The organism is Klebsiella sp. CN_Kp066 (assembly GCF_040065135.1).
Taxonomy (GTDB): Bacteria; Pseudomonadota; Gammaproteobacteria; order Enterobacterales; family Enterobacteriaceae; genus Klebsiella; species Klebsiella oxytoca.
On sequence record NZ_JBEAIU010000051.1, the window covers coordinates 56,334 to 114,004 of the forward strand.

56 protein-coding genes and 1 pseudogene (2 of these 57 cut by a window edge) are annotated in these 57,671 nt (G+C 51.0%); 28 read left to right on the forward strand and 29 right to left on the reverse strand.

The window, feature by feature from the left end:
- Positions 1–1,660, reverse strand: partial view of a phosphoenolpyruvate--protein phosphotransferase gene (ptsP, locus tag ABLV75_RS19920; RefSeq protein ID WP_004105536.1) — the 5' portion only. 851 nt of this gene lie to the left of the window's left edge; 1,660 of the gene's 2,511 nt are visible here — the first part of the coding sequence; the start codon lies at positions 1,658–1,660; its stop codon lies off the left edge, out of view.
- Between the two features lie 362 nt (positions 1,661–2,022).
- Between ptsP (ABLV75_RS19920) and ABLV75_RS19925 the strand changes: the two genes are divergently transcribed.
- Genes ABLV75_RS19925 through ABLV75_RS19935 form a run of 3 tightly spaced genes read left to right on the forward strand, consistent with a single transcriptional unit; the run spans position 2,023 to position 5,480 of the window.
- Positions 2,023–2,688: an HAD-IA family hydrolase gene (locus ABLV75_RS19925; protein WP_024191304.1), complete on the forward strand. Its 666-nt coding sequence runs from the start codon at positions 2,023–2,025 to the stop codon at positions 2,686–2,688.
- Entirely contained in the window at positions 2,689–4,683 is a 1,995-nt protein-coding gene (gene tkt / locus ABLV75_RS19930) for a transketolase (protein ID WP_004105531.1), read from the forward strand. It abuts the gene before it with no gap.
- 56 nt (positions 4,684–4,739) lie between these two features.
- Positions 4,740–5,480, forward strand: coding sequence for a phosphatase (locus ABLV75_RS19935; RefSeq protein ID WP_004105529.1), 741 nt, complete (start codon positions 4,740–4,742; stop codon positions 5,478–5,480).
- Between the two features lie 97 nt (positions 5,481–5,577).
- On the opposite strand, the gene ABLV75_RS19940 is transcribed toward ABLV75_RS19935, so the two are convergent.
- The 6 genes from ABLV75_RS19940 to ABLV75_RS19965 all read right to left on the reverse strand — a co-directional run bounded on the left by ABLV75_RS19940 (position 5,578) and on the right by ABLV75_RS19965 (position 12,667).
- The gene (locus ABLV75_RS19940) at positions 5,578–5,967 is read right to left on the reverse strand and encodes a fructose PTS transporter subunit IIB (protein ID WP_001515329.1); all 390 of its coding nucleotides are present in this window, start codon (positions 5,965–5,967) and stop codon (positions 5,578–5,580) included.
- On the reverse strand, positions 5,964–6,818 hold the full coding sequence (locus tag ABLV75_RS19945) for an AraC family transcriptional regulator (RefSeq protein WP_004105526.1): 855 nt from the start codon (positions 6,816–6,818) through the stop codon (positions 5,964–5,966). Before ABLV75_RS19945 ends, ABLV75_RS19940 begins: the two co-directional genes overlap by 4 nt.
- 1 nt (position 6,819) lies before the next feature.
- Entirely contained in the window at positions 6,820–7,839 is a 1,020-nt protein-coding gene (locus ABLV75_RS19950) for a fructose-specific PTS transporter subunit EIIC (protein WP_004105524.1), read from the reverse strand.
- 23 nt (positions 7,840–7,862) lie between these two features.
- A complete protein-coding gene (gene ptsP / locus ABLV75_RS19955) occupies positions 7,863–10,364 on the reverse strand; it encodes a phosphoenolpyruvate--protein phosphotransferase (protein WP_004105522.1) in 2,502 nt (833 codons plus the stop codon).
- A 435-nt stretch (positions 10,365–10,799) separates the two neighbouring features.
- A complete protein-coding gene (locus tag ABLV75_RS19960) occupies positions 10,800–11,789 on the reverse strand; it encodes an aldo/keto reductase (RefSeq protein WP_004105520.1) in 990 nt (329 codons plus the stop codon).
- Positions 11,790–11,815: 26 nt separating this feature from the next.
- Entirely contained in the window at positions 11,816–12,667 is an 852-nt protein-coding gene (locus ABLV75_RS19965) for an aldo/keto reductase (RefSeq protein WP_004105518.1), read from the reverse strand.
- 218 nt (positions 12,668–12,885) lie between these two features.
- Here ABLV75_RS19965 and ABLV75_RS19970 point away from each other — a divergent pair, with 218 nt between their 5' ends.
- A complete protein-coding gene (locus ABLV75_RS19970) occupies positions 12,886–13,539 on the forward strand; it encodes a LysE family translocator (RefSeq protein ID WP_004105516.1) in 654 nt (217 codons plus the stop codon).
- Positions 13,540–14,149: 610 nt separating this feature from the next.
- Positions 14,150–15,115, forward strand: coding sequence for a sugar-binding domain-containing protein (locus ABLV75_RS19975; RefSeq protein WP_004105514.1), 966 nt, complete (start codon positions 14,150–14,152; stop codon positions 15,113–15,115).
- A gap of 30 nt (positions 15,116–15,145) precedes the next feature.
- Here the strand turns inward: ABLV75_RS19975 and hxlB (ABLV75_RS19980) are convergent, their stop codons facing one another.
- The 5 genes from hxlB (ABLV75_RS19980) to ABLV75_RS20000 are packed head-to-tail and all read right to left on the reverse strand — an operon-like array spanning position 15,146 to position 18,406.
- A complete protein-coding gene (gene hxlB, locus ABLV75_RS19980) occupies positions 15,146–15,667 on the reverse strand; it encodes a 6-phospho-3-hexuloisomerase (protein ID WP_064406965.1) in 522 nt (173 codons plus the stop codon).
- 56 nt (positions 15,668–15,723) lie between these two features.
- Positions 15,724–16,182: a PTS sugar transporter subunit IIA gene (locus tag ABLV75_RS19985; RefSeq protein ID WP_004105511.1), complete on the reverse strand. Its 459-nt coding sequence runs from the start codon at positions 16,180–16,182 to the stop codon at positions 15,724–15,726.
- 7 nt (positions 16,183–16,189) lie between these two features.
- Positions 16,190–16,474 carry a PTS sugar transporter subunit IIB gene (locus ABLV75_RS19990; RefSeq protein ID WP_000723161.1) on the reverse strand — a complete coding sequence of 95 codons (285 nt, stop codon included), beginning with the start codon at positions 16,472–16,474 and terminating at the stop codon, positions 16,190–16,192.
- 21 nt (positions 16,475–16,495) lie between these two features.
- Positions 16,496–17,866, reverse strand: a complete 1,371-nt coding sequence (locus tag ABLV75_RS19995) for a PTS transporter subunit IIC (protein ID WP_004105509.1) — start codon at positions 17,864–17,866, stop codon at positions 16,496–16,498.
- Between the two features lie 3 nt (positions 17,867–17,869).
- Positions 17,870–18,406 carry an RpiB/LacA/LacB family sugar-phosphate isomerase gene (locus ABLV75_RS20000; RefSeq protein WP_265782816.1) on the reverse strand — a complete coding sequence of 179 codons (537 nt, stop codon included), beginning with the start codon at positions 18,404–18,406 and terminating at the stop codon, positions 17,870–17,872.
- 381 nt (positions 18,407–18,787) lie between these two features.
- On the opposite strand from ABLV75_RS20000, the gene ABLV75_RS20005 reads away from it, so the two are divergent.
- From ABLV75_RS20005 to ABLV75_RS20040, 8 genes are all read left to right on the forward strand, one after another.
- A complete protein-coding gene (locus tag ABLV75_RS20005; RefSeq protein WP_004105505.1) occupies positions 18,788–19,543 on the forward strand; it encodes a DeoR/GlpR family DNA-binding transcription regulator in 756 nt (251 codons plus the stop codon).
- 357 nt (positions 19,544–19,900) lie between these two features.
- Positions 19,901–20,350: a PTS galactitol transporter subunit IIA gene (gene gatA, locus ABLV75_RS20010; protein WP_004105503.1), complete on the forward strand. Its 450-nt coding sequence runs from the start codon at positions 19,901–19,903 to the stop codon at positions 20,348–20,350.
- 21 nt (positions 20,351–20,371) lie between these two features.
- Positions 20,372–20,665, forward strand: a complete 294-nt coding sequence (locus tag ABLV75_RS20015; RefSeq protein WP_004105500.1) for a PTS sugar transporter subunit IIB — start codon at positions 20,372–20,374, stop codon at positions 20,663–20,665.
- 27 nt (positions 20,666–20,692) lie between these two features.
- Positions 20,693–21,946 (forward strand): PTS transporter subunit IIC, encoded by a 1,254-nt coding sequence (locus tag ABLV75_RS20020; RefSeq protein WP_004105498.1) that lies wholly within the window; start codon positions 20,693–20,695, stop codon positions 21,944–21,946.
- Positions 21,947–21,964: 18 nt separating this feature from the next.
- Entirely contained in the window at positions 21,965–22,609 is a 645-nt protein-coding gene (gene rpe / locus ABLV75_RS20025; protein ID WP_004105496.1) for a ribulose-phosphate 3-epimerase, read from the forward strand.
- Between the two features lie 122 nt (positions 22,610–22,731).
- The gene (locus tag ABLV75_RS20030; protein ID WP_004105488.1) at positions 22,732–23,484 is read left to right on the forward strand and encodes an SDR family NAD(P)-dependent oxidoreductase; all 753 of its coding nucleotides are present in this window, start codon (positions 22,732–22,734) and stop codon (positions 23,482–23,484) included.
- Positions 23,485–23,499: 15 nt separating this feature from the next.
- On the forward strand, positions 23,500–24,060 hold the full coding sequence (hxlB, locus tag ABLV75_RS20035) for a 6-phospho-3-hexuloisomerase (RefSeq protein WP_004105486.1): 561 nt from the start codon (positions 23,500–23,502) through the stop codon (positions 24,058–24,060).
- Positions 24,061–24,126: 66 nt separating this feature from the next.
- Positions 24,127–24,741 carry a DUF2913 family protein gene (locus ABLV75_RS20040; RefSeq protein ID WP_024274688.1) on the forward strand — a complete coding sequence of 205 codons (615 nt, stop codon included), beginning with the start codon at positions 24,127–24,129 and terminating at the stop codon, positions 24,739–24,741.
- An 83-nt stretch (positions 24,742–24,824) separates the two neighbouring features.
- On the opposite strand, the pseudogene ABLV75_RS20045 reads toward ABLV75_RS20040, so the two are convergent.
- The 8 genes and pseudogenes from ABLV75_RS20045 to ABLV75_RS20080 all read right to left on the reverse strand — a co-directional run.
- A pseudogene (locus ABLV75_RS20045) lies at positions 24,825–25,382 on the reverse strand (transposase); the annotation flags it as partial.
- A gap of 284 nt (positions 25,383–25,666) precedes the next feature.
- On the reverse strand, positions 25,667–26,026 hold the full coding sequence (locus ABLV75_RS20050; RefSeq protein ID WP_004105483.1) for a DUF4156 domain-containing protein: 360 nt from the start codon (positions 26,024–26,026) through the stop codon (positions 25,667–25,669).
- A 243-nt stretch (positions 26,027–26,269) separates the two neighbouring features.
- Entirely contained in the window at positions 26,270–26,806 is a 537-nt protein-coding gene (locus ABLV75_RS20055; protein ID WP_004105482.1) for an Ail/Lom family outer membrane beta-barrel protein, read from the reverse strand.
- 209 nt (positions 26,807–27,015) lie between these two features.
- Entirely contained in the window at positions 27,016–27,504 is a 489-nt protein-coding gene (locus ABLV75_RS20060) for a hypothetical protein (RefSeq protein WP_004105480.1), read from the reverse strand.
- Positions 27,477–28,214: a hypothetical protein gene (locus ABLV75_RS20065; RefSeq protein WP_004105479.1), complete on the reverse strand. Its 738-nt coding sequence runs from the start codon at positions 28,212–28,214 to the stop codon at positions 27,477–27,479. The genes ABLV75_RS20060 and ABLV75_RS20065 overlap by 28 nt, the downstream gene beginning before the upstream one ends.
- 56 nt (positions 28,215–28,270) lie before the next feature.
- Positions 28,271–29,833, reverse strand: coding sequence for an EAL domain-containing protein (locus ABLV75_RS20070; protein ID WP_004105478.1), 1,563 nt, complete (start codon positions 29,831–29,833; stop codon positions 28,271–28,273).
- A gap of 58 nt (positions 29,834–29,891) precedes the next feature.
- Positions 29,892–30,332 (reverse strand): hypothetical protein, encoded by a 441-nt coding sequence (locus ABLV75_RS20075; protein ID WP_004105477.1) that lies wholly within the window; start codon positions 30,330–30,332, stop codon positions 29,892–29,894.
- Positions 30,333–30,364: 32 nt separating this feature from the next.
- Positions 30,365–31,111 (reverse strand): hypothetical protein, encoded by a 747-nt coding sequence (locus ABLV75_RS20080; RefSeq protein ID WP_004105476.1) that lies wholly within the window; start codon positions 31,109–31,111, stop codon positions 30,365–30,367.
- A gap of 484 nt (positions 31,112–31,595) precedes the next feature.
- Here ABLV75_RS20080 and ABLV75_RS20085 point away from each other — a divergent pair, with 484 nt between their 5' ends.
- From ABLV75_RS20085 to arsC, 8 genes are all read left to right on the forward strand, one after another.
- Positions 31,596–32,132, forward strand: a complete 537-nt coding sequence (locus ABLV75_RS20085) for a fimbrial protein (protein WP_004105475.1) — start codon at positions 31,596–31,598, stop codon at positions 32,130–32,132.
- A 60-nt stretch (positions 32,133–32,192) separates the two neighbouring features.
- Positions 32,193–32,951: a fimbria/pilus periplasmic chaperone gene (locus tag ABLV75_RS20090; protein ID WP_004105474.1), complete on the forward strand. Its 759-nt coding sequence runs from the start codon at positions 32,193–32,195 to the stop codon at positions 32,949–32,951.
- Entirely contained in the window at positions 32,935–35,490 is a 2,556-nt protein-coding gene (locus ABLV75_RS20095; protein ID WP_004105473.1) for a fimbrial outer membrane usher protein, read from the forward strand. Before ABLV75_RS20090 ends, ABLV75_RS20095 begins: the two co-directional genes overlap by 17 nt.
- 4 nt (positions 35,491–35,494) lie before the next feature.
- Complete coding sequence (stbD, locus tag ABLV75_RS20100; RefSeq protein WP_004105471.1) at positions 35,495–36,829, forward strand: fimbrial usher protein StbD; 1,335 nt, start codon at positions 35,495–35,497, stop codon at positions 36,827–36,829.
- Positions 36,795–37,529 carry a fimbrial assembly chaperone gene (locus tag ABLV75_RS20105; protein ID WP_004105470.1) on the forward strand — a complete coding sequence of 245 codons (735 nt, stop codon included), beginning with the start codon at positions 36,795–36,797 and terminating at the stop codon, positions 37,527–37,529. Before stbD ends, ABLV75_RS20105 begins: the two co-directional genes overlap by 35 nt.
- Positions 37,530–37,781: 252 nt before the next feature.
- Positions 37,782–38,132, forward strand: coding sequence for a transcriptional regulator (locus ABLV75_RS20110; protein ID WP_024274679.1), 351 nt, complete (start codon positions 37,782–37,784; stop codon positions 38,130–38,132).
- Between the two features lie 51 nt (positions 38,133–38,183).
- Positions 38,184–39,476, forward strand: coding sequence for an arsenite efflux transporter membrane subunit ArsB (gene arsB / locus ABLV75_RS20115; protein WP_053064409.1), 1,293 nt, complete (start codon positions 38,184–38,186; stop codon positions 39,474–39,476).
- Between the two features lie 13 nt (positions 39,477–39,489).
- On the forward strand, positions 39,490–39,915 hold the full coding sequence (gene arsC / locus ABLV75_RS20120; protein ID WP_004105466.1) for a glutaredoxin-dependent arsenate reductase: 426 nt from the start codon (positions 39,490–39,492) through the stop codon (positions 39,913–39,915).
- Between the two features lie 364 nt (positions 39,916–40,279).
- Here the strand turns inward: arsC and ABLV75_RS20125 are convergent, their stop codons facing one another.
- Both ABLV75_RS20125 and ABLV75_RS20130 read right to left on the reverse strand, forming a co-directional pair.
- Positions 40,280–40,636 carry a hypothetical protein gene (locus ABLV75_RS20125; protein WP_348855117.1) on the reverse strand — a complete coding sequence of 119 codons (357 nt, stop codon included), beginning with the start codon at positions 40,634–40,636 and terminating at the stop codon, positions 40,280–40,282.
- Entirely contained in the window at positions 40,623–41,465 is an 843-nt protein-coding gene (locus ABLV75_RS20130; protein ID WP_224227627.1) for a hypothetical protein, read from the reverse strand. Before ABLV75_RS20130 ends, ABLV75_RS20125 begins: the two co-directional genes overlap by 14 nt.
- Before the next feature lie 489 nt (positions 41,466–41,954).
- Here ABLV75_RS20130 and ABLV75_RS20135 point away from each other — a divergent pair, with 489 nt between their 5' ends.
- From ABLV75_RS20135 to ABLV75_RS20160, 6 genes are all read left to right on the forward strand, one after another.
- Positions 41,955–42,503 carry a fimbrial protein gene (locus tag ABLV75_RS20135; protein WP_032704745.1) on the forward strand — a complete coding sequence of 183 codons (549 nt, stop codon included), beginning with the start codon at positions 41,955–41,957 and terminating at the stop codon, positions 42,501–42,503.
- An 89-nt stretch (positions 42,504–42,592) separates the two neighbouring features.
- Positions 42,593–43,288, forward strand: coding sequence for a molecular chaperone (locus ABLV75_RS20140; RefSeq protein WP_004105460.1), 696 nt, complete (start codon positions 42,593–42,595; stop codon positions 43,286–43,288).
- A 26-nt stretch (positions 43,289–43,314) separates the two neighbouring features.
- A complete protein-coding gene (locus tag ABLV75_RS20145; protein ID WP_004105459.1) occupies positions 43,315–45,867 on the forward strand; it encodes a fimbria/pilus outer membrane usher protein in 2,553 nt (850 codons plus the stop codon).
- A gap of 11 nt (positions 45,868–45,878) precedes the next feature.
- The gene (locus ABLV75_RS20150) at positions 45,879–47,228 is read left to right on the forward strand and encodes a fimbrial protein (protein ID WP_224226424.1); all 1,350 of its coding nucleotides are present in this window, start codon (positions 45,879–45,881) and stop codon (positions 47,226–47,228) included.
- On the forward strand, positions 47,225–47,959 hold the full coding sequence (locus tag ABLV75_RS20155) for a molecular chaperone (RefSeq protein WP_004105455.1): 735 nt from the start codon (positions 47,225–47,227) through the stop codon (positions 47,957–47,959). The genes ABLV75_RS20150 and ABLV75_RS20155 overlap by 4 nt, the downstream gene beginning before the upstream one ends.
- A 232-nt stretch (positions 47,960–48,191) precedes the next feature.
- The gene (locus tag ABLV75_RS20160) at positions 48,192–48,812 is read left to right on the forward strand and encodes a hypothetical protein (protein WP_004105453.1); all 621 of its coding nucleotides are present in this window, start codon (positions 48,192–48,194) and stop codon (positions 48,810–48,812) included.
- Positions 48,813–48,878: 66 nt separating this feature from the next.
- On the opposite strand, the gene ABLV75_RS20165 is transcribed toward ABLV75_RS20160, so the two are convergent.
- Positions 48,879–50,138: an MFS transporter gene (locus ABLV75_RS20165; protein WP_004105451.1), complete on the reverse strand. Its 1,260-nt coding sequence runs from the start codon at positions 50,136–50,138 to the stop codon at positions 48,879–48,881.
- Between the two features lie 214 nt (positions 50,139–50,352).
- Here ABLV75_RS20165 and ABLV75_RS20170 point away from each other — a divergent pair, with 214 nt between their 5' ends.
- The gene (locus tag ABLV75_RS20170) at positions 50,353–50,865 is read left to right on the forward strand and encodes an AAA family ATPase (protein WP_004105449.1); all 513 of its coding nucleotides are present in this window, start codon (positions 50,353–50,355) and stop codon (positions 50,863–50,865) included.
- 58 nt (positions 50,866–50,923) lie between these two features.
- On the opposite strand, the gene ABLV75_RS20175 is transcribed toward ABLV75_RS20170, so the two are convergent.
- The 6 genes from ABLV75_RS20175 to ABLV75_RS20200 form a co-directional block, all read right to left on the reverse strand.
- Positions 50,924–51,364, reverse strand: a complete 441-nt coding sequence (locus ABLV75_RS20175) for a nucleoside 2-deoxyribosyltransferase (protein ID WP_004105447.1) — start codon at positions 51,362–51,364, stop codon at positions 50,924–50,926.
- Positions 51,365–51,564: 200 nt separating this feature from the next.
- Positions 51,565–53,214 carry an OFA family MFS transporter gene (locus ABLV75_RS20180; RefSeq protein WP_004105444.1) on the reverse strand — a complete coding sequence of 550 codons (1,650 nt, stop codon included), beginning with the start codon at positions 53,212–53,214 and terminating at the stop codon, positions 51,565–51,567.
- A gap of 374 nt (positions 53,215–53,588) precedes the next feature.
- Positions 53,589–54,746: a sugar diacid recognition domain-containing protein gene (locus ABLV75_RS20185; RefSeq protein ID WP_004105443.1), complete on the reverse strand. Its 1,158-nt coding sequence runs from the start codon at positions 54,744–54,746 to the stop codon at positions 53,589–53,591.
- The gene (locus tag ABLV75_RS20190; RefSeq protein WP_004105441.1) at positions 54,743–55,918 is read right to left on the reverse strand and encodes a glycerate kinase; all 1,176 of its coding nucleotides are present in this window, start codon (positions 55,916–55,918) and stop codon (positions 54,743–54,745) included. Before ABLV75_RS20190 ends, ABLV75_RS20185 begins: the two co-directional genes overlap by 4 nt.
- Positions 55,919–55,931: 13 nt before the next feature.
- Positions 55,932–57,302: an MFS transporter gene (locus ABLV75_RS20195; protein ID WP_004105439.1), complete on the reverse strand. Its 1,371-nt coding sequence runs from the start codon at positions 57,300–57,302 to the stop codon at positions 55,932–55,934.
- A gap of 76 nt (positions 57,303–57,378) precedes the next feature.
- Positions 57,379–57,671 carry the end of an SMP-30/gluconolactonase/LRE family protein gene (locus ABLV75_RS20200; RefSeq protein ID WP_004105431.1) on the reverse strand. The gene runs 586 nt beyond the window's last position, so 293 of the gene's 879 nt are visible here — the last part of the coding sequence; its start codon lies beyond the right edge, outside the window — the gene reads right to left on this strand; its stop codon occupies positions 57,379–57,381.

Consider the following 57,671-nt stretch of genomic DNA (forward strand, 5'->3'; position numbering starts at 1 on the left):
TAATCGCGAAGATAACGGAGGGGATCTCCAGCATCACGCCGAGCGAGATGCTGTCGTTGAATGCCAGCCCTTCATCACGCATCGTACTTTTGACCTCTTCGAGGACTTCACGGCACCAGATAACTTCATCAACGTTGGCGATCATCGGGATCATGATTTTGGCATCGCCAAAAGCCGAGGCGCTGAGGATAGCCTTGAGCTGCATGGCGAAAAGGTCGCGATAACGCGGATAAGTTCGCACCGCCCGGAAGCCGAGAAACGGGTTTTCTTCTTCGCCGATGCTCATATAGTCGACAGGCTTATCACCGCCAATGTCGAAGGTGCGGAAGATAACCGGCTTCCCTTGTGCAACCTGTATCACCTGGCTGTAGAGCTCAGCCAGTTCGTGGTAGTCCGGTGCGGATTCGCGGTCCATGAATGACATTTCGGTACGAAATAGTCCGATGCCTTCAGCGCCGTTACTGAAGGCTGCCTCGGCTTCCGCCAGGCTGGCAATATTGGCGGCTATCTCAACGCTATGATGATCGCTGGTGGTTGCTGCCTGATAGACGTTAGCCAGCATTTGCTGCTGCATACTCTGCTGAACGGCAATTTCATTCTGGTAATAGCGCAGAACTTTCTCATCCGGTGCGATAATTAAAATACCCGGATTGCCATCGATAATAATGTCCATGTCTGCATTCAGCTGTAGGGTCGAAAAATCAATATCTGTCAGAGTCGGGATACCGAGCGAACGTGCAAGGATAGCGGTGTGCGACGTTTTACCCGTGGCGGATAATACCATCCCGGCAAGAAACTCTTTATTGATCCCGAGAAACTGGCTTGGTGTCAGACTGTTGGCCAGAATAATCGATGGTTGCGTTAATTCAAGACTGTTCTGCGGTAATATACCCGGGCCATAGATCGCAGAAAGTAATTGTCCGGTAATATCGAGAACATCCAGGGTCCGCTCTTTAATGTATTTGCTTGATGAGCGAGTAAGAATTTCACAGAATTCCATTGCAGCTTTAATCACCGCATCCCAGGTATTGTCACCACCGGAAATCGCCGAGGAGATATGGCTTTGAAAGGTCGCATCGGTGATAATGGAAAAATGCGCCTGTAAAATATCGTGTTCAACGCCTTTTTTAATTTCCAGCGCAGCCTGCTTCTCTTGCTTAAGCGCCTCTAAACCCGCCAGAAAAATACGCTGCTGATGCTCCGTGGAATACTCACCGCCCGGGTTACGCGCCAGCATTTCGTCCAGAGACAGACTCTGAATACGAACGGGTTTGGCAATGGCAACACCGCCGCTGATGCGTGAACCCTGAATAAAACTGAGCTGAGTCTCCCGCAGCGAACGCGGGAGATAACCCGCAGGCACTGCGGCTTCATCTGCATGGCTAACCTCGAAGGAGGGCAGTTTTTTAAGCAGCGCACTCAGCTGCTGAGCCGCGTTTGCAGCATCTTTACCGCTGATGGTAATTTCACAGGCGTCGTTGAGTAAGGTATCGGTGGCTACAATCGAGAGAGCGCTTTTACCATTACCCTGAATGCCGCTGCGAATATTATTCCAGCACACCTCAGATTGAAAGGTATTACACAATCGTTCGATATGTCCCGCCGGTCTGGCGTGAATACCATCCTTCAGCTCACATTGATACGTAATTATCTGTGACATCATTGCTCCCGATAATCTTTTAGCCCTGGCTAATTAATTTTTTCTGCAGGTTTGAGTGCCTGCCTTTCATGTTTTATATCCTTCATCGTTCTCAGCTAGCTTTGAATAGAAAAAAAGTGACCTTTGCTTGAATAAAAAAGCCTGATTATTATTTTGTGATCGAGGTCATGAAATTATATAGAATTACTGTGATGTGTGTATTGCGAGATGATTTAAGTAATTGTGATGGCAGCCGTACTATTATTAACGGGTGAGCAGTGGTCACGTAATTGCTATTAAAGTGACTTTCTTTCTATTCAATGGTCATGGGTAATGGAGTACAAAATAATACACACTCTATTTATTTCGTTGTGGTAATTACGATGCATTTTCGTGGAATATTACTGGATTTAGACGGGACGCTGGTGAACTCGCTGGATTTCGTTGAGGCCTCCTGGCGTTTATGGGCCACTACAAAAGAGCTGGATCCGAGGGCGGTATGCCATTATCTCCACGGTAAACCCGCTTTGAGTACGCTGCGCCACTTTATGCCCGATGCCAGCGAACAGATCATCATCGACGAATTTCTCGCGCTGGAAGAGTTTGAAGCGAGCAATACTGACGGCATCACTGCGGTTAACGGGGCTGTTGATTTTCTCCGCCAGCTTGAGCAGTTGCAGGTCCCTTGGGCCATTGTGACTTCCGGGTCGCTGAAGGTTGCCTCAGCACGGATCCGACAAGCCGGTTTCCCCGTTCCGCCGGTGCTGGTGACCAGCGAAGATATTCATCATGGCAAGCCGCATCCGGAGCCGTTCCTGACGGGTGCAGCCCGACTCGGTCTTTCTCCCGCTAATTGCCTCGCTTTTGAAGACTCCACTGCCGGTCTGCTTTCTGCCACCCAGGCAGGGTGCGTGGTGGTTGAAGTCCTGACCCGCCAGTCTGTAGTTCACGATATCGATACCTGGAAAACCATTGATAACTACCTCGACCTGCGCGTAACGCGCAAGGGCGAGGCAGATTTTTTACTTAAGATTCAGAGGGAGTTTTAAATGTCATCACGAAAAACCCTGGCCAATGCCATCCGTATGCTGAGTGTCGATGCCGTTCAGCGGGCAAATTCCGGTCATCCGGGCGCACCGATGGGAATGGCGGATATTGCCGAAGTCCTGTGGCGGGATTTTCTCAACCATAACCCGAATAACCCCGCGTGGGCCAACCGCGACCGTTTTGTACTCTCCAACGGTCACGGCTCAATGCTGCTCTACAGCCTGCTGCACCTTACCGGCTACGATTTGCCGATTGATGAGCTGAAAAACTTCCGTCAGCTGCATTCGAAAACGCCGGGGCACCCGGAAGTGGGTTACACCGCGGGCATCGAAACCACCACCGGGCCGCTGGGGCAGGGGATAGCCAATGCGGTCGGCATGGCTATCGCCGAGAAAACTCTCGCGGCGCAATTTAACCGCCCGGGCCACGACATTGTCGATCACTTCACATATACCTTTATGGGCGACGGTTGCATGATGGAGGGAATTTCTCATGAAGTTTGCTCCCTGGCCGGGACGCTGAAGCTCGGTAAGCTGGTGGCGTTCTACGACGATAACGGCATCTCTATCGATGGTCACGTCGAGGGATGGTTCACCGACGACACCGCCAAACGCTTTGAGGCTTACGGCTGGCATGTGGTACGCGGAGTCGATGGGCATGATCCTGAATCCATCCGTGCCGCGATTGATGTTGCAAAGTCGATTACCACCATGCCGACGTTAATTATCTGCAAAACGGTGATTGGTTTTGGCTCTCCGCATAAAGCGGGTACTCATGATGTCCACGGCGCGCCGCTGGGCGAGGCTGAAGTGGCGGCAACGCGTGAAGCGCTGGATTGGCCGTATCCACCGTTTGTTATCCCCACTGAGATAGCTTCGCAGTGGGACGCCCGCAAATCAGGGCAGGCTAAGGAGGCTGCGTGGAACCAGCAGTTTGCCACATACGCGAAAGCGTTCCCCGAGCTGGCAGATGAATTTACCCGTCGGGTGAATGGGCAACTGCCTGCAGATTTTGCCAGCAAGGCGCAGGCGTTTATTGAAAAATTGCAGGCCAAACCGGCGAAAATCGCCAGCCGTAAAGCGTCGCAGAATGCGATTGAAGCCTTTGGTCCGCTGTTGCCGGAATTCCTCGGCGGATCTGCGGATCTGGCTCCATCGAACCTGACCTTGTGGTCCGGCTCTAAAGCGATTAACGAAGACAGCGCCGGGAACTACATTCACTACGGCGTGCGTGAGTTCGGTATGACCGCTATCGCCAACGGTATTGCGCTGCACGGTGGCTTCCTGCCGTACACCTCGACGTTCCTGATGTTTGTCGAATACGCACGCAACGCGGTGCGCATGGCGGCGCTGATGAAGCAGCGTCAGGTGATGGTTTATACCCATGACTCCATTGGCCTGGGCGAAGATGGCCCGACCCATCAGCCGGTCGAGCAGATTGCCTCACTACGCATGACGCCGAACCTCAGCACCTGGCGTCCCTGCGATCAGGTTGAATCGGCGGTGGCGTGGAAATATGGTGTTGAGCGACAGGACGGTCCGACTGCGCTCATTTTTTCCCGGCAAAACCTGACCCAGCAGGAACGGACCTGGCAGCAGGTGCAGGATATCGCGCGCGGCGGCTATGTTCTGAAGAATTGCGAGGGGCAACCGCAGCTGATCCTTATCTCGACCGGCTCGGAGGTGGAGCTGGCGGTAGCCGCATGGCAGCAACTGACGGCTGAAGGTGTGAAGGCACGGGTGGTCTCCATGCCGTCCACCGATGTCTTCGACAAGCAGGATGCGGCGTATCGTGAAGCGGTGTTGCCGCAGGCGGTTTCTGCGCGTATTGCCGTGGAAGCGGGGATCGCGGATTACTGGTTTAAATATGTCGGGCTGAATGGCGCGATTATCGGTATGCAGACCTACGGCGAGTCCGCCCCGGCGGAACAGCTTTATCAGGAGTTTGGCATTACCGTTGAGGTGGTGTTGCAGCAGGCAAAAGCGCTTCTGGCTTAACCTTTAACGGCCCCTTACATGCTAAGGGGCCGCTTTTCATTAAAGGGAGAGATAACATGTATCCCGTTGACCTTCATATGCATACCCTGGCCAGCACCCACGCCTATAGCACGGTTCATGACTATATCGCCGCCGCGGTGCGTAAACATATTCGCCTGATCGCCATTACCGACCATGGCCCGGAAATGGTTGATGCGCCGCATCCGTTTCACTTTAATAATTTGCGTGTGCTGCCGCGCGTTGTCGATGGTGTGGGGATCCTGCGCGGTATTGAGGCCAATATCAAACCTGGTGGTGAGACCGACTGTAGCGACAAAATGCGTGCGTCGCTGGATTTAGTGATTGCTGGATTCCATAAGCAGGTGTTTGCGCCAGCGGACATTACCACCAATACCGATGCGCTGATTGCAGTAATAGCGAGCGGTAAGGTGCATATTATCAGCCACCCCGGTAACCCGGAGTATCCGATTGATATCCCGGCGGTGGTGGCCGTGGCTAAGGAGTGTCATGTGGCGTTGGAGGTCAATAACGCCTCTTTCGTCCATTCACGTAAGGGCAGTGAGGGGAACTGTCGCAAAATTGTAGCAGCCGTGCGCGACAGCGGCGGACTTCTCTCATTGGGTAGCGATTCACACAGCGCGTTTTCTCTGGGGGACTTTAGCGCCTGTCAGCATCTGCTGGTGGAGGCTGATTTTCCAGCATCAAGAGTGCTGAATACCTCTGTGCGACGAGTGCTGACGTTTCTGGAACAGCACGGCGGGGGGCGGATAGCCGAGCTTTATGCGCTTCCTGGCTAAAAATCTTGTGGGTTAAACCCTCTCCCAATAATGGGAGAGGAAGTTCGGCGTGTCTGTGCGGTTTTGAGACTGGACTGTTAGAGCCAGGGAAAACCACCTACAGGTCAATAACGTTGCCTCGCGGCAGATTTAAAGACTTACGAATGGCGGCGATAACCTCAGTTGGTTTGAGTAACAGCGAATTAATACAAACATTCAGAATACGGCAACCCTCAAAGCGTGAAGGATTATCGATAGTAATATCGGATGCGATGATGGTGAGCTCAGACTCGAAAATATCTTTATCGGTAATTGGATTCTTAAGCCCCAGTACGCCCTGAGTCTCAATTTTGATCGCAAAGTGATACTGCTTCGCCAGTTTTTCCAGCTGCTCTGCGGCCATGTACGTATGCGCCACGCCGGTCGCGCACGCGGTCACCGCCACAATATGCAGATGACGTTCGCTGGAGAAAGGCTGAATCTCATCTCTTGTTGCACGAGTGGTCATGATCTTGCTCCTTTATTTTTGCGGCGGTATTCAAGCGGCGTACAGTCGTTGATATCGCGAAACACCTTGCAGAAATAGTTAGTATCTGTGAAACCGCACTTTTCTGAAACTTCGTTTATTTTCAGATTGGTATTGGTCAGCAGCGTTTTTGAACGTGAAATGCGGGCTAACTTGAGATATTCGTTAAATTTCACGTCTGACTCCTTCGAAAACAGACGCGACAGATAGCCTGGGGAAATATTAAACGTTTCGGCGACGCTTTCCCGGCTAATGTCCGTGTGGTAGTGACTATCGATATGGCTCTTAATTTCGTCCAGCAGTGAGAAGGGAGCCCGCTGGTTATTCAGGCCATCGGTAATTTGATATAGCAGGTCGTTAAGCAGCGCATAGACCAAGTGGGCAAAGGTCTCGCTGGTGGTATCTTGCGACCACGCCAGCGATTCAGCCAGGTCGAGAAGCCGATCGCGAACCGTACTGCTGGAGTTTTGCAGATTGTACTTCTCTACCTCTTTAAACTGCGTGCCATCCCAGTTGCTGATGCTGAAACCGACGTCCTGCTTCCAGAAGACTATCGACATGCAAATAACCGGGCTTTCCCACAGCGGCGAGTTCCAGCTATTGGCGGGGATATAGGTGATGGTGCCGACCGGACGTTCATATTTCACGATGCGGTCCACGCCTTTCGGCAGCAGCATGCGAAGTGTGCCCTTTACCGTCAACTCAATGCGCGGAACGTGCAGATGGTAGGCCATCGCCGGAGCCTGCGTATTGCCGTTAGCTACCATGACGCCTTTGTCTATCGAGCCCTGAGCGCTGAATTCACTGAGAATAGATTGAATAAATGTAGCCATATTATGCCCGAGGTTTGATAACTGTCTTCAGGACTTTCACCGCAAAGGCGGTGGTGATGCTCCCGGCGACCACCGAAACGATGTAGCCAAAATGGTTGCTGACTACCGGTAATACGATAAGTCCGCCCCACGGGGCGGCGTTGGTTGCGCCAAACCATAGTGTGAGGATCGCCGCAACCGCACTGCCAAGCATAATTGCCGGGATCACCCGTACCGGATCCGCCGCCGCAAACGGAATTGCCCCTTCTGTTATCCCCATAAAGCCCATAATTATCGCTGGCTTACCGGCTTCTCGCTCCACATCATTAAAGATGTCTTTAAACAGAAAGGTTGCCAGCGCCAGCCCCAGAGGCGGAGTACAGTCGGCGGCAGCGACTGCCGCCATCAGCTGCGGGTTCGTTGAGATCAGTGCAACAGCAAAGAAAAAAGCGGTTTTATTCATTGGGCCGCCCATGTCAACGGCGATCATGCAGCCCAGGATGGTACCGAGGATAATAAACGACGCGCCCTGCATATTGCCAAGCCAGACGCTAAGCCACTTCATCAGCCCGGCAATCGGGTCGCCAATGATGTAATACACCGCCATGCCGGTGAGGAAGGTCCCGATCAGCGGAATAATAAATATCGGTAATACCATGCGCAGGAAGTGGGGGATTTTAAGCCGGGCGATCAGGTTCAACAGAACATAGACGACCAGCCCGGCAATAATCCCGGAGAGCATGCCGCCTAAAAATCCGGCGCCCATCTGATAAGCCATCAGGCCGCCGATGGCACCCGGCGCGATGCCCGGTTTATCGACCATCGAATACGCGATAAATCCTGACAGGATGGGGATAAACAGGGTTAAGCCAGCCATACCAATTTGCGACATGGCCTTCAGGAAACCATGGTCCGGTACGGCGGCTTCCCCGTTAAACATCACCGCGAGCGCCAACAGAACACCACCAGCGACGACAAACGGGATCATGTAGGAGACACCGGTCATAAAATGTCGTTTAGTATTTTTTAATAGTTTTAACATGTCAGCCTCGTAACGTTTGCTGCTCAGAAGACCAGAGTTCTGGATATCAGCGTGTAAAGCGCTTCCGGGCTTTTTGCCGCTTTAATCTGGCTGACAAATTCATCATTCATGAGCATGCGCGCCAGGCTGGAGAAGTACTTCATATGCTCGTTATCCTGCGCGGATTTGCTAATCGTCAGCATGAACAGGGTATCCACCATGACGCCGCCCCAGGCGATAGGTTGCCTGAGCGTGGCAATACTGACGGAGGAATCCCTGACAGCGTCCGTTTGGGCATGGGGGATAGCAAAGCCCGAGCCAACGACGGTAGGAAAAGGCACTTCGCGAGCCCAGATATCACTGCAGAGCCTGTCACGTGTATTGGTGCGCTGCTGAAGCCACAGGTTATCAACCATCATTTTGATAGCCTCGTTTTTATCAGCGGCGTCAATTCCCCATAAAACCATCTCCGGCGACAGTAGCGGCTTTTGCGCCGCACTAACGCTCGAGTTTTGTAATGCGGCTTTGAACTGTTGTGCGTTGTGATTTTGCAAAAGATTCTGCGTCAGCGACCGGCAATCTCCGGCACTGAGTTGGCCCAGGGCGTGCTTAATCCCCGGAATCGCGGTGCAGTTCATACTCAATTCATCAAAGCCAATGCCGATAAGCAGTGGGAGAATGGTTTCGTCAGCAGCGAGTTCACCGCACAACCCGACAGGCTTACCGGCGCGATGAGCCTCTTTCACTGCGAATTGCAGGGCGCGTAAAAACGGTGGCGTGCAACTGTCATAAAGCGTTTTTACCTGTGCATTACCTCGGTCTGCGGCGAAAAAGTATTGCGTCAGGTCATTACTGCCCACGCTGAAGAAATCCGCATGTTCTGCCATCTCTGCCATAGAAAAGAGTACCGAAGGTACTTCCAGCATGATTCCGAGCGCTGTCTGTTCATCAAATGCCAGACCCTCGTGGCGCATCTCCTGTTTAACCGATTCCAGTACCTCACGACACCAGATAAGTTCTTCCACCCGAGAAATCATCGGCAGCATAATTTTGGCTTTACCTGATGTTGAGGCGCTCAGAATAGCCTTCAGTTGGGTGGAAAAAAGGTCGCGATATTGCGGATAAGTACGCACTGCCCGGAAACCAAGAAACGGGTTTTCTTCATTGTCGACGCTTAGGTATCCAACCGGTTTATCACCGCCGATATCGAAGGTGCGAAAGATAACGGGCTTCCCCCCTGCCAGAGTAACAACCTGTTTATACAGGTTTGTCAGTTCAGCGCAGGAGGGCGGGTAATCGCGGCCCATATATGTTATCTCGGTGCGAAACAGGCCGATGCTTTCCGCGCCGTTTTCAAAGGCCGCCTGCGCTTCGGCCAGGCTTGCAATATTAGCGGCTACCTCTACGCGATGCCCATCGCGGGTTCTTGCGGGCGCTAAAGCATTTTCCCGCAGCCGCTGCTGCATATCCTGCTGGACGGCAATTTCATGACGGTAGTAGCGCAGAACTTTCTCATCCGGATGGGTAATCAGGATCCCCGGCTCACCATCAATGATTATCAGCTGATCGACATCGAAATCCAGCGATGAAAAATCGATATCCGCCAGGGTTGGGATACCTGACGAACGAGCCAGTATGGCTGTATGGGAGGTTTTCCCCGTAGAGGAGAGCACCAGACCTGCAAGGTGTTTGCGGTTTAGCGCCAGAAACTGGTTGGGGGTCAGATGACTGGCGAAAACAATTGTCGGTTCATTTAGCAAAGGTGGGTGGTAAGCCAGAGCCTGTTCGCCATAGATCGCACTGATGAGCTGCGTCGCAATATCAAGAATATCCAGGGCGCGCTCCTGCAGATACTGGCTAGGCGAGCGCTCAAGCTGATGGCAAAAGTCAAGGGACGCCTGCGCGATGGCCGACCAGGCATTCATGTTGTTATTCAGATAACCGATCGCACTATCCTGAAATGCGATGTCGGTTATCAGAGATAGATGTGCCGCAATAAGATCGTGTTCAATACCCTGGTTTTTTGCGAGGGCGGCTTCTTGCTCTACGCGTAATGAATCTAACCCGGCAAGAAAGCGGGCTTTTTCACTTTCAATATTGCCGATATACCCTGGATTGCGGGCGATAATATCGGTGAAAGTCAGGCTCTGCATTATCTGTGGTCTGGCGATGGCTGCGCCTTTATTTATGCGAGTTCCCTGAATCACCTGTGGGTTCAACTCGCGCAGGCAGCGGGGCAGATACCCCTGCGTGGTTATTGGTTCCGGTTCAAGGCTAAAAGTCGGGAGATCGGAAAGCAGCGTGCGCAATTGGACTGCGGCCTGCGTTTCATCCTCTCCGCAAAGGGTGATGCGGCATGTATCGTTTACCAGCGTGTCACTGGCAATCAGCGAGAGGGCGCTTTTCGCATTTGCCAGTAGTCCCGTACGGGTGTTTTCCCAGTCGATATCTGCCCGGAACAGATTACATAGCCGCGCGATGTATCCGGCAGGCCGGGCATGAACACCTTCGTGAAGCTCACATACATAGGTTATAACCACCGCCATCTCGACTCCTGAATGCCTTCGCGCGTCAATGTGTTGCCGATCTCGCTATCTTTCCCTGTTCGCAACGGTGATGACATAGTAAAAAAGTGACCTTTTCTTAAAAATAGTAACCTGATTGTGATTTTGTGACTTTTGTCATATTTATGAATGATTAATTCTCAATTACTTGTTTGATTTAGTTTGTTTTTTTTTTCTGGCTTTTGAACCGTTTTTGCAATATGGATCACAAATTTAAAGCTAATACAAACAGGTTCATGAAATGGTGCGGGGGTAGGCAGGATAATCTGTTTCCGGCATGTCTATTCACGACTTCTCCGGCGGCATCTATCACTATGGCGTTAGCAGATATGTATCTGATTCAAAAATATCTGAGTTATCTGCCTGATTAATCAAACGAAATAAGGGTCCGCAATAGAGCACGGACCCGTCCGGGTATTAACGGCCCACGCGAGCCTGATGCTCAGGAGAGTAACGCTCGCCGACGATTTTAATCGTTTCAAGCGCCTGGGTTATCTGCAGTGAGTCATCCTGTGAAAGAATGATGTCGGCAGCCCCCAGATTTTCCTCCAGCCGGTGCATTTTGGTTGTACCAGGGATAGGAACAATCCACGGCTTTTGTGCCAGCAGCCATGCCAGAGCGATTTGTGCAGACGTCACACCTTTCTCTGCCGCCAGTTCACCCAGCAATGAGACCAGCTTTTCATTGGCTTCAATCGCCTGCTCGGCGAAACGCGGCACAGTGCTACGGTAATCATCCATGCCAAAAGTTGTTCCTGGCTTAATAGATCCCGTCAGGAAGCCTTTGCCTAATGGGCTGAAGGGAACGAAACCAATGCCCAGTTCCTCCAGTAACGGCAGGATCTCCCGCTCCGGTTCGCGCCACCACATTGAGTATTCGCTTTGCAGGGCAGTGACCGGTTGTACGGCATGCGCACGACGAATGGTTAGCGCGCCAGCCTCGGACAGACCGAAATGTTTAACTTTGCCTTCAGCGATCAGATCTTTTACGGTACCCGCAACATCTTCGATGGGTACATCCGGATCGACACGGTGTTGATATAGCAGGTCAATGACATCAGTCTTAAGACGGCGTAATGATCCTTCCACCGCTTCACGGATATGCTCTGGACGGCTGTTTAAAATCTGCTGCTTGTTGTCGTCGCCAAAAGTAAAACCAAACTTAGTGGCGATGACCACGCGGTCACGAAATGGTTTTAAGGCTTCGCCAACAACCTCTTCATTAAGGAAGGGGCCATACACTTCAGCGGTATCGAAGAAGGTGACGCCACGTTCAACCGCTGCGCGAATGAGCTCGATAGCCTGATGAGTATCGGTCGCCGGGCCGTAGCCGTGGCTTAATCCCATGCAACCGAGCCCAAGCGCGGAGACTTCGAGTCGGGATTGACCCAGATAACGTTTTTGCATTGAATGAATACCTCTTTTATCGCGACTTAAACGTCCAGTTTGCGGCTGGCCAACCATTCAACTCTGGCAGGATCGCGGTGGGAGAAGAAAGCGCTGGTGGCGGTATCGATAGCGGTAATCTGCAGCATATCTTCAGCGCTGAGTTCAAAATCGAGAATGTTGATGTTCTCTGCCATACGTTCTTTGCGCACCGACTTCGCCAGTGAAACGATGCCTCGCTGGAAAATCCAACGCAGCACAACCTGGCCCACGCTTTTACCGTATTTCTGGCCAATCGCCGTTAACATGGGATGCTCAAACAGACCATTTTTTCCTTCTGCAAACGGAGCCCAGGCTTCCGGCTGAATGCCACGGCTTTGCATCCATGGCACGGCATGCAGCTGCTGGTTGAAGGGGTTAACTTCAACCTGGTTTACCGCCGGGGAAACGTTGTTGAAGGCGATAAGGTCGGCCAGTCGGTCAGGATGGAAGTTGCTGACGCCAATGGCGCGAATTTTGCCTGCCTGCTGCAGTTCCTCCATAGCACGCCATGCCCCATGGACATCGCCATAAGGCTGGTGAATCAGATACAGGTCGACGTAATCAAGTTGCAGCCGATTCAGAGAGCGTTCGAACTGGGCTTTAGCGCCTTCGTAATTCGTATCCTGCAGCCACAGTTTGGTCGTCACAAAGAGCTCGTTACGGGCGATACCGCTCTGTTTCAGCGCGTTCCCGACCTGGGTTTCATTCTGGTAAGACGCGGCGGTATCGATCAGGCGGTATCCCGTATCGATGGCATCAATAACGGCTCTTTCGCATTCAGCAGCATCCGTCATCTGGAAGACACCAAAGCCCAGCAGGGGCATTTCAATACCATTGTTCAGTTTTACAGTTGGCATGACGTTATCCTTCAGCTGTTGTGTTGGAAAAGCATAACGTAAAGTGATTTATTCGATTAGATGGGGTAATTAGCTAGGGCTTATTAGATGTGTTCATTAATTTTGTGAAGGGCAGGCGCTCAGCTGCGTGCCATGCGCGGACGCTGCAGAATATTGCGCTTTCGGCTCGAAGCTGACTGAGGTAACGTAGCAGAAATATTTATCCGGACTCAACCAAAATGCCTGCCATCGAAACGTTTATTACTTTCCTTTTCGCGCTGACGCTTCTGGAGATTTCTCCGGGGCCAGACATGATGCTGACTATCGCCAGAGGAGTCGGGCAGGGAAGACGTATCGCGCTGCTTACGGTTGTGGGCAATGTATTTGTAGCAGGATTTGTGCAAGTTTCTTTTCTTGTTCTGGGGCTGGTAACCGTTGTACATGCCTGGCCGGTTGCGCTGGATCTGCTAAGGTGGGTTGGTGCGGCTTATCTGATGTGGCTGGGCATAAAAATGATTGCGACTTCAGGTACTGATACGCGGCTGCGAAAAACGGCAAAAATTTCTGACTGGAATGCCGTAAAGGAAGGCGCTCTGAACAGCCTGACTAATCCAAAATCTCTGCTGTTCATGTTTGCTTTTCTTCCTCAGTTTGTCGATCCCACCGCGGGTCCTGTCTGGCTGCAATTGCTTGTTCTGGGTAGTATCCAAAAGCTGGCAGGAATTGTTTCCCTGGGGTCAGTCGCGATGGCATCAGGAACATTTGGAAACTGGCTGGGTAAACACCCAGGCTTTATCAAATGGCAGGAGCGATTTACAGGAGTTGTCATGATAGGCCTCGGTATCCGCATGTTGTTTAGTGGGTCTGGCGTAGTATCGAAATCTGCCAGTTAAGTTTTACCGCAACGGTCAACCCAGTGAACTCACAGCACAACGCAGACATTCACGCTCATTAGCTTTGCGCCAACATGAGACAATTTTAATTTTGATGAAGCTGACGTTTATATTGAGCCTCTGTCCGATCCTGATTACCCGTCCTGTCGTTGTGATAATCCCCAAGGAACCAACCTATACCCTCCTTCTACAGTTGTTATAGAGTTCCTTCCTGACGCTCAGAAAGGGGGCTTACGCTCAGAAAGACGGAAAGAAAGTTATTGATGATGCAGGCCAAAGAGTGAATTAAGCATCACAAGGCGAATATCCCCCAGTTTAATTGACGACCAAAACAATGGCTGATTTATACGAAATGAACTCTCCCAACAGGAACTGGCATGAGCAAAAACTTGCAATAAAAACGCTTTGGGCAGCCATGTTACATTGTTTGCGCTGAGTCTTTTCCGTGATCCTATTCGTACTTTGGCGGGGCGCTTTACATCACAAAATTCAAAATCCACTCCTGTACAGGTATCTGATGAGCGAGTAAAAGTGTACTCTTTTGAGTATTGCATCTGAGCGTGTCGCTCGAATGACTTATGATGCCTCTTGTTATATATGGATAACCGCTATGCCAAAAGAGAACAAAAATCCGAAGCTACGTAACTACGATCCTCGTTTTATCTACTCTCTTGTTGTTAAGCGTTACTTCTCTGAAATGAAGACAAAAATAGAAATTGCTGAGGAGCTCGGTCTGTCTCGCTTCAAAGTTGCACGCCTGATTGATGAAGCCATTGCGCAAGAGTATGTAAAATTTACTTTTCCTAAACAGCAGGCTCTGGACGAGGAAATAGCGCAAAATTTGTGTAAAAAATACGGATTGCAGGATGCCGTTGTGCTCTCTGTTTCTGAATCCTGGTCTTCGCAGGAACAATTAAACGTCAAACTGGGAGGGATAACGGCGACCTACTTGAGTGAAATTCTCAAAGAGGGAATGAAGTTTGGTCTCGCCTGGGGGCGCGTACTCTCAAGCACGGTGAGTCAACTGACGACATTACCTGTTCTGGATGTGGTTCAGCTTTCTGGCGTTCATCCAGGCATTGAATTTAGTCAGGGGCCCATTGATTTGATTCACAAAGTTGCTGCTATTTCCCACGGAAGAGCGCACCCAATGTATGTCCCTATGTGGGTGGATGACGAAAGTTTAGCCCAGAAACTCGCAGACGATCAGGCTGTTCAGGATACGCAAAAGTTTTACTCAAGTATGGATGTCGTTATTACGGGCATTGGGGCCTGGAAAACCGGTTCTTCCAGTCTGTGCGATATATTCCCTGAAGCATGGCGTGAGACTTTAATGAGCCAGGACATTACCGCTGATGTATGCGTAACCCTGGTAAATAGTAAAGGGGAAATACTCGATAGCCCGCTAAACCGCCTGGGGTTCGGCATTACGACAGAACAATTGCGGGCCACAAAGAAACTGATTGGGGTTGCTGGGGGGGACGAAAAATATGAAGGCATTGTTGCCTCTCTCAAATCAGGCCTTCTGAATGTGCTGATCACTGATTTTGATACGGCTATCAAACTGCTGGATTAATAGCCGCTAGCGCTTTACGCCACGCCGGTATTATTCAATATCGGCGTGGCGTTCCTTCATCGTCTGGCTTGTTTCATTAAGATTGGCCATTAATGACTGCACAATAGTGTCATAGGTCAGTAGGGAAGCCTGTTCGAACAGAGAACCCATCGGTTGGGCGCTGTGACCTGCCGGGATAGTGAGTATGTAATCTGCCAGAGTTGCCAAAGTTGAATCTGGTTCGGTAGTGATGAGAGCGATATACACGCCATTATTCTTTGCTATTTTCACCTGGTTGATCAGGCGTTGGGTCTCTCCGGAGCCTGAACCAACGATCATCAAGTCGTTTTTGCGAGAATGTGGAGAGCTAATTTCTCCTACCACGCTGACGGACAGACCAAGGTGCATCAGTCGGTTAGCAAAAGCATTTATCATTTGTCCTGAGCGACCAGCACCGGCAAGAAATACATGTCCGGCAGTGATAATAGAATCAACCAGTGTGTTAAATTCTTGCTCATCGATTTTATCCAAAAGCGAAGATAACTCGTTTAAAACGAGGGCGTACTTTTTCATGATGGTCATTCTTTTATTAAAAAAAAGGCAGATAGGGGATATCTGCCTTTTGTTTATCAGGATGCTACAAGCATCTCTTCAACATATTTCCCGACTTCGTGCGTTTTAAGGTTACGGCACGACTCGATGAACGAAATATCCTGGAAGAGCGTAAAGAGGCGGCGCAGCACAGACATATGCTGATCGCTGGTGGCGAATGCGAGATTAAACATAATGCCGCATTCCACGGTGAGGTCAGCATCTTCCATCTGACCAAACACGACTCCTTTATCAAAACGCACGATGCTTATGCTGTTGGTTTTTACCAGCGTATAGTCTGCATGCGGGATGGCAATGCCCTGACCGTTCGCCATCAATAAACCAGTTGGATAAGTCTTCTCACGCTCCAGGCAGGCCTGAATATATTCGGGAGTGATATAGCCTTTTTCCAACAGCTTCTGGCCGGCAAACTCAATTGCCGCATGCCAGTCAGCGATCGTACCCTCGACATCATTTACCAGAATCTCAAGTTTCATTATTCACCTACTTAAGCATTTCTTCTTTAACAGCATCAAAAATTTCATCTTCGCCCAGGCCCGTTAACAGGCCTGCACCCACAATCACACGAGTGGTGATCCCTGGGTTATCCAGCTTGGTTGAAGAAACAATCAGGTCATAGCTGTTAAACGTGTCCGTGGTGCAGGCCATTAAAGAGGATTTATCGACCTGCGCTTCGATATTCTGTTCTTTCAGGTAGTCCTGTAGGACAGAAACCATAATGGAAGAGGAGGCAATACCGTTCCCACATACAACTAAAATCTTTTTCATTTTCAATTACCTTATGAAGTTTTAAGCCGTTTTTTCTGCCTCAGTTTTTAACTGACGGCGCGCTTTCTGTTTGAGTAAATAGCCTACGGACAGTAGCAACACAGCGGCGAGAGCATAACCTGCGATGCCAACATGGCTGAGTCCAGCAAAGAGACCGGTGAACGGGTTAGCTGAAGGGTTTAGCGATGAGTACATTACGCTGGCATCAGGATTAGTACCGAATTTCTGGAACACTTCATTTGTTGCTGGAGCCATCCAGGATGCGATGTATAAGCCGCCGCCAAACAGGATGATGGAAGTCACCCAGGTACGAATAATGTTGCCATTAAAAACCGGCACCATGCACGCAATAAAGAATACGAACTGCGAGAGGTCCCCCAGCGGCATCACTCGGTTGCCGGGAAGGACAACGGCGAGGATAACAATGACCGGGATCAGCAGCAGTGCAGGCGCAATAACTGAAGGATGACCAACAATCAGCGCGGTATCCATCCCGACAGTGATCTCACGGTCCGGGAAACGTTTAACCAGCTTCTTACGTGCTACGTTGGACAGCGGAACCAGACCTTCCATCATGATGGAGGTCATGCGCGGCAGCAGGAGCATCACGGCGGCAAGGTACATACCCAGTTGCAGGCTGGCAATAATGGTGTGATACGGCGATTCCCAACCATAACCACAGAAGCCAAGAAGAATACCAATAATGAAACCAACCATGGTCGGATCGCCAAGGATACCAAATCGTTTCTGAATACTTTCCGCCGTAACGTTCAGATTACGGAACCCAGGGATGCGATCGTAAATCCAGTTAAACGGATAAGCGAACAGCAAATAGGTGTTTGCAACCGGGTGGGAGATGGCAACGCCTTTTGGCAGGTTGAAGAATTTTTCGTTGTTTTTGGCACCCAGGTCAGCCGCAATAAGTGCCCAGACATGGAACAATGCAGCAGTAAGAACACCGTAGAGGAAGCTGCCGGAGTAAGCGCCAACAATTGCCCCCATAGAGGCATTCTGATGAAGGTTAAACACGTCAACGTTTACGCAGTCCGTGAGACGCGCCACCAGCATGGCAATATTCACCGCGACGCACAGAGGGATAATAATTGCCCCCATACTAGAGCCAAAACCCATTACGGCTGTGGCTGCGCCGCCAACATCAATGGCGCTCAGCGAGGAGCCGGTGGCCTCAGCAAGCCCCGTCACCGCTGGCTGCATTTTTTCAAGCATCAGCTTGATGGTCATGGTTAATGCGATAAAACCAATGCCGACTTTAATGGCTGATGAAATACACTCCGACAGGGGACGCCCCAAAAGTTTCATCAGTATAAGGAAGATGACCGGTATAAAAATAAAGTTACCCAGGTCATTGATAAACTGTGTGATCAGTTCCATTTATTAGCCCTCAGATTTCTCATCATCTGGTCTGAAACCCATATTCCATCGAACATCTTCAGGTTTCGTCAGCAATGCGTTGTCACTGCGTTCTGCTTCCAGTAGATTCTTTTTGGAATTTTCCCTTGCAGTGGCAAAGTCGAACGCGTTGTCATACCAGGCATCAACGATCATTTTTGTGTATTCAAGATCATTAACTCTGCAGCCAAGTCCAATCACCTGCGCATTGTTACTGAGTCTTGCTCGCTTGGCCGAGTAAGGATTAGTGACGGCGACAGCACGAATCCCCCAATGCTTATTTATCTGGCAAGTAAAGCCAATACCGGTTCCGCAAATGTAGATACCGAGGCGGCATTCGTCCTGCTGAATAACACCTGCCATTTCATCCGCAAGACGAGCGAAGTTGTTGAAACCATCTTCTTTTCGTTTAACGGGATCGTACACGACCTCGGCATTTTTCTCTTCTTCGAGGTACTTTTTAATCTCCTCCTTACGATCAAATCCCACATCATCACATGCGATTGCAATTTTCGTTTTCATCTTATCCAACCTGTCATAAAGAACTTAAGCCAAGTATGGGGTTGGTAAATGTTGGTTGTCAACTGAGATCAATATCACAAAATTAGTATGCTGTTGATTTTAAAGGTATTAAAAACCAACAAAAACAAATAAAAACTAATGCATGCCAATTTTTTGATGATGGAAAGAGGAGAGAGTATTAGTAAACTGAAGTGGATAATCTGTATTATATGTATTTAATATATTGATTATTAATGAATTATTACTATTTGGCCTTTGTTCTTATAGTTGAGCGTTACCAGGGACGTACTCTTCTGACTTCTCTTTGGGTTTGTTTTAGTTTGCATCTTCTGTGCTATGATTCGCTTCATTGCAATATGAAGAATGTTGATAGGGGGAAGGATGTACCTGGTTGAAGAGAGGAGAAAATTGATCCTGGAAGAGATTATTTCGGCTGGTACCGTTTACGTTAGTGACCTTGCGAAAAAGTACGAGGTCACTTATGAAACTATCCGCAAAGATCTCACTCATCTGGAAAAAAAAGGACTGTTGGTTAAAAGCCATGGAGGGGCAACCTTAAAGCAGGGGGCTGTCGAACATCCTTTCCAGGTCAGGGAAAAAGAAAATAGTACCTTCAAACAAGCTATCGCCAGAAAAGCGCTGGACTTTATCCCCCCCAACAGCTCAATGATCATTGGCACTGGGAGTTCTAACTATGAACTGGCTAATCTGTTGTGCATGAAATCTGGCTTTAAAATTTTTACCGATTCTTTGCCGGTGGCCAGTGTGCTGATCGAATCTGATAACCAGGTCTTTTTGTTCGGCGGAGAACTGAGGAAGAAAAGCTCTTCTGTCTTTGGCGGGTGGGCTGTGTCAATGATTAATGATATTAACGTTGATCTCTGCTTTATCGGCACCGATGGCTTCAACAATATGACAGGTCCCTCCACGCCGTCCTCCTCGGATGCCTTTCTGGATCGAACGATCATTGCCCATTCCGAGAAGAAATATATCCTGGGCGATTACACTAAGTTCCAGCGAAGCAGCTTATTTAAGATCTGCGACTGGTCTGAGATTACCGCGCTGATCACTAATGATATTGCGGATAAAGACGGTATTGCCGAAGTTTCGAAATATACAACAGTGGTAACTTGTTGATTTTAAAATAAATAATTTCAATAACGGTACTTCTCATGTGCCGTTGTCCTGTAGAAACAATTGCAATCAGAACACTCCGCTCATAAGAGCGTTTGAAGTATTGCCATTGTAAAAGTCCCCAGAATAAGTCAATTTAATTCAATTTATTAAAAATCAATCAGTTAATCTTTCGTGGCGCATTAATTAATCGTCAGTTTTGCTCATATGAGTATTTTTCGTAATGCGCTTATGTGATTTTGTGTGATCAAGATATAACTTTTGCAAGCTTCCCATTTCAGCAAATCACTGATGTGCTATAACTGCTCATGTGATTACATAGATGCTCACATGAGCATTTAACGGAATGAGGAGAAGCCAGTGGGCACAATTTCTATCAATGTCGCGGATGGTGCGGCATACAAAAATTATGATGAAGTGCTGGAGCATATTCACCAGAAACATCTGGCTGATGGGATAGTAAGAGACACTTACCTCCAGGCGCTGCGTGAACGTGAAGCCGACTACCCAACCGGAATTTTACTTGATGGCTATGCTGTCGCTATCCCACATTGCGATAGCCAGCATGCCGTCAGCCCGGCGATTTACATCATCCGTTTGCCACAGGAAATTGAAGTTAATCAGGCAGATGGTGACGAGAAATTGTGGGTTCGCCTGGTTGTTAACCTGGTTGTTACTCAACCAGCAGATCAATTGCAGTTGTTGAAGGCGTTGTTTAACCATCTTCAGCTAGCTGATTTTTACCACCAGATGCTGGAACTTCCTGCTGAAGGAGCAAGAGCATTGTTTATTAACACGATAATTAAATAACAATTACCCGGAGATTTTACCATGATTACTATCCTCGTAGCCTGCGGAAGCGGTGTAGCAACCTCCACACTTGCCGCTGATGAAGTTAAATCGGTTTGTGCTGAATACGGCATTGCCAACGTAAAAATTAATAAATGTAGTATGTCCGAACTGGCCTCCGAAATGCAAAGTGCTGATGTGGTTCTGACAACGAATAATTATAAAGGTGATATTGGTAAGCCGCACATGAGCGTCGCAGGTTTTATTACCGGTATTAACGAAGCCGCGCTGCGTAAAAAATTAGGTGAACTGTTAAGCGAAATTTCCAAAGGCTAAAGTCTAAAAAAGACGGGGGATGGTTAAATGGAAATGTTAAAAAGCATCATGTTTACTATTACAAGCATGGGCGCTACAGCAATATTGCCGCTTGTTATTTTCCTTTTAGGTCTGGTTTTTCGAATGAAAGTTGGTGCTGCCATTAAATCTGGCATCACCGTAGGTATCGGTTTCATCGGCCTGGGACTGGTTGTTGGGCTGCTAAACACAGCCCTGCAGCCAGCAATTGCGTATTACTCAAAAATTGGCAGCGGGTTCACCGTGGCTGATATTGGATGGCCTGCCGTTGGCGCAGCTGCGTGGGTTGCACCGTTTGCGGCAATGGTTATCCCAATTGGTATCATTCTGAACCTGATCCTGGTTCGCCTGAAACTGACTAAAACGCTGAACGTTGACATCTGGAACTATATGCATTTCCTGGTTCCTGGTGCTCTTGCGTACTTCGTCTTTGACAGCTTTTTCCTCGGGTTGGGTGTTGCCGTGGCTCTGAGCGTAGCCGCACTGTTTATTGGCGATCTTATTGCGCCAAGATGGCAGAAATACTACGGCCTGGAGGGAACGACCTGTACCACAATGATCCACATCGGATGGACACTTCCATTTGCATGGGTGGTTAACAAAATTATCGATTTCATTCCGGGTTTAAACAAGCTGGATGTGGATTTAGAGAGCGTTCAGAAGCGACTGGGTGTATTCGGTGAACCCGCCATCATCGGCGTGATCGTCGGTTGTCTCCTGGGATTGTTAACCAAACAACCCATTACAACCATCGTGCCAATGGCGATGGGCGTGGCAGGCGTCATGGTGCTGTTGCCAAAAGTGGTTGGGGTCCTTATGGAAGGGCTTAACCCGATAGGTAAGAGTGCTAAAGAAATCATGCAAAAGCAGATGGGTAAAGATGCTGAACTGAATATCGGAATGGACTGCGCCCTGGCGCTTGGCGATCCAGCAACGGTGACTGTCACCGTTATTACTATCCCTCTGACGATGCTTTGCGCGCTGGTTTTACCGGGTATTCAGATATTCCCAATCGGCGTGCTGATGTCAATCATCTACATGACGACCATGACGGTTATGGTCAGTAACGGCAACGTTATTCGATCGATTATCTCAACCTTACTGTTCTGTGTGGTGGTTATGTACCTGGGGGGATATGTCGCGCCCGGTGCAACTCAATTCCTCAACGGTGCTGGCGTCGGCCTGAATGGCCAGGGTACGGACTTCGTATTAACCGGCCCATGGGAACTTCTGACCTACTGGTTGAGCACAGTTACTCATTAATTTACGGAGTTGACTAAAATGGCACAAATTTTACCATCAGTATTTGGCGCAAACATATTACGTTTGCAGGAAGAGATTCAGTTTCTGGAAACAGAAAAAACAGAAATTCTGCATGTTGATTTAATGGATGGTACTTATGTAAGTAATATCGCATTCGGTCCGAACCAAATCGCGACAATGAAAAAAGCCAGCTCAATGACATTTGACGTGCATATGATGCTGGCAAATCCGGAAAGGCATATTGATGATGTTATTAAAACCGGTGCGGAAATGATCTCGGTTCATTATGAATCAACGCCGCACGTGCATTATATTATCCAGAAGATCAAGAAGGCCGGGCGCAAAGCTGGCGTAGTGCTTAATCCGGGGACGCCAGAAAACGTAATTGAGTATCTTCTGGATGATATTGATTACATTTTAATTATGACCATTAATCCAGGTCAGCCCGGCCAGACTTTTATTGAAAAAAGTCTGGAGAAAATCAGGAATACTAAAAAAATGGTTGCCGGTCGTAATATTCAGATCGAGGTCGATGGCGGCGTCAACGTTGAAATCGCGAAAAAGGTAAAGGATGCGGGTGCTGATTTAATTGTCGTTGGTGGTGCGCTATTTAACGGTTCTCCGAAAGAAAGCTATCAGGCATTAAGGGCAGCGATCCAATAACAGTTTGCTACCAAATAAACCCAGTAACCCTACAAGCTATTATCAGCATTAATTAAATTACCAATTACCTGAAAGGGGAGTTGTCCTCCCCTTTGTCATGAGATTTTGAGGAGTATAGTGAAATGAGTAATTTTGAAGGTAAAGTCGCGCTAGTAACCGGTGGGGCACATGGCATCGGTAAAGGTATTGCTAAGCAATTCGCAGACCGTGGAGCCCATACTGTTATTGTCGATTACAACGAAGAAAATGGTAAAAAGACGGCCGAAGAGTTAACTTTCGCTAATGTTAAATCCTTATTCGTTAAAACCGATGTATCCGATCCGAAAGCTCTGGAAAACGTTCGCGAGCAGGTTTTTAAAACCTTCGGTCGCATTGATATTCTGGTATTAAACGCAGGCGTGGCGTTTGCTAATAAGGTCAATAACATCACTTTTGAAGAGTGGAATAAAACAATCGCCATTAACCTTACCGGGCTGTTTAACACCGTCAAGGCGTTCTACGACGACTTCACCACTAATCATGGATCTATCGTTTATATTTCATCCGGCTCTGCGCTTTCCGGCACCGGCGGCGGCGTGAGTTACCCGGCCAGTAAAGCTGGCGGTGAGGGATTGATTCGCGGCCTGGCAAAAGAATTAGGGCCGAAGGGGGTCAACGTTAATGCTATCGCTCCACGTCTGATTGATACCGGTGAAATGATGCGTGTCAATTATCCTACCCAGGCCGATCTTGATGCTGTTCTGGAAAAAATTCCGGTACGCCGCCTTGGCACCATTGACGATGTGGCTAACCTGGCAATCTTTTTGGCTGATAAAGACAATTCGTACATCCAGGGGCAAACCATTCTGATGGATGGTGGTCGTACCATCGCTTAAAAGGGAGAGAATCACATGAGCGTTCAACAAAACACTTTAAATATCCTGAGCGAATTGCAGCAAAATGCGATGAAGATTGATGATGCCCAGGCTGCGCAATTCGTCGCACAGATTAAGAATGCTAAACATATCTTTCTGCAGGGGGCGGGTCGTAGCGGCATCGCCATCCGCGGTTTTGCAAACCGTCTTCTCCACCTCGGTTTTTCAGTAAGCGTTGTCGGCGAAATTTCTTCTCCTCATACGAAACCGGGCGATCTGGTCATTATTGGTTCCGGCAGCGGTGAGACCGGCAGTCTGGTGAGCCTGGCGCAGAAGGCCGTAGCCTGTGGCGTGGATGTGGCGCTTGTCACAATGAAAGCGGAGTCCACAATCGGCAAACTGGCCAAAAGCACGCTTGTGTTGCCTGGAACCGTGAAAGAAGACAACGAGCGTGAAGACGATGCTTTTTCACAGCCTATGGGATCGGCTTTTGAGCAGCTCTGCTTTATCGCCTATGACGCAATCGTGCTTGAGCTGATGGCCCAGCTCGGCGAAACCAGCGAAACGATGTTTAAGAGACACGCTGACCTTGAGTAATCGGCAGAAAACGTCCCTTGAAGGGACGTTTCCTTTTTAGCATTAATGTCGTTGGTTCTTTTGCGCATGAACAAAGATTCTTCTTTCGTCAATATTGGACATTTAGCCTGGTGCGCTTTGGTGGCTCTCGGCCTTCAGCGGCACGATCGGCTTGTTGTTACCGAGGCGCAGGAAAACATATTTCTGATCCGCTGGTTGGCCGATGCCAGAAAACAGAAGAGATTCCCCAGAAATTTAACTGGGCATATAGACTGGCTACTTGCTCAGGGGCGTCGACTTGGCGTTCGGGCGCGTCTGAATCAGAAACTGCATTATTTATGGCTTATGAGCAGCGACGATCTTCACAATATGCCGGATCTACTTCGATTGACCTATGCTATCGAAATGGCAAAAGCCGGCGGTTGGCAGTATGACCTTGTTGATGAGAAGAAGATGGCGGCTGGTATCAGCAAATTCCAGAATATGGATTCGTTTTGCCTGGAAAGAACAGCTGTCGAGGAAGGATTTGATGCTAACGGGAAGCAAATAGCCCCACTTTATGTCCGCGTTTTTGGTCAAGTTGAGAAACTGCTGTCACTTCTGGACTGCTTTGGACTTAAACTTGACGTAATCGAATCGTATTCAAATGAATTCTCTGTAACCAAATCTTCGATTTTTTTGCTACAGCCAGTGATGGCCTGACGGAGATACACAACACGGTATATTTAGTCAGGCTTTGTTGAAAAACAGATTGTGGGTAAGCATCCCCGTAAACGAGGATGTTGTCAGGCAATACGCCCACTTTCAGGCATTCCTGCCTTCGTCATTTTGTTCAGCGCACGTACTATGGCCAGAGCCTCTGCAACCTGACTTCAGCGCACCACCGAACAGTTGTTTTACTCTCTACATCACCGATTCCGCTATCGAATGGCGGTTAAAATCTGTTGCGTATTTTCAACGGGCATTGCTCCCGCTTAGCCGCTGATTTGCAACCGTATGGTTCCGGTCTGCATACTCCCCCGGCCAGTAACCCGCTCCCTTTCGGGAAGGTATAGGGTGCTGATTTTCTTTCGGCGCAGTTCATCACGATATAACCGCGTATAATCAGCGCCGTCCTCTGCGGCTGATCTGATTTTTCGGTGTGTCTGCCAGATTAAGCCCAGAGAAGGCTGCTGCGTCCGTGACGTTGTTCAATGACGTTCGGTGCAGATAATTTCATGTGTTTTTGCATCTACAGCAATGTGCAACTTTCGTCAGATGCGACGGTATTCTTTGCCGTGTTTTTTGACTTTACACTCACCTTCACCGGAGACCTTCCATCCTGTGGAATCAATCACGAGATGGGCTATTTCTGCCATCTACCTTATTGTCCCGTCAGGCCCGAGGGATGGGTAACCCGTACATAAAACAATATGAAGCGCAGAATCTGTAGTTTGGCAGGAGTGCAATTGTAAGAGAAAATCCCTTTTCTGCTATGGAGTTAGGCGTATTCTTCAGCCAGGCTGGATCAAGATGCGTTCTCCAATGCGAGAATCGCAGTTGAGATGCTCACGGGTCGATGAGCATCTCAACTGCGTTAGGGATATCTTGGGCAGGGCAGCCGGATGATGAGCCAGAATAGCGTATTTTAACGTGGGCAGCGGTATACGGTTCCGCTCAATGTCACATTGGTTTGCTGGCTTGAGCCTGTGCCATGATAGGCGCTTCCGGTTTGGCCAGCCCTTTGGGTTAACAGTACCACCACGTTCCCCCCCATTTTCCACGCTTTATTTTTTAGATCGTTACGGGCACCCGTCTCCAGATTGCTGTTTGACGTCCAGCCTCCCGTGAAAAAATTCCCCTGGCTACCGGTGACATCGCCTAAATAGGTGCACGAAGTGTCCGGTTCATTATGCGTTACCCGCACGCCTTCAGCACCGTGCTGGAGGGAATTAGCGCTGCAAGCTGTGAGCATAAGAGCGGAGAGAAAGACTAATTTTTTGTTCATGTAAAATCCTTAATCAAAATCGCTAAAAATAATCAAATAGGGTGCGAAGCCAGTCGGATGTTGAGGCGCATCGTGCTGGCAATAAAATGTTCTACCCGGAGGATTTAAGGGGTGTATAGCTTATAAGAATAATTTTATATAAATACTTAAAAGGGCTATAACGTCTCTTACCGTAGTGATGATATTCTTTTTTTTTGTCAGAGATGATGAATTCCTTGCCATAAACAGAGGCATCTTTATTTATTAAAAACGATAACCTACGCTCACGCCAAATGTGTTTGTATCAACGTAAAGTAATTTGGCTGTTTCCCATGACACATCCAGGGAAAGGTTAGTGAATGGATTAAAAATAAGACCTGCACCATAGGCAAAAGCATCTTCTGAGGAAGATTGATTGTCACGGTTTTTGACCTTCATACCAGCCATACCTACATTACCATATAAACTAACATAGTCATTAATCCGGTAGGTCGGTCCTACCATTAACGAACTATAGCTAGTGGTATTATCGCCATCTTTATGTAGTTTTCCTGCGTCCCAACGGTAATGTTGTACTTCATGACGAGTTGCCGTGAGAGAGGTCAATACACCCCAGTCAGAATTGAACTCATAGCGATATTTTAGATTGAGCCCGCGAAGATCCTTACTTGCAGATTTCTTTAACGCGCTAAGATGCGTTTGGGCATAGCCAAGGGAGAGGGTATGGTTTTCCATCGCCAACGCTAATGAGGGCGAAAATAATAGTGCTGCCATAATCCATGGTGAAAAAGCACGCTGCATGTAAAGCTCCTTGTTGGTGAAAAGAACAATGCTTATGTATAAGCAATAACCGTAGAAGGATGATTGCGGCAGCCATATAACCAGAAAAAGCGAGTAAAAGTTATGAAATTAGTCTTACATGTATTTTACCGACGTTTTCAGAAAAAGTAAGATTTTATAACTTTTTGATATTGCTGGTTTTATATCAATTCTTTCACGCCGGCGTTGGTTTATTGCGCGGTACATACGTTATATATCTGACGATTGATTGAGTACAAATAAGTGCTGTTACCGACCCTGGTGATGCGAATTTCATTGGCGGCATCGGGGTGCAATACGCGAAAATGTGCTAAAAAATCACCGGCGGTGTCGGTAGAAAAAACTTTTACCGAATCGACATCAAATGTATAAATGCCGGGGCCAGGCATTTGCAGGTTCTTCATATACACATCGCGATACAACACTTTTTTGATTTGCTCTTTAGTGGTGATGTCATACTGCAATGTAATGCGTTTGTTTTTGAAATCGAGGACGATATTGCCATTAGCGAGAAAATTGCCAGGCAGGACTGAAGTTACAGTTTTAGTGGTGCATAGAAATGAATCCGCATCTGACAGAGGATAGCGCTGCTGGCGTGCCTGTAAAATCAGCAGCACAAAAGATGCTGCCAGAATAAGTAGCGTAATGCCTCTTAATACCGTTCTTTGATAGTGATGCATTTGGGCTCCGAAACATTCAGTTGATTCAGACACTGAACAAAAATATTGGTGTCAGGAACGCGAATATAATAAATGAAATTGCCGTTTTGCTTATAGACTTGCTGACTCAGTTCGGAAAAAGCCCCCACCGCATCCTCGAGAGACCGATTATCTTCAGTGACACCATAAAAGGTATATCCGTTATAGGTTCCCAGCTCAGAAAAGTAGTCTGGATGGCGTTTGCTGTAGAGATAAATGACCATCAGCAGGAACAGCGTTGCGCAGATTAAAAATAGCCACTCTTTTCGGTTTGAAACTGCCTGCGAAGACTGCGTTGGCTCAGGCAACGATTCTGCAACTGGCGCAACGGTGTCGCTGGCTCTATTTTGCGTTACGGGTGTTGATTCATCTGGCAGTGGTTCGATAGTTACCGAGAGCGTCACACCAACCTTAGGGCGCGTTAATACCGCAGAACTGGGAAGGCCGATTTTTTCAAACGAACCGCGTAATTGATTGATTAATTTGTAATAGCTGGCACTGGAAACCACCACACCTTTTCGTCCCCACACCCAGGCGATTAAATCATCTTTTTTAAAGAGTCCCTGATGAAAAGCAAGGAGCAAATTGCATTCAGATTCAGAAATTTTTAAGCTTTCGCGATCGCGTGATAAGGTCATCCGCTCGCAATCAAGAATGACTTTCTTATCAATTAGGTACTTATTCTTACTCATAGGGCCTTCTGCTAAGAATGAGTCGTTCTGGTTTAACCATTATGTTACCTCAGCGCCTACCGATCTATTGAAAGGTTTTTACTTTTAATCCTTTCATTTTGCTCATTGCCCCGTGTATCAAGCCAGACCGTAAAATCAGCTGAATTCATCGGCTTTGCGTAAAGATAGCCCTGTATAAAACCTACGTTATGATCGAGGATATAGCGCAGCTGATGCTCTGAACTGACGCCTTCCGCAACGGTATTAAGCCCCAGCCTTTGACTAAGCATAATAATGGTATCCAGAATGGGCACGTCGCTGCCGCTGGTATCAATCGTATCGACAAAAGTACGATCGATTTTCAGATAATCAGCCGGAAGCTGCTGAAGGTAAGAAAGCGAGCAGTAGCCGGTACCAAAATCGTCAATCGCTATCAGTACGCCTTTCTCACGCAGCTGCATGAGCTTATCTGACACTAAAGCCGGTTGGACAATGAGGCTGCGTTCGGTGAGTTCCAGCATGAGGCGCAGTTTCCCTAAGCTTGCCAGTAGCGATTCAACATCGGCAATAAAACTCTCATGCATCAGATGTTCAGGTGAAATATTTACGCTGATATAAAAATCCCCGGCAACCTGCCACCGTTCGACATCCAGGGCGATGAGCTTAAATAAGTGACGCGAAAGCGGAACGATCATCCCTTCGTTTTCTGCCGCGGTGATGAAGATGTCGGGAGTAATAAAACTCCCATCCGGAAGGGGCCAGCGCATTAATGCCTCCACGCCGCCGCAATGAGCGCGGCTGACGTTAAATACAGGTTGATAATGCACTGTGAACTGCCCGTTTTTCATACCGCGGGTGATTTCTCGGGCCATGGATAGCCGTTTCTGGGCCCAATGTCGGTAAAGAAAAAGGGTCATAAATGAGAAGCAAAGCGAGAGAGGGATAAAGATAAGCAGAGATTTCATCCACAGAGCCATCAATGCCGCGAGAGGCGCGCCGACGGTAAGCGAAATCTTACCGTCGGCGGTGACGAAATGCTGGGTCATCACTATTCTGTCACGCTGCGCTGGTTGGCTGATAATCCTATCGCCCTCGCCAAACCGCAGGCTGAATACGGCGGCTCTTTCCTCTGCGAGGACATCCATCAGTTCCTGAATATAGCGAGAATCGACGATGACAAACGCTGATTTTTGTGCCGTCACCTGCTCCGTGTAAACCACCGCGGGTCTGCCTGGTCCTCCGGCCATCAAGTCAAATGAACGGACCCATCTGGCAGGTAACGGCGTCGGGAGCGTTTTACCCGGCGGCAAAGGAAAAGGGTGCGCCTGCTCCCTGGTAACAAAGGAACAGAGCAGGTTGCCGTTTTCCAGCAGACCGATATCGCGGATATAGGGGGTAAAGGCGCGGGTTCGGTTAAGCTCCGACAGCATTTCAGCGCAGGGTCTGTCCGCTATTTTTACGGTTTTTGCGGTGACCCGCCATGAGGCGGTTGATACATCGTTACTGAAACGTAATAAGGTATTCGCGCTCAGGGCGACGTCCTGTTTAAACTGTAGTACGCTGACCAGCAGCGCTAATATAATCATCACGACCAGCGGCACAAGCACTGAACAAATCACAAAAGATAGCTTTAGTTTCACTGGCTTTGTCTCTCATTCACGAAGGGATGCGCGGCTGTCTCGATGGTCGCAATACTCATTATGCTTTAGCGCTGCCGCTGGTGGTGCAGAAATTATAGATCTGCCGGTTCAGTGAAAAAAGATAGGCCCTCGGACCGATTTTATTTATCGTCAGCTCATTCTCGGTTGTCGGCTGCAGGAGACGCAGCCAGGAAAACATCTCACCCGTCGTATCAGAATTAAATTTGTGCACGGCTTTAACCCGAAAGGTGTAGGTTTTCATGCCGGTGCGGTTAAGCGGGGTGATTGCAACATCCTGAAAGAATAACCGCTGCTCTCGCCGTTGATCCTGCACGGAATAATGAATAGCAATGCGGTTCGACTTAAGATCCAGCACCAAAGTTCCGTTCAGTATGAGCTCTCTCGGCTTTATATAAATAGTTGATTTGGCAGTGCAAATAAGATTATGTATTTCGTCTGCGTCGCGCCTGGCTCCTTGATATACCAGCGTTGCCAGCATGATACATCCGCAGAGCAGACCGCACAGGATGACTAGTAGCGTTCTTTGATGGTAATGCATTTAGGTACCGCCGTTTCAACAGGGTTCAGACACTGCAAAAAAAGATTCATATTCGGTTCGCGGAGATAATAAAGATAATGTCCGTTCTGGCGAGATAGCGGCAGCGTCAGGGTGTGATACGCCGAAACCACCTCCTTAAATGTCACTTTATCGGTAGCCATCTTAAAGAAGATATAGTCATCCTCATTACCGAGCATCCTGAAGCTACTGTTGTGTTTATTTTGCGCTGGCGCATGCTGAAATAGCATCGCAACACCCGTTAACAACAACAGTGTAATGGTCAGGACGAGAGGGCGTATTTTGGCTGAAATCTTTTTAACGTCCGGCGTGAGAGCCCGTTGGCTATCTTTTTCGCACCCGGCATCCCTGACGTTTTCGCATCGTGGCGTAGGTTCTTTTTTGATGGGTTCTAACGCCAATGATAACGAGACGCCAATTCGTGGTCGCGTAACAATATCGGCCGCATTCAGGCCAACAAGAACAAAGTTATTCCGCATCTGGTTAATGAGCTTGTAATAACTCGATTCGGAAACACAACCCGCACGGTTCTTCCAGACAAAATTAATAATATCTTCCTTTTTATATATTCCGCGATAGAAGGCAAGGAGTAAATTTGTCTCCGATTCTGAAATTTTAATGATTTTATCACCGTTGGTTAATGTCATTTTAGCGCTATCAAATATCACCTTTTTAGCTATTAGTAACGATTTCTCATCCATGGTAAACCCGATCTTTAATACGTTTTGCTGTCGCTTGCTATATTAACATGGGGCAGGAGGATTTCATCCCTCTTTGCATCAGTAGTCTTCTGTGACGACATTCATACTGATGCTAAAAATGTTTTTTATTTAGTTTACTTCCTTTTAAATCATGTGGTTATTTGGTTTTTGTGAATTTTTCTTACCGGTATTTGAATTTATGAATTTCCGCATGCCAGGTAAGTAAGGAAAATTTAAGGGTTATTCAGCACGTCAGGAAGCTCTTTTCCGAAAATTATTTCTAAGATTGGCCTTAAACATGATAGCGCCGCGGGGCTATAACGCCAGTTGCTATACGCCCTGTTTCAGAGGGGCGCACAATAAAACTTGCCCGGCGACAAGCTATTTTGTTTGGCCTCAACCAAAGGACGTTTGCTTTATCTGCTTTATTAGCAGAGCGAGTAGCGTTAGTTGAAAACAAACAGCAATAAAGGAATAAACGACCATGTTCAAGAAAACGACACTGGCTTTGCTTACAGCCTCACTTTTTATTTCTACCAGTACATTTGCGATGTCCAATAATACCATTACCTTTCGTGGTGAAGTTTCCGATGAAACCTGTTCTGTAGCCATTAACGGTAATCAGGCAAAACCGGTAGTTATTCTGCCGACGGTGAGTGCCAAAGAACTGGCGAAAGGCGGCGATACCGCAGGTCAGGTGACATTTGATATTGGTCTCACCGGCTGTACGGGTAATGCCGATAAACCGACCAAAATCTCTACCGTTTTTGTCGGTAACCAGGTGACCAGCAACGGTAATCTTGGAAATACCGGGGACGCCGCCAACGTAGAAGTCCAGATTCTCGATACGGCAGAGAAAGTTATCAATCTGACCAACGGTTTCAAAGGTGAAGGCGATCTGCAGCTGAAGCCGGGAGAGACGGAAGCCAGCGCCACTTATACCGCGCAGTATTACGCCAACGGCGCGGCATCGGCTGGTACGGTCGAAGCCACTCTCCAGTACGCCGTTTCCTACCTGTAAAAACGCTTCCTGGTCCGGTGCTTGTCGTCGGACCCTTTTGATAGCAATGGAGTTGTTGCAATGAAAAAGGATGCTACCCGTTCAGGGCTGCGCTATCTGATGGCGCTGCTACTCCTGTTTCTTCCCGCTGCCGCGGTATGGGCCAGCGTCACCATTGTAGGCAGTCGGATTATCTACCCGTCGACCGTACCCTCTGTCGATGTACAGCTAAAAAATAACGATGACTTTCCCTATGTCGTACAAACCTGGTTTGACGATGGCGATATGCGTATTGGGCCAGAGAACGCGAGCGGCATTCCTTTTATCTCGACGCCGCCGGTATTTCGTATCCAGCCAAAAGCAGGCCAGGTGGTGCGCGTGGTGTATAGCCAGCGTAAAGCGCTGCCGCCCGATCGTGAATCTGTCTTCTGGTTCAATGCATTGCAGGTACCGCCGGCCAATATCGGCGGCCGTCAGCAGAATAAAGTGCTGGTGATGTTACGGACGCGGATCAAACTTTTTTACAGGCCGGAAGGGATTGGTTCACCGGGCAATCTGGCTAAAAAGCTGCACGTTACCGTAGTGCGTAATGCCCGAAAAGGTGCCGGTATTGTTATCAGCAACCCGCAGCCCTGGTATGCATCCCTCAGCAACCTGAGCGTGACGGCAAGCGGCGTATCACGTCAGCTTAATGTCGAAATGGTTCCACCTTTCTCCAGCCGTACTTTCTGGATACCTGGAAAATTCAGCGCCAACTCGCTTAACGGTACCGTCACCGTGACGTTGGTTAACGACCAGGGTGCAAGGATAAGCGAGCGTTATCATGTCGCCGAAGGTTAAGTTCTGTCGCAAAAACATCTTCGTTTTCTTAGCCGTAGCCTGCTCCGGTCAGGCTTTTGGCGAAGAATACTATTTTGATCCTTCTCTGCTGCAGGGGACGGCTTACGGGCAAGGTATGGCGAGCGTTAACGGACCCGGTACGCCCGCCGGAGAGTATCTGGTTGACGTTATGGTCAATGGCTCGCTGCTAAAATCCGGCGTAAAGATCCGCTTTACTCCAGCTAATGGCGAACAACGCACGGAGCCCTGCCTTCCGTTATCGCTGATGCAGGCCGCTCGGGTAAAATCGCTCCCGGACAAAGCGCCTCAAAATAGCTGTCGTCCGCTCAGGGAATGGGTATCCCAGGGCGAATGGCAATTTGATAGCGCGATGCTACAGCTCCGGCTTACGCTGCCGATGAGCGAGCTGATACACAAGCCGCGCGGCTATCTTCCGCCTTCGCAGTGGGACAGCGGCGCGCTGGCTCTGTTTTTACGCCATAACACCAACTGGACTCACACGGACAACACCCACCAGCACTTCCGCTACCAGTATTTGTGGAGCGGGATCAACGCTGGCAGCAACATTGGACTGTGGCAGCTCCGCCATCAGGGTAACCTGCGCTATGCCGACAGCAACCAGAGCGGTAGCGACTGGCATTACAATCGCGTACGCAGTTGGGTGCAGCGACCACTCGCCGCAATCGACAGCATCCTGACGTTTGGCGATAACTACACTGACTCCAGTTTATTCGGCAGCCTGTCGTTTAATGGTATGAAACTCGCCACGGATGAGCGCATGTGGCCGCAGGGCAAACGCGGCTATGCGCCAGAGGTACGCGGCGTGGCGGCAAGCAGCGCGCGGGTGGTCGTCAAACAGCTGGGCAAAGTTATCTATGAAACCCATGTTCCGCCCGGACCGTTCGCTATTGACGATCTTTACAACACCCGCTATCAGGGTGATTTGCAGGTTGAAGTGATTGAGGCTAACGGAAAAGTATCGCGCTTTACCGTGCCCTATTCTGCGGTTCCCGACTCGGTGCGACCAGGCAACTGGCACTACTCTTTTGCTGTTGGCAAGGTCCGCCAGTACTACCGCATCGACAACCGCTTCCTTGAGGGGACGCTGCAGCACGGGGTAAATAATAATCTCACTCTTAACCTCGGATCGCGGTTGGCGCATGATTACCAGGCCTGGCTGATCGGCGGCGTATGGGCGACCCGCCTTGGCGCATTCGGCATGAACGCCACCTGGTCTGGCGCGCGAGTGGAGCATAATGACCGTCAGCAGGGCTGGCGAGCGGAGCTGAGCTATAGCAAGACCTTTTCCACAGGCACTAATCTGGTGCTGGCGGCCTATCGCTACTCAACCGGTGGATTCCGCGATTTGGAGGATGTATTTGGCGTACGCCGACAGGCGCAAAACGGCATTGATTACTACTCCGACACGCTGCATCAACGTCAACGCCTTTCGGCGACCGTCAGCCAGCCCTTAGGCCATTCAGGTACGCTCAATCTCAGCGCCAGTACCGCCGATTACTACAATAATCAGTCGCGGATCACGCAGCTGCAGCTCGGCTACAGCAACCAGTGGCGAAAAGTGAGTTATGGATTTAACCTCGCCAGGCAGCGTTCCACCTGGGACTATGGCCGCTTCTACCGCAGCGTTAACGAACCGCAGGATCTGAGCCAGCGGCAAAAATATACCGAGACGACGCTGTCTTTTACTCTCTCCATTCCATTTGACTGGGGCGATAGCCCGACATCCGTAGCGATGAACTATAACCAGTCGCGCGCGAATCACTCTTCAACCCTGTCGATGACCGGGACCCGTGGCGAGCAGAGCGAACTCTCCTGGTCTGTTTATGGCGGCTATGAGCGCTATCGCAATGGGGACGAAGGGGCATCGACGACTTTCGGCGGTAATCTCCAGCAAAACACCCGTTTTGGCGCGCTGCGTGCGGGCTACGACCAGGGAAAGGACTATCGGCAGGTGGCGCTGGGCTCCTCCGGAACCCTGGTGCTGCATTCCGGTGGCGTGACGCTCGGTCCTTACGCCAGCGACACCTTTGCATTAATTCACGCCGATGGCGCGCAGGGCGCAGTCGTCCAGAACGGTCAGGGGGCGGTAATCGACAGTTTCGGTTACGCCATTTTACCTGCGCTATCTCCGTATCGTCGCAACAACGTCTCACTCGATACTCGCCAGATGCGCAGCGATGCTGAACTGACGGGGGGAAGCCAACAAGTTGTTCCCTATGCCGGCGCGATCGCGCGGGTGAACTTCTCCACGATTACCGGCAAAGCGGTGCTCATCGCGGTGAAAATGGCGGATGGCGGCATTCCGCCGATGGGGGCCGAGGTCATTAACAGCGAAGGGGCCGTCATTGGGATGGTCGGGCAGGGTGGGCAGGTTTATGCCCGTATCAGCACTCCCTCAGGCTCATTGCTGGTGCGTTGGGGAAAAGGGACCGATCGACGTTGCCATGTGCCCTACCAGTTCGATCTACATTCGCCTGAAAACGTGATTTATCTTACAACGACCTGCGAGAGGGAATAGTCTCATGTGTTATCTTCGCCAAACGCTGCTACTTGCTGCTACCCTGCTTTTCAGCACCGCGTCCTGGGCTAACTGCGTTAAAGTGACGGATAATAGTTTCCTTTCGGAGGCGGCGATTAAAGCAGGCTATACCGCGCGCTTCTGGCGCGGCGCCTTTGATGACAATATCGGTCATCTTGGTCTGCCGTCAGTCATTAGCGTTAGCGCGAATAATAAGTTCCAGCCTTCCGGCACCGTGCTTGCCAGTACGGTGGGTAATTTCCTCACTGCAGGCGTTCAGACGCCCTATACGGCAAAGCAGGTGCTTTACCGCTGTGATTTGCAGGACGCCGGGAAGCTGTATGAACTGTATTCAACCAACGGCGATAACTACTTTGTTGGCGGGCGTCGGGCGAAAGAAGTGGAGGGAGCCTACTATGACGCGGAACGTAACGTCGCGGTACGCATGACGAATCTGAGTACCGGCGAATACTATAGCCGCTTCTGGAAGCAGCGCCAGCTCACTGCGGATAGTTGGTTTCAGGACGATCGCGCAATTTATATTCCCGCAGGCGCATTTAGTAATGTCCTGTATGAGATGCTTAAAATCGCCGCCTCGGATCAATATATTTTTAACGACAGAATTAACAAAGACACCTATAACCAGCCGCGCGGTTATATCGCATTCAAGGGGCCTGGCTTACTGACCTCCGCTATTCAACCCGGTATGGATCATGCTTCAAGTTATTATGGTTGGCCCGAATCCTGGCCCGGTGCGTGGAGTAGCTACAATCAGGTCACCTATATTCGCGGCGCGGCCTGCTCCATTGAAGATTATCCCGCGACGGTGCTGCTTCCTACCATTACAGCAGAGGCGCTCTCTTCTGGCGAAAGCAGCGAAGCGCCTTTCAGCATAACGCTGGAGTGCGAAGCTGGCGCGATGTCCTCGACTCATCCCACCACTAGTGTCGCTAACGTAGCCATGGGTTTTTTAGTCAATCAGCCCGGCGCCGTGGCCGCCGCGCGCCGCCTTGGCCTGACGACCACCGGCGGTGGATTGACCTGGTTACTGGACACGCATTATGGCGGAAAGGGCGTGGCTTCCGGAGTAGGAATACGGATTTACGATCAGGGCGGTGCGCCGCTTAACCTTTTGCCGGACAAAGTGAGTACCGGGACGGGCAACGCCCGTGGCTGGTATGGATATAAAGAGCTCACCGTACTAACGAGCAAAAAAGACCGCGGTTCGGTAGAGGTCTGGCATGGTGATTTTACCGCCTCCCTTGAGGCGCTCGGTGGACAACCGGTAACGGTAGGGAGCGTGAATGCGCAGTTACAGGCAGTGGTTAGTTTTCAGTAAGGCGGTGTTAGCGCTGCTGTTGCTGGCAGGCGTCAATTCCGCGCCGTTTGCTGCGGTTAACGTTGACCGAACCCGGCTCGTATTCGCCGCTAACGATATTGCCCAGTCGCTGACGCTCGCAAACGACAGCGTAACGCCAATGCTGTTACAAGTCTGGACCGACGCCGGAGAGACCGCCTCTTCACCCGATAATAGCCGTACGCCGCTGGTGGTATTGCCGCCCGTCTTTAAAATGCAGCCGGATGAGTTGAGAACGCTTCGCGTGATGCTGAGCTCGCGGCGCAGTCTGCCAGAGGATCGGGAGAGCCTGTTCTGGCTCAACATTTACCAGATACCGCCCGAACTGAGCGCGACGAAAAGCGCTACCCGCAAGCTAGTGTTACCCCTACGGCTGCGGTTGAAGGTATTTATTCGTCCGACCGGTTTAAAGGCGCCCACCGCCAATGATGAACAGAAACTGCGCTTCAGCATCGCTTCGCAGGGCATCACGATAACCAACCCAACGCCGTGGTATATGAGCCTGACAGTAACGGCAACAAAAGGAATCAGGATCGGTTCCATCATGCTCGCGCCGTATGAGCGGCGGGATGTGGTGCTCTCTCAGGCACCGGGCGTGGGAACGACGGTAAACTATGCGGTGATCAATGACTCCGGAAACTGGCGAACCTATACCGCAACCATTATGGCGAAAGAGAGTTGAACCCTGTTTTTTTACCCCATCCCTCCCCGCGCCGCAGTAATGGATGTTTCCGTCGCGCATCCCTTCCTCACGCCGGGCTGCATAAGCGTGACGGCTGTGGTTTAATATTGACCAGGATTGACCCGGGCATCACTTGAGTTGATTATCCGCCAGGCGTAGCGGTTCCTTTTTTAAACATATATGATTTTTCATATTCAATATTGATATTGCGTTTCCGTGGAGTATCCTGTCCGTCAACAATCGGGAGGAATGATGTCATTAACATCCTTACAGCTTTTCAAAAATCTGTCCGATGAAACCCGTCTGGGTATTGTGCTGATACTTAAGGAGATGGGGGAACTGTGCGTGTGCGATCTCTGCACGGCGCTGGATCAGTCGCAGCCCAAGATCTCCCGCCATCTGGCAATGCTTCGGGCAAGCGGACTGTTGTTGGATCGCAAGCAGGGTAAGTGGGTGCACTATCGTTTATCACCGCATATGCCTGTATGGGCAGCACAGGTCATTGAACAGGCCTGGTTAAGCCAGCGAGAGATCGTACAGGTCATCGCCCGCAAGCTGGCATCAGCAAACTGTTCGGGAAGCGGTAAAGCGGTTTGTCTTTAAAATTTGCCGTAACATATATGTTTTTTCAAATATGATTTTCAGGGAGGGGGTATGTTACTGGCAGGTGCTATTTTTATCCTGACCATTATTCTGGTTATCTGGCAGCCGAAGGGGCTGGGCATCGGCTGGAGCGCGACGCTTGGCGCAGTACTGGCTCTGATATCTGGCGTTGTGCATGTGGGGGATATTCCGGTGGTGTGGAATATCGTCTGGAACGCGACGGCGACCTTTATTGCGGTGATTATTATCAGCCTGTTGCTCGACGAGTCCGGCTTTTTTGAATGGGCGGCGCTGCATGTCTCTCGTTGGGGAAACGGTCGTGGCCGTTTGCTGTTTACCTGGATCGTTTTGCTCGGCGCTGCGGTGGCGGCGCTGTTTGCTAACGATGGTGCGGCACTGATTCTGACTCCCATTGTCATCGCCATGCTGCTGGCATTAGGGTTCAGCAAGGGGACGACGCTGGCCTTCGTGATGGCAGCCGGATTTATTGCCGATACGGCCAGCCTGCCGCTTATCGTGTCGAACCTGGTGAATATAGTCTCGGCGGACTTCTTTGGACTGGGCTTCACTGAGTATGCGTCGATAATGGTGCCGGTGGATATTGCTGCTATTATCGCCACGCTGGTTATGCTGCATCTGTTCTTCCGCAAAGATATCCCGCCGACTTACGATCTGGCTCTCCTGAAGGCACCTGAAAAAGCAGTAAAAGATCCGGCTACGTTCCGCACCGGCTGGATTGTTTTGATTCTTCTGCTGGTAGGTTTTTTCGTCCTCGAGCCTCTCGGGATTCCCGTTAGCGCAATTGCGGCAGTTGGGGCGGTAATACTGTTTACCGTGGCGAAACGAGGTCATGCCATTAACACCGGTAAAGTGCTGCGTGGCGCACCCTGGCAGATCGTCATCTTCTCACTGGGGATGTACCTGGTGGTCTACGGTCTGCGCAACGCCGGGCTAACCGAATACCTTTCAGGTGTGCTGAACGTACTGGCGGATAAAGGACTCTGGGCCGCAACGTTGGGTACTGGCTTCCTGATGGCTTTCCTGTCTTCGATCATGAACAACATGCCTTCCGTGCTGGTTGGTGCGCTCTCTATCGATGGAAGCACCGCAACCGGCGTTATTAAAGAGGCGATGATCTACGCCAATGTGATTGGCTGCGATCTGGGTCCGAAAATTACACCTATTGGTAGCCTGGCAACGCTGCTCTGGCTGCACGTACTTTCACAGAAGAATATGACCATCACCTGGGGCTACTATTTCCGCACCGGGATCGTTATGACTCTGCCTGTGCTGTTTGTCACGCTGGCCGCGCTGGCGCTACGTCTCTCTTTCACTTTGTCATGAGATACTGCTATCTATGAGCAACATCACCATTTATCACAACCCGGCCTGCGGCACCTCGCGTAATACGCTGGAGATGATCCGCAATAGCGGTACTGAACCCACCGTTATTCATTACCTTGAAAATCCACCGTCACGCGATGAGCTGGTCAAACTCATTGCCGACATGGGGATCGCGGTGCGGGCGCTGCTGCGTAAAAATGTTGAGCCTTATGAAGAGCTTGGCCTCGCAGAAGATAGATTTACTGACGATCGGTTAATCGACTTTATGCTGCAGCATCCGATCCTGATTAACCGCCCGATTGTGGTGACACCGTTGGGGACGCGTCTGTGCCGTCCTTCTGAAGTTGTTCTGGATATTCTTCCCGATGCCCAGCAAGGCGCTTTCGCTAAGGAAGATGGCGAGAAAGTTGTTGATGATGCGGGTAAACGGGTGAAATAAAATCTCCTGGGAGCTGTCCCGGAAGAAATAAAAGGCGACGAAGCATGCAGAGCAGCATGCCGCAGGAGGGATGACGCGGTGTGCTGTGATGAAACTGCCGCAGATCAAGCCTGCCAGCGCAACATTGTTAGCGCAAGAGTGAGCATTTCGGAGTGATGCGAACCCAAATATGGTTTTTTATAAAATTATATTTGGGTTTACTCCTGGTTATCTAATAGTAAGAATCTGCTATAACTTAAAAAAATCGTTGAGTTTCTGTCTGTATTATTCCCCATTGCAATAAAATAAAGGCGTGCTGACAAAGCTGATGATATAGTCTGTTTGATTAACGGAATTAATGAGGAAGTTTAACTTTTTATTTTCTTTAAGGAAAAAAAGAGGGGTAGTGTTGTTGTGCTAATAACTCCGGCAACGTATCAATCGGATTGGTATAGACTCTTTGGCTAGTGAGAAGATAGTCATCACCGCTTTGTCTTTTATAATTAAAATAGACTTCGCGACTTATCGCATATCGTTCCGGGCCAAGGTGCGCGGTACCATTAATCAAAATAACGCCGCTGTTATCATTCATGATAAACCGGTAAGTTGCTTTAATTGCAAATTGGCCATGATATAAAGAGTGTTTCGCTTCGCAAACGATTTTGTCATTAGCATTGGCGTTAACCTGTTGAGGTAACCCTGTAAAGAACAATAAGAAAGCGAGCCATTTAATTTTTTTCATTTTTTGCCACAATGTAAGTTGTTGAGTCACATTTTAAAGACGCTTCCTTTCCGCACGTAAACACGGTTAACCGTGGTGACGTTGAAAAATATGAAATGAAATATTTGATGTCTTTATTACACACTAACCCTTCGTCATGAATAAAGTTAATGGCAAAATCGTTATTTATATTTCTGGCATTGGCAAAGTAGCAAGGTGGCGTGCCGTTGATATGCGAGTAACCTTCGATAATGAATTCATGATGAAAAGGGAAACGATATAAAAAAAAGGCGAACAAACCTATCAATGGAAGGAAAATTGCCAGACAATACGAGATCATTTTGATGGGTTTTTTATTTTCAGGCGTAAGCGGTGCTACTGTGTCAGGCTGCGCGAAAATTTCACCGGTTTGTATGCCTTTTTTATCCGCTAGCTGGTCATCCTGAAACCGGTTATCTGTAACGGGAAAGATATTACGATCGTCTGAGACTGAGTGGATACGCTCTATCGAATTTTGTGGATTATCCTCATACTTTTCCACGGCAATGTAGGCATTCAGCCGCACACCCTTGCCACGAATAGTCAACAGAATGTTATCCGGGCAACCCAGTTTTTTTAATACATTGCGTAAATTAACAAAGGACTGATAGTAAGCCGAATTTGATACCGTACGCTTCGCATCCTCACCCCAACCTGCGACCATTAAATCAGAGTGCGATACCAGCTGTCCTTGCCGTTCCAGAAGTAACTCCAGGCAATGGGCGCTACTCTTAAGTATCGTAAATCGGGTCCCATCCTTTATCGATAACAATTGTTTCTCACCGGGAAGGAAAATAACTTGCTTATTCATGATGTATTTAACCATAAAAATCACCAAAAACTAAAATTTATGAAACAAATTCCAAACCTTTAACCTTAAATATTTTCTCTCACTGGAGCCCGGAAAAATATGAAAATTCGCCAAAAAAATAATTTTGACAACTATTAAGATAATTTTGTTTTGGTTTGTAACTTATTGTTTTGTTTGTATTTTGAGTTTATTTTTAGTTAATAAACTACCCCGACCAGGAATCTTCCCGCATCATAAGAATCTTCCAGCGCACAGGCCTGAACAGCCATGGTAATTGTGGGTTCTTGATGATTTTCACGAGGGAATATTATAGATGATTTATGAATTTTAAGTCACTTTTATCACATCAGTATGGCGTCACTACCAGGGGGCACTCTAAATCCAGAGTGCATGGAAACGATTGATTCTAGGCACTACATAAAATATTTCAATAAACAATCAATAAACAAAGGACAGGAAAAAGTGAACACAAAAACTTCAATTAAAACAATGCTGGCTTTATTTTCATTTGCAGCATTATCCGGGTCTGCATTTGCGGTAACGCCGACGGTCACATTCCAGGGCGAAGTCACCAGCCAGACCTGCTCGGTCAGCATCAATGGTGAGACAAACTCCGTTGTTCTGTTACCGACAGTCTCTACCGCTGACTTTGGCGGAACCCTGGCGAATGGACAGACCGCCGGGCTGACGCCATTTACCGTGACGGTGAGCGGCTGTACTGCCCCGGCGGCAGGCGAGGGCCCTCAGTTGATTAAAACCCGTTTCCTGGGGTTTGATGTCGACAGCGCCAGCGGTACGCTGGGTAACCGCGCAGTCACTGATGCTGCGGTCGGTTATGGTATCCAACTGACCACCACCGATGCCGGAACGACGCCTGTCGTGCTGTCAGGAGTAACCGATGTTGCAGGCCTCTCTTTACCCGAGGGAGATACCTCCACCAGCCACTCCTTTGGGGCACAATATTATGTTATTGATGCCGCTTCTGCTACGCCGGGTGCGATTATTGCCGTAGCGGAATATACCCTGAGCTACCTCTGAGTTTATAAAAACACAGGCCGTATACCCGGCCTGTGTTTTAAAAAGTAAATGATATTAATATTAAAATAATCTTGCGGAATATTTTCCCGATGCGATTGATACTGCGATTGTTTGTTCTGTTGACATTCGGTTTTACCGGCTATGCAAATGCAGGCGTGATATTAACGGGTACGCGAATTATTTATCCGGAAGGCGCCAAAGATAAAACGCTCCAGTTAACCAACCAGGAGTCTCAGTCTTATATTGTACAAGTACAGATTGACAATGGAACGCCGGAGGGTTTTGCCCCGTTTATAGTCACTCCGCCGGTTTTTCGTATGGAGCCTCATAGCGGTCAGTCTGTCCGTTTGACCTATTCCGGAGAGCCGTTGCCAGGCGATCGGGAATCTGTATTCTATTTTAATTTCAGTCAGCTGCCGTCGTTAAAAGCCGGAACGACGCAACAGAATAAGTTAATTTTCGCCATCACTAATCGGGTGAAAGTTTTCTACCGCCCGGCGTCGCTTTCGGGGCATCCGGAAAAAACGTCAGAGCATATCCATCTCAGCATGGAAGGTAAGCAGATCAGGATAGTAAACCAGAGCGAATATCACGCCTCTGTTCGTCGGGCCACGCTTGTCCGCAACGGAAAGGATATTCGCCTCGCGGAAGGGGTGATGATTTCACCTAAATCCGGACTGGTCGTTACCCCGTCGTCAGAAATAACCAGCCTCAGAGGCCTTCTTTTACGTCTTGTGCTTGTTAACGACTATGGGGTGGATATTGTGACTGAGCGTCGATTGTAATGCGTTTTTATTTGAGCGAATATCCCATGGCAGGTATCAGGTTATTTCTCCTGACCCTTTTAATCCCCGCTTCCGTAACGTTTGCTTCCGGCACGAGTATTACCGGAGCGGCAGGGATAGCTGAAGAAAATGATTATACTTTTGACCCTGCTCTGTTTCGCGGCGGTCGTTTCAGTGAAACCGCGCTGATGCGGCTGAGCAAACCGGGAAATATTGCCCCCGGCAACTTCAAAGTAGATGTTTACGTGAATGGTGGATTCGTCAGCAGCGATAATATTACCTTCAGTGAAACAGAAAGCGGGCAGGTGCGGCCGTGCCTGACGCCCGGTCAGCTTGCGGCAGCCGGGATTGCGCCCCGCAACGGTCTGCCTGCCGGCGCAAAAGAGAGCAATACCTGTCTCTCCCTCAGCTCGCTGATTGAAGGCAGCAGCAGCCATTTTGACACATCCCGGCTGCGGCTCGAGCTGAGTATACCGCAGGCTGACATGAATATCCGGCCGCGCGGCTATGTTGATCCAGGCGAACTGGAAGTCGGCAGCTCTCTGGGATTTATTAACTACATCACAAACTATTATCACGTCTCTTACTCCGGTAATAACGCCCGGGACCTGGACTCCGGCTGGCTGTCCATGAACGGCGGGATAAATCTGGGGATGTGGCAGTTCCGCCAGCTATCAAATGTACAGTGGAATCGTGACTCGGGTGCAAACTGGAATACCCTCCGCCGGTATCTGCAGCGCCCGTTGCCGGCATTCAACAGCCAGCTTACCGCCGGTGAACTGAGCACGACCGGGCGTCTGTTTTCAGGTCTGAGCTATAAGGGGATAAGCCTGGCCACCGATGAGAGAATGTTGCCGGATTCCATGCGAGGGTATGCCCCGGCCATTCGCGGAGTGGCAGGCAGTACGTCGAAGGTGACGGTCTCCCAGAATGGACGACAGATTTACCAGACCACGGTCGCTCCCGGCCCGTTTGATATTAACGATCTCTATCCGACCAGCTACAGCGGCGATCTGGATGTTGAAGTCACTGGGGCCGACGGCAGCGTAAGCCGGTTCAGCGTGCCGTTCTCCGCCGTACCGGAGTCCATGCGTCCGGGGATCTCACGCTATGGACTGGCTGTCGGGCGTACCGATGACGCTGGCGATAACTCTCTGTTCAGCGACTTGACCTGGCAGTACGGGCTGAGCAATGCCCTGACGCTCAATACGGGACTGCGGATCGCGGATGACTATCAGGCGGTCATTGGCGGTGGGGTCTACGCCTCTTCTGTAGGCGCTCTGGGCCTGGACATCACCGCCTCCCGTGCGGGGATGCCGGAGGGCGATGACGTGAAGGGCTACATGGCCCACATTTCCTGGAGTAAAACATTCCAGCCGACAGCAACCACCGTGACGCTTGCGGGCTATCGCTATTCGACCTCAGGCTATCGCGAACTTGGTGACGTCCTGGGCGTAAGAAAAGCCATGCGCGACCACGATCGCTGGACCTCCACCTCCTGGCAGCAACAATCCCGGTTTGATATCTCCCTTAACCAGGGGGTTGGTTCCTTCGGCAATATTTATCTCTCAGGCTCCACGCAGAATTACCGGGACGGCCGGAGCCGGGATACGCAGCTGCAGGCGGGTTACAGCAACAGTTTTCATAACGGTATGAGCTTCAACATTTCCCTTTCCCGCCAGCACGCAGGCGGGAGCTATGAGGCTGGCAGAAAGGAAACCGTGACCGCAGTATCCGTCTCCTTTCCGCTGGGATTCAGCGATAAAAATAACACCCAGATTATCAGCAACTCCTGGACCCACGCCTCCGGCGGCGGCGACCAGTTTCAGAGCAATACCTCAGGCATGATCGATGATGCCCGGACGCTGAGTTATAACCTGGGGGTGATGCGCGACCAGCAGTATCATCAGACAACGATAAGCGGCGGCCTGCAAAAACGGCTGCCCAACGTCAGCGTGGGGCTCAATGCCTCCCGGGGTGAGGGGTACTGGCAGGCGTCGGGTAATGCGCAGGGGGCGCTCGCCATTCATTCTGGCGGCGTGACGTTCGGACCTTATCTGAGCGACACCTTCGCGCTGGTTGAGGCTAAAGGCGCTTCAGGGGCAAGCGTATATAACTCCGGCCAGTCGATTATTGACAGCCAGGGTTACGCCCTGGTGCCCTCCGTCACACCCTATCGTTACAGCAGGGTAACGCTCGATCCCCAGGGAATTGATGGCAACGCAGAACTGGTTGACAGCGAGCGGCGGGTCGCGCCGGTGGCCGGCGCTGCCGTCAGGGTGGTATTCCGCACCAGGACGGGCCATGCCATGCTGATTAATGCTCGTCTGCCAGACGGAGAGCCGGTCCCGCTCGGGGCGGATGTCACTGAACCGGACGGGACGATTATCGGTATGGCCGGACAGAACGGACAGCTCTATTTACGTACGGAGCACGCTGAGGGAGAGCTGATCGTTCGCTGGGGTGACGACGAGCGGGATCGCTGCCGTCTGGCCTACCGCATAAACCCCAAAGAAACCACCCGGCACCTGACAAAACTCAGCGCAGTCTGCCGACAGACGCCTGATGCGCAGCGATGAAGATAATGATGATGAAAAGACGAACTTTCCTGCTTAACTTGCTGTTTGCCTGCCTGACGCTTTTCAGCCTCCGGGCCGGCGCCAGCTGTTCCCTGACCCTGGTTACCCAGACCGAAGACTCCTATGTCGCGCAGATACCGTTCGGGAAAATTAACCTGACGGATACTTATCTGCAGCCGGTCGGTACCATGCTGGCCAGCATCGTGGTGCCGCCAACGAATTACACTCACGGCGGGGCTAACGGCGCTTCGGTACTCTGGGAATGTGATGCCGCGGATCTTCCCAATATCTATTTTCTGGTCGCCACGAATGGCGACGATCGCGTCGGCGGTTTTTATGATATCGGCACGGTCGACGGCCTGAGCGACGTCTATGCCACCTGGTTCGCCTACGTCGGAATCAGACAGACCATGTCCGGCGTCACGCTGACCCGCCACTGGCAGAAGGTTCCCATCACATCATACGCCACAAGCTCAACGGGGAAGATTCAGATCCGTCTGCAGGATATCCCGCCTCTGGTCGCCGAGCTGTACCGGATCAGCAGCCTGCCGGGAACCTCCGCCGCATCGGCCTATTGTGGTAACAACAATGATGATGGGGTTGGTATTGGCTTTGCTTCCGCGACGGGGCGTAACTATTACTGTCAAAATTCCGTCATGACTCAGCCCAACGCCTACATCCAGCTGTCCGGCGACAGCAGCGTCAGCTTCAGTTTCGCACGCGATTTCCCGGGTGAGGACAGCGCCTATAACTACGATTTCTGGGGAGCGGATAACGGCTTTGGCTACGGCATGCGGCTGGCGAACACCCTCTATTCCCTGCCTACCTGCGTGGCGCGCAATGCCACCCCGCAGGTTTTATTTCGCACAATTTCTATTGCTGAACTCGAACAGGGGGGGAGCGCCAGCGCCAGCTTCACCGTGCAGGTAGAGTGCAGTGATTCAGCCGAGTCGGGTACGGCTGCAGGCCAGACGGCGATTGGTATTCAGGTTTCCCCGGGGTCATACAGCGCGGCCAGCACGCTGGGGCTGGTGAACGGCAGCGGCGGCGTGACGCATCTGGTCTCTGATGATTATTTTGGCGAAAACATGGCCCGGGGCGTGGGAATTACCCTGCAGAATGCGCAGGGGAAAAGAATGAACTTCGTGGGTCAGCCGGGGACGGTATCCCTGACCACGCCCGGTGGCGAAAATGCCGGATGGTATCCGGTACTGGAGGCGGCCGATAACGCTGGAAGCACCATGGCGGGATATACGCACTACAGCAGCACATTTTTAGCCACCCTGCAGAAACTGGACGGCCAGGCGGTCACCCCCGGTAAAGTTTATGCCACAGCCTATGTTCTGGTGAAAATACAGTGAACAAATTTCGCCGCGTTGGCTGGATATCGGTGCTGTTGATAATGTTTCTCGCGCCATTACGCGTTTATGCCGGACTGATAGCGAGCGGCACGCGAGTCATCTATACCGAAGGAACCCGGGAAATCAGCCTGATGCTGGCTAATACCAATTCCTGGCCGGTCATTGTGCAGAGCTGGGTTGATGACGGCAGCGGCAATCCGGCCTATACGGGGGCGCCTTTTATTGTGCTGCCTTCCGTGTTTCGCCTGCAGCCGGAAGGAATACAGGGGCTGCGGATTGTCTATAACCAGACCCCTTTGCCACGAGACCGCGAGAGCGTGTTCTGGATTAACCTCTATGAAATTCCGCCCGTCAGTAAAAATATGCCGGAGCAATCCCGGCTGCAGCTGGCAATGAACACCCAGTTAAAAATATTTTATCGTCCACAAGGTCTCTCTCCCGCTCCCGAGAGTGCGGCCGCACGTCTTAAATTCCGGGCAGTACAAGAAGGCGGGCGCTGGTACGTGGAGTGTGACAATCCCACGCCCTGGCATATATCGTTTACGGACATTATTGTTCGTCACGGAAAAACGCAACGGCATGTTGAGCGGGAAATGGATATGATGACCGCGCCTTTTAGTCAGCGCCGTTATGCTCTTTCGGGGAATATACCGGTGACGAGCGCCAGCGAGATTCAGTTCTACTATGTTGACGACCGGGGTGCCATTCTAAATGACCATACTCGGTTATGATGTCTGCTCACGGCCTTGAACGATTGAAAATTTAAACGACGTACCCCCCGCCATTTTATATGATTTAAGTTTCTTAACCTCTTAAACCTGCAGGGCATTACCCATTTGGTTTCTCATGCAGCCTCTTGTTTATATTGGTTTTTTACTTTGTTTTTGACTTCTGTGATTAACAGGCTGGTGGTCGGTGATTTATATTGTTTATAAATAAATATTAAACCGGAGTTTAATAGCTTTGAACATCATCAACATAATTACCGACGATGTGTATTTTTTGCAGGGGGCCAGGCATTTATTGAATGAGGCGGCAGAAAATCATGCCGTGTTATACAATGACATAAATGCATCGGGACTGAGAGCGGTGGTGAGATCTTTTGCTACCTACGATCAAAAAGTTATTTTATATATTCATTGCATCAGGAAGCGACGAGTATTATTACGCCTTGTTGCGGCTTATAATTTGCAGGTGTTTGTTATTACGCATTGTAAAGTATCAGATTGCAACAATGATAAGGACCCTATGATCATTCCTTCATTCCTATCGAAAAAAGAGTTTTTGCAAAAAATAAAATCAGCAAAGAGAAGCGTGTATAGAAAAAGCTCGCAGCGGTCTAAAAGGATATTTAAAGGACTGTCGGCAGGAGCCAGTGTGAAGGATCTCGCGGAAACCTTGAATATCACGCAAAAAGCTGTTTATGCCATTAAGAATCACACTATAAAAAAATTTGGTTTTAAATCCACGAAAATGAATGGCTTTTTACTTTGCCGCGATTTATTAGAAATGAATGAAATAGGCTTGCGCTATAAGAGGATCGTAGACGGGAACTTTGTGTCGATGAATGCCAGGAGATCCTAGAGCCTGCGCGCGGCAAATCGCTGGCATCCGCTCTCGCAGGAAGGCATACGACCTCCTCGTTTTGCACTACAGTTTCTGAGCGTCGGTCTGCGGCGGCGCAGAACTATCCTGATACCGCTTACGCAGTTTCAGCAGCCGGGAAACCAGTATTACCACGGCGAGACCGGCCATCAGCGCCGCGCAGTGGAAGGCGATTCTGCCACCAGCATGGAAGTAGATCCAACGGGTTGCCTCAATGGAAGCGGCAAACGCGCTCAGGGCCAGAATATTCAGCGTGGCGGACACGGTGCCTTTTGGCAGATGATGGGAAAAGAGCGTGAAGCGGAACAGCACCGGGTAAAGTAGCCCAATCCCCAGCGCATAAATGCTGGTACCCAGCACCGACCAGAACCAGACATGCGGCCACAGAAGATTACCGACCAGCAGGATCAGCAGGCCGGTCAGCTGTATCGGAACGGTACGCCAGATAAAGCGCGGCGAAGTGGGGTCTTTTACCACGTTCGCCACGATCGCGCTGGCGATAATCAGCCCACTGAACACCGGCACCTGAGTCCAGGCATATGCCGCGGGAGACATGCCGCCGTGCTCAATCAGAATCACCGGAGAGAGCGCCACCCAGGTGATCATCGGCACGTTGCCAAAGGCCACCGCCAGCGAACCTGTCAGCACCACGGGATGACGAAACGCCGCGATGAAATCAGCCAGCACTTCCCCCGGTTTAAATCCCCGCCCCTGAGAGATAACGGTTTCCGGCATCTTAAAAAGCAGCAGGGCCCAGGCCACCAGGCCCAGCGCGCCAATAATGGCAAACAGCAGTTTCCAGTGCATCACCGTCATTAGCGCCGCGCCGGCCAGCGGTCCGATAACCGGCGCAAGCAGGACGATAGAGGTCAGCGCAGCCATGATTCTGATTGAATCGGTTTCCCCAAACGCTTCCTGAATCGACACATAGCCCACGGTCGAGATAAAACAGATGCTGGTTCCCTGGATAAAGCGGGCGACGAAGTATTGCGCGATCGAAGCGACAAACAGCATGCTCAGGCAGGAGAGAGCAAAAACCAGGGCGCCGGTGAGCAGAACGGGGCGGCGGCCGATACGATCTGACAGAGGGCCCAGCAGCCACTGCAGCGCCAGGCCTCCAGCCATATACAGGCTGACCGATGCCGGAGCAAGGGTGACATCAGCCTGAAGCTCGTTGATGATATGAATAATGCCTGGCTGAATAAGATCCGTGGTCAGGTAAGCCGAAAAATCATAAATAATCATCGCCAGCGGAAACAACATGACGCTGCCGTACTGGATTAAACGCCGTGGCGGGGTATTCATGCGGGCTCCGGGGAATCTGCCATCCTGCATCTTAGTATCTGTAAACCAACTCAACCGACCCTAAACGGAGATAAAATAATCCTGTTTTTTGTGTGGTTTTTTGGCCTTGTACCACGTGCGCACATCAGCGCTGGACGTGAGGCGATCGGCGCTCTATTGTCATCAACGTGCGGAAATTGTCATCCATTAAAGGCTCTTGAATAACGGGATATCTATGTTACTGATCTTTGGCGGCCTGCCCGGTACCGGGAAATCAACCATCGCTCGCCTGCTGGCCGCCAGGCTGGGGGCCGTCTGGTTACGAATCGATTCGATTGAGCAGGCGCTGATCCGCGCCGAAACCGTCACCCGGCACGATATAGGACCGGCCGGATATCTGGCGGCGTACGCCATTGCTGCGGATAACCTCAGGCTGGGCAACGTGGTGATTGCCGATGCGGTGAATCCCATCGCCATTACCCGCCAGGCCTGGAGAGAGGTCGCGACCGAGAATGCCGCGCCTTATCTGGAGATAGAAGTGACCTGCTCCGACCAAACGCAGCATCGGTATCGCGTGGAAAACCGCGCAGCGGACATTCGCGGCCATATCCTGCCGGACTGGCAAAAGGTCATCACCCGTGATTACGAACCCTGGCATTCTGCCAGCCTGGTGCTGGATACCTCAGTACTGAGCGCCGAAGAGGCGGTAGAGCGGATCGTTGCGCATATTGGGTCGCACCGCCGGTAAGCCTATGAACACTCCCCAGGCGAGGGAAAAAAGCGGTCGCTCAGACGACCGCGTGGTATCAGAAAACGTCGCCGGTAAAGATATTCTTTTTCAGTTGAGTAAAGTCGTAAGTCGCCAGCTCTTCAGCGCTTTGGGTATAGTAAGTCAGACTTTCTGAAATCATCAGGTTTAGCTTATTCCCTTTTTCCTGAACGATAATCAACGGCTTTTTAAACGCGTGGGCATAGCCGATTTCGTACGCCGTACCGCTATCGACGTGATCGTCAAAGAAATCAACAACGGCAACCACCACCGTGGCTTCGTCGAGATGCTTGATATCGTTCTTAAAGATGAAATCGCGCCAGGGTAAAGTGCCGTATTCCAGATTCTCCGCATCGGCCAGGCGCGGTGAGAAAAATTTATCTACCGTTTTATTGGCGGTCAGCGCCTGTTCGACGCGCTGGACGCGATCAATCTGGTCGTCGCTGAAAAAAGGACTCGCAATATAAATATTTACCATCAATCGATTCTCCTGAAGATTCATTGAAAGCTGCAGTCGACCGGTAAAAGTTCGCCTGACAGTCTTCTTCCCTGATAGGCAGTTAGTCTATTCACCTGAGTCGTTAGAATAACTTTATCGATGGATGCTGACTATGTTACGTGCTGCAAAGTGCGCTTTCTCTCGTCTGGCCGATGCCGCCCGGCATCGGCGGCAAGACTTTACATAAAGAACTTCACGGCCTGCTGGAGGGTGGTGCCGACGCCCCATAAAAGCGGCACGCTCACCGCTAACCAGCTTACGATTAACAGCAGCGTGGACGGGCGGGCCTCCCACGTGAGCTGAGCATCCTTATTGATGGTATACAGACCTTTCGCCTGCTGCTGCTGTTCCGCGGTCATCGCATGCTCTTCCGTCAGCGGACGCACCAGCTGATTACAGATAAAACCCAACACCAGCAGGCCGGTCAGGACCATCAGCGTTATATCGTAGACGCGCTCGGGCGGGACCCCGTGCGTCAACTGATACTCGCGCAGATAGTTCACCAGAACCGGGCCGCTGATCCCCGCCGCCGACCAGGCGGTTAACAAGCGTCCATGAATCGCGCCCACCATTTGTGAGCCAAAGACATCAGCCAGATAGGCGGGAATACTGGCAAAACCTCCGCCGTACATCGAAATGATAATGCACATCGCGCAGACATAAAGCGCGATATAGCCGCCGTGATTCACCAGCGGCAACGTCCCGTACAGCACGGCGCCCAGGCAGAAAATGATCGCAAAGGTCATTTTTCGCCCGCACAGATCGGATACCGATGCCCAGAAAAACCGTCCCAGGATGTTAAACAGGCTGAGCAGGCCGGTAAATCCTGCGGCCATGGTAGCAATGCGTTTCAGCTGCTCGCCGTTCAGCTCATGCCAGCTGAGATCGAGCGACAGCAGTTTTCCGGCAAAGATCTCCTGCAGCATCGGCGAAGCCATACCGAGAATACCGATCCCCGCGGTGACGTTGAGCCATAGCACCATCCACAGCAGCCAGAACTGTGGGGTACGGCAGGCGACGCGGACGTGCACCTGGATCGTGGGATTATTGCGGATCGTTTTTTGCGCCTTCTCGCCCGAAGGGTGCCAGCCCATGGGCGGCAGGCGATAGCCAAAGGTACCGGCAAGCATAAATAGCGCATAAATCGCCGCCAGCGCCAGAATGCTTTGCCATACCCCGTTGCCGGTCGGACCGGCGAAGTAATTCATCAGACCATTTGCCAGCGGCGCCCCCACCAGCGCTCCCCCGCCAAAACCCATGATCGCCATCCCGGCCGCCATTCCGCGCTTGTCAGGGAACCAGCGCAACAGCGTCGAAACCGGTGAAATATAGCCCAGTCCGAGACCGATTCCGCCGATGACCCCGGCCCCCAGCCACAGCAACCATAGCTGATGGAAATAGATGGCGACGCTGGATAGCAGCAGGCCGCCGCACCAGCATAAGGTGGCAATAAAGCTCACCAGCCGCGGTCCAACCTTCTCAAGCCAGCTGCCCCACAGCGCCGCCGAACAGCCGAGAAAAACAAAAAACAGCGTGTAGGTCCAGCCGAGCATGGAGATTTTCCAGTCGCAATCGCGGGTAAACAGCTGCTGCCAGAACGACATATTGACGGGGCATTGAAGGGACTCGCTTCCTCCTATGAGCTGCGACATAGGCAGCCAGTAAACGGAAAACCCATAGGCCATACCTATGCAGAGATGAACGGCCAGTGCGGCCGGTGGCACCAGCCAGCGGTTAAAACCGGGCCTGGCGATGATACGTGGTTTCGCGAAAAAATCGCGTAGGGGAGAGACCGGTGCGGTCGCGATGTTTTCATTCATTTGCGCCATTTTCCTGTCCTTTTTATCTACATTGGCCGACGAATGCTGCGGTCGGGGAACGTAGATAAAAGGCAAGAAAGGTGCCATTTGATTAATTTGTGTACAAAAATGGCGACTGAAGCGAGCAAGCTTCGCTGAAGGGATGAGGCGAAAAGCCAGCCCTCGGCAACGAAGGCGCCTGTCGGGATAAAATCGCCGGGCGCGCTATTATTTTGATAAACGTCGATCTCAGAGTGATACGCGGTGCGAGGTGGCGATGGCGCGCGGCGCTGAGCGTCTTTGACGTCAGCGCTCTCCTCTGCTGGCCAGCAGAACGCGACCGGCACGGTGTTTGCTGTGAAGGGCGGGCGAGGGCGCGTACCGGCCTGCTCGCCCGGCGCACGTTAGCTTAAGGTATCAATCCATTCGCTCTGGCGCGGGTTCTGCCGACGATAGCAGTGTACCGACACCGCCAGCTGCGTCAGGTCGGTGAAAACCATCGGATCGAGCTGAATATGCTTTTTAATCTGCTGCAGCCGGTAGGTGAGCGTATTGCGATGAATCCCCAACAGCAGCGACGTTTTTCCCGGCTCGGCGTTATTGGCAATAAAGCTGCTGAGGGTATCCAGCAGCACTTCGCCGGAATCATGCTCAAGCAGCTGGCGTACGTTATTGATAAAAAAATTGACCATATAGCTGTCTTCCAGCACCCGGAACAGGCAGAGCATCGCCATTTCGCGAAAGTAGTAGATCTGCCGCTGCGGCTGCACTTTGCTCCCCACCTCAATCACCGAACGGGCGAATCGGATGGCCTCGCGAATATCCGGAGCGCTGTCAGCCTGCACGCCAATGCCGATATGGTAATGGCTGATCTGATTGCTGAGGACAAACTCGATGCCCCGCAGCAGCGTTTCCTGGGATTCGCTCAGCGTATTGAGGATCAGGATCTCATTGCTGCCCAGCAAAATGACGTCTCTTACCCCGGCCAACTGCGAGAATTCTCGCAGCAGCGTACTCAGTATTTCGCTTAGCTGATGCTGTTCAACCTGCACGGTCACCACGACCGGCACCAGCGGCGCATCAAAAGCGAAGCCAAGCTCAACCAGGCGATGAAGCGCTTCCTGTCCGGCGGGCGAAGCGCCTTGATCAAGATATTGACCAAACAGGGTATCGCGCAGACGCTGTCGCCAGTTGGTTTCCCGCATCTCTATGGCCTGGCGGACCAGCAGCTCGGCGGTGAGTACCGCCAGTTCAGCATAGCGGCTGATCGCTGCGGGATCGCCGCTGATGCCCACCACCATCACCACGCGATCGTCATAGATAATGGGATGATTAATACCGGGATGCACATTCTGGAAACGCGCGGCTTCCGCGGTGTTGTTAATACAAATGCGTTTACCGGTACGTATCACCTCACGGGCGATCTCATGCTGCTCGCCGATACGATGCCGTTCACCTGAGGCAATGATCTGTCCATGATGGTCAATCACGTTCACGTTATGATGAATTATCGCCATTGCCCGGGCGACAATTTCATTAGCCAGCGCCGTCGTAATAATCATACAGTTATCCGCTTATGTGCCTCTCCGCGCCGCCCGCTCAGAAAGGTTCGTAGAACATTCTCCGCTGCGTCGGCGAGGAGCTGTTCGCATGTGTTCATCGACTCCGCCAGCGGCATAGGGCGCTGGCAAATAGACCACATCGCGTCAATATGGTGTTGATACAATTGCCGACTGCTCTCATCGCGTCCGCCGCAAAGGGCCACAACCGGTACGCCGTGGCGCGCCGCTTTGCCCGCCACGCCCACCGGGGCTTTACCAAAGGCGCTCTGACGATCGAGCCAGCCTTCCCCGACGATGGTCAGCGCGGCATCGCTAAGATGGCGGTCGGCGTTAAGCAGTTCCAGCACCAGGTCAATGCCCGGGCGCAGCGTGGCGCCCGCATAAGCGATCAGCGCGGCCCCCATACCGCCCGCGGCCCCGGCGCCGGGCCGTTCGCTGACGTCGTAGCCGAGCGTTTGCGTAAGCTGCCGACTGTAGTGCGCCATACCCGCCTCCAGTTCCCTGAGCGCGGCCTCGTCCGCGCCTTTCTGCGCGCCATACACCCAGGTGGCGCCATTTTCCCCAAGCAGAGGATTCGTGACGTCGCAGGAGGCCTGTATTTCGGCCTGTCGTAAGCGCGGATCCATGGCGCTTAAATCGATGCGCTGAATATGCGCAAGATCCTGACCCGCCGCGGGAACCGGCAGCAGCGTGCCGTCCTCGCGCCAGAAGCGGGCGCCAAGCGCCTGGGCAAAACCGATACCGCCATCGTTGGTCGCGCTGCCGCCCAGCCCGATAATCAAATGCCGACATCCGGCATCCAGCGCCGCTTTTACCTGCTCACCCAGCCCAAAGCTGCTGGCCAGACGCACATCCCGCTGCGCTTTCGGCGTGAGCTCCAGCCCACAGCTTTGCGCCATCTCGATAATGGCCCGTTCGCCGGGCAGGATCAGAAACGCGGCCTCTACGGAGAGACCGTAAGGCGAGGTGCAATGCTGCTGCTGCCACCTTGCGCCCTTCAGCTGCGGACTTTCCGCAAGGGCCGAGAGCAGCCCCTCTCCGCCGTCCGACACGGGCATTTCGACCAGCTCCAGCCCCTCGTCAACCCGGCGCAACCCCTGTGCTACCGCTGCGCAAGCGGCCTGCGCGCTACAGCTACCCTTAAACGAATCCAGCGCGATAACAATCTTCATGCGTTCTCCTGCGTTAATGCGCTTTGCGCGGCGTTTTATCGGTGGTCATGAGCTGCAATAACATCCCCAGCAGCGCGCATCCCGCCATGGTAAAGAAGGCGTAGATATAACCCGCCGGATTTTCCCATCCCCCACCGAACTGGATGAGCCAGCCCATAAGCAATGGCGAAATGCCGCCGCCGATAAACATCGCCGTGGTGATAATGCCGTTGGCGGTAGAGGTGGCGCGTTCTTCGGCGGAGTCCGAAGCCATTGCGTAGTAAATAGGCCACACGGCGTTGGCCACCAGGCCAAAAAATAGCTGAATGGCGATAAGACGCGGCATATTGGTGGCGAAATAGAACAGCGCAATGCCGATACTCATCCACAGACCGCAGACGATCAGAGTACGTTTACGGCCAAAGCTATCGGACAGCCAGGGCCAAATTATCTGGCCCAGGGTACCGGTAAGCGTGAAGATAATACTTAGCCCGGCGGATGCTGCCAGCGACAGGCCGGAGACGTGATAAAGATACGGCGGCAGCACAACGTTAATGCCCATATAGACAATTTGCGTCAGCAGGGTATTGCCCGCCGTTAGCGAAATATTGCGGTTGCGCAGGGTGCGTAAAAAGGTCTTCATCCCTTCGCCTTTGGCAACATGGCTGCTTTCCTGGGTCGCCGGGCGCGTCATCCCCTGGCTATCGATATGCTGATAAAGCGTGTTGATGCGATCGGCGGTGGAATATTTCGCCCAGAAAATCATCAGCGGGATGGCGACGATCAGCGCCAGCAGGAAGCAGTAGCGCCAGCTGCCTTCGCCAAATGCGGAAAGCACCAGACTTGCCACCACGCCGCTCAGCAGCGCGCCAATCGGATAGCCGGTATGATGCACCCCCAGCGCGAAGCCGCGTTTCTCTTTCGGCCACCACTCTGCGGTGTTGCTGACGCCGACGGGCTCGCCCCAGCCGGCCCCGAGGTTGACGCCAACGCGCAGCAGCACAAAGGCCGTCAGCCCGTGGCTGATCGCTTTAATACCGGAAAGAAAAGAGAGGGCGGTATAGCCCAGCACCAGCGGTACCTGAAAGCGCGCTCGTTTCCAGCCTGAACCGTAGCGATCGCTCCAGATGGAGCCGGGGATATCCAGCACCGCGAGGGCAACCATAATCAGGGCGACGACGTTGCCCCACTGTTCCGGCGAGAGCGAAAACTCTTTAGAAATGACCGGGCCAAGGCGCAGGATCATCTCGCGATCGTAGGCGTTAAGCACCCAGATTAGCCAGCAAACCAGCAGCGAAACCCAGGAGAAACGATGTATCAGCCGCTTTTTTCCACCTTGTTCGCCGGCAGGTGTGTGATTGATTGTTGTCATAGTCGTGTTTACTCCGCGGCGTCGCGACAGCATGATGCGCGCCGCCTGGTGTCAGGGTCAGAGTCAGTTCGCCGGGTATTATTGTTATCGCGGCGAGCCGGAGGTTCGCTTAGCCGGCAAAACGCCGCTCCGCTACGCCGGTCACGCCCAGGTCGTACAGGGCGAACAGGCTGCCGCGCAGCTGATTATCTTCCGGGAAGCGCGGGAGGGGCGGCTGCGCCATTGAGGTGACGTACAGCACGTCGAGGTTTTCGCCGCCGAACATAACGCTGGTCACTTTTTTCACCGGCATCTCAATGATGCGATCGATCTTGCCCTCCGGCGTGTAGCGCACCAGCTTGCCCGCGTAGACCAGCGCGTTCCACAGATAGCCTTCGCTGTCCACGGTGGCGCCATCCGCCG

Bases quoted from the DNA above. Each gene is read 5' to 3' on its own strand.
- ABLV75_RS19925 (WP_024191304.1), top strand. From the start codon at position 2,023: ATGCATTTTCGTGGAATATTACTGGATTTAGACGGGACGCTGGTGAAC.
- tkt (WP_004105531.1), top strand. From the start codon at position 2,689: ATGTCATCACGAAAAACCCTGGCCAATGCCATCCGTATGCTGAGTGTC.
- ABLV75_RS19935 (WP_004105529.1), top strand. From the start codon at position 4,740: ATGTATCCCGTTGACCTTCATATGCATACCCTGGCCAGCACCCACGCC.
- ABLV75_RS19940 (WP_001515329.1), bottom strand. From the start codon at position 5,967: ATGACCACTCGTGCAACAAGAGATGAGATTCAGCCTTTCTCCAGCGAA.
- ABLV75_RS19945 (WP_004105526.1), bottom strand. From the start codon at position 6,818: ATGGCTACATTTATTCAATCTATTCTCAGTGAATTCAGCGCTCAGGGC.
- ABLV75_RS19950 (WP_004105524.1), bottom strand. From the start codon at position 7,839: ATGTTAAAACTATTAAAAAATACTAAACGACATTTTATGACCGGTGTC.
- ptsP (WP_004105522.1), bottom strand. From the start codon at position 10,364: ATGGCGGTGGTTATAACCTATGTATGTGAGCTTCACGAAGGTGTTCAT.
- ABLV75_RS19960 (WP_004105520.1), bottom strand. From the start codon at position 11,789: ATGCAAAAACGTTATCTGGGTCAATCCCGACTCGAAGTCTCCGCGCTT.
- ABLV75_RS19965 (WP_004105518.1), bottom strand. From the start codon at position 12,667: ATGCCAACTGTAAAACTGAACAATGGTATTGAAATGCCCCTGCTGGGC.
- ABLV75_RS19970 (WP_004105516.1), top strand. From the start codon at position 12,886: ATGCCTGCCATCGAAACGTTTATTACTTTCCTTTTCGCGCTGACGCTT.
- ABLV75_RS19975 (WP_004105514.1), top strand. From the start codon at position 14,150: ATGCCAAAAGAGAACAAAAATCCGAAGCTACGTAACTACGATCCTCGT.
- hxlB (WP_064406965.1), bottom strand. From the start codon at position 15,667: ATGAAAAAGTACGCCCTCGTTTTAAACGAGTTATCTTCGCTTTTGGAT.
- ABLV75_RS19985 (WP_004105511.1), bottom strand. From the start codon at position 16,182: ATGAAACTTGAGATTCTGGTAAATGATGTCGAGGGTACGATCGCTGAC.
- ABLV75_RS19990 (WP_000723161.1), bottom strand. From the start codon at position 16,474: ATGAAAAAGATTTTAGTTGTATGTGGGAACGGTATTGCCTCCTCTTCC.
- ABLV75_RS19995 (WP_004105509.1), bottom strand. From the start codon at position 17,866: ATGGAACTGATCACACAGTTTATCAATGACCTGGGTAACTTTATTTTT.
- ABLV75_RS20000 (WP_265782816.1), bottom strand. From the start codon at position 18,406: ATGAAAACGAAAATTGCAATCGCATGTGATGATGTGGGATTTGATCGT.
- ABLV75_RS20005 (WP_004105505.1), top strand. From the start codon at position 18,788: ATGTACCTGGTTGAAGAGAGGAGAAAATTGATCCTGGAAGAGATTATT.
- ABLV75_RS20015 (WP_004105500.1), top strand. From the start codon at position 20,372: ATGATTACTATCCTCGTAGCCTGCGGAAGCGGTGTAGCAACCTCCACA.
- ABLV75_RS20020 (WP_004105498.1), top strand. From the start codon at position 20,693: ATGGAAATGTTAAAAAGCATCATGTTTACTATTACAAGCATGGGCGCT.
- rpe (WP_004105496.1), top strand. From the start codon at position 21,965: ATGGCACAAATTTTACCATCAGTATTTGGCGCAAACATATTACGTTTG.
- ABLV75_RS20030 (WP_004105488.1), top strand. From the start codon at position 22,732: ATGAGTAATTTTGAAGGTAAAGTCGCGCTAGTAACCGGTGGGGCACAT.
- hxlB (WP_004105486.1), top strand. From the start codon at position 23,500: ATGAGCGTTCAACAAAACACTTTAAATATCCTGAGCGAATTGCAGCAA.
- ABLV75_RS20040 (WP_024274688.1), top strand. From the start codon at position 24,127: ATGAACAAAGATTCTTCTTTCGTCAATATTGGACATTTAGCCTGGTGC.
- ABLV75_RS20050 (WP_004105483.1), bottom strand. From the start codon at position 26,026: ATGAACAAAAAATTAGTCTTTCTCTCCGCTCTTATGCTCACAGCTTGC.
- ABLV75_RS20055 (WP_004105482.1), bottom strand. From the start codon at position 26,806: ATGCAGCGTGCTTTTTCACCATGGATTATGGCAGCACTATTATTTTCG.
- ABLV75_RS20060 (WP_004105480.1), bottom strand. From the start codon at position 27,504: ATGCATCACTATCAAAGAACGGTATTAAGAGGCATTACGCTACTTATT.
- ABLV75_RS20065 (WP_004105479.1), bottom strand. From the start codon at position 28,214: ATGAGTAAGAATAAGTACCTAATTGATAAGAAAGTCATTCTTGATTGC.
- ABLV75_RS20075 (WP_004105477.1), bottom strand. From the start codon at position 30,332: ATGCTGGCAACGCTGGTATATCAAGGAGCCAGGCGCGACGCAGACGAA.
- ABLV75_RS20080 (WP_004105476.1), bottom strand. From the start codon at position 31,111: ATGGATGAGAAATCGTTACTAATAGCTAAAAAGGTGATATTTGATAGC.
- ABLV75_RS20085 (WP_004105475.1), top strand. From the start codon at position 31,596: ATGTTCAAGAAAACGACACTGGCTTTGCTTACAGCCTCACTTTTTATT.
- ABLV75_RS20090 (WP_004105474.1), top strand. From the start codon at position 32,193: ATGAAAAAGGATGCTACCCGTTCAGGGCTGCGCTATCTGATGGCGCTG.
- ABLV75_RS20095 (WP_004105473.1), top strand. From the start codon at position 32,935: ATGTCGCCGAAGGTTAAGTTCTGTCGCAAAAACATCTTCGTTTTCTTA.
- stbD (WP_004105471.1), top strand. From the start codon at position 35,495: ATGTGTTATCTTCGCCAAACGCTGCTACTTGCTGCTACCCTGCTTTTC.
- ABLV75_RS20105 (WP_004105470.1), top strand. From the start codon at position 36,795: ATGCGCAGTTACAGGCAGTGGTTAGTTTTCAGTAAGGCGGTGTTAGCG.
- ABLV75_RS20110 (WP_024274679.1), top strand. From the start codon at position 37,782: ATGTCATTAACATCCTTACAGCTTTTCAAAAATCTGTCCGATGAAACC.
- arsB (WP_053064409.1), top strand. From the start codon at position 38,184: ATGTTACTGGCAGGTGCTATTTTTATCCTGACCATTATTCTGGTTATC.
- arsC (WP_004105466.1), top strand. From the start codon at position 39,490: ATGAGCAACATCACCATTTATCACAACCCGGCCTGCGGCACCTCGCGT.
- ABLV75_RS20125 (WP_348855117.1), bottom strand. From the start codon at position 40,636: ATGAAAAAAATTAAATGGCTCGCTTTCTTATTGTTCTTTACAGGGTTA.
- ABLV75_RS20130 (WP_224227627.1), bottom strand. From the start codon at position 41,465: ATGAATAAGCAAGTTATTTTCCTTCCCGGTGAGAAACAATTGTTATCG.
- ABLV75_RS20135 (WP_032704745.1), top strand. From the start codon at position 41,955: ATGCTGGCTTTATTTTCATTTGCAGCATTATCCGGGTCTGCATTTGCG.
- ABLV75_RS20140 (WP_004105460.1), top strand. From the start codon at position 42,593: ATGCGATTGATACTGCGATTGTTTGTTCTGTTGACATTCGGTTTTACC.
- ABLV75_RS20145 (WP_004105459.1), top strand. From the start codon at position 43,315: ATGGCAGGTATCAGGTTATTTCTCCTGACCCTTTTAATCCCCGCTTCC.
- ABLV75_RS20150 (WP_224226424.1), top strand. From the start codon at position 45,879: ATGAAAAGACGAACTTTCCTGCTTAACTTGCTGTTTGCCTGCCTGACG.
- ABLV75_RS20165 (WP_004105451.1), bottom strand. From the start codon at position 50,138: ATGAATACCCCGCCACGGCGTTTAATCCAGTACGGCAGCGTCATGTTG.
- ABLV75_RS20170 (WP_004105449.1), top strand. From the start codon at position 50,353: ATGTTACTGATCTTTGGCGGCCTGCCCGGTACCGGGAAATCAACCATC.
- ABLV75_RS20175 (WP_004105447.1), bottom strand. From the start codon at position 51,364: ATGGTAAATATTTATATTGCGAGTCCTTTTTTCAGCGACGACCAGATT.
- ABLV75_RS20180 (WP_004105444.1), bottom strand. From the start codon at position 53,214: ATGGCGCAAATGAATGAAAACATCGCGACCGCACCGGTCTCTCCCCTA.
- ABLV75_RS20185 (WP_004105443.1), bottom strand. From the start codon at position 54,746: ATGATTATTACGACGGCGCTGGCTAATGAAATTGTCGCCCGGGCAATG.
- ABLV75_RS20190 (WP_004105441.1), bottom strand. From the start codon at position 55,918: ATGAAGATTGTTATCGCGCTGGATTCGTTTAAGGGTAGCTGTAGCGCG.
- ABLV75_RS20195 (WP_004105439.1), bottom strand. From the start codon at position 57,302: ATGCTGTCGCGACGCCGCGGAGTAAACACGACTATGACAACAATCAAT.